Annotated in this window: 51 protein-coding genes, 1 tRNA gene and 1 other RNA gene (1 of these 53 running past the window's edge); 28 read left to right on the top strand and 25 right to left on the bottom strand. The window is 71.3% G+C overall.

The window, feature by feature from the left end; genetic code table 11:
- Together ABD297_RS19440 and ABD297_RS19435 are read right to left on the bottom strand one after the other, a co-directional pair.
- Positions 1-1,625: the 5' portion of an FtsK/SpoIIIE domain-containing protein gene (locus tag ABD297_RS19440; RefSeq protein WP_344256752.1), read on the bottom strand. It extends 76 nt beyond the left edge of the window; the window shows 1,625 of its 1,701 coding nt (coding positions 1-1,625); its start codon is at positions 1,623-1,625; its stop codon lies off the left edge, out of view.
- Between the two features lies 1 nt (position 1,626).
- Positions 1,627-2,055, bottom strand: coding sequence for a hypothetical protein (locus ABD297_RS19435; RefSeq protein WP_344256751.1), 429 nt, complete (start codon positions 2,053-2,055; stop codon positions 1,627-1,629).
- Between the two features lie 141 nt (positions 2,056-2,196).
- Here ABD297_RS19435 and ABD297_RS19430 point away from each other — a divergent pair, with 141 nt between their 5' ends.
- Together ABD297_RS19430 and ABD297_RS19425 are read left to right on the top strand one after the other, a co-directional pair.
- Positions 2,197-2,934 (top strand): XRE family transcriptional regulator, encoded by a 738-nt coding sequence (locus ABD297_RS19430; protein WP_344256750.1) that lies wholly within the window; start codon positions 2,197-2,199, stop codon positions 2,932-2,934.
- A gap of 23 nt (positions 2,935-2,957) precedes the next feature.
- Positions 2,958-3,428 carry an NUDIX hydrolase gene (locus ABD297_RS19425; protein ID WP_344256749.1) on the top strand — a complete coding sequence of 157 codons (471 nt, stop codon included), beginning with the start codon at positions 2,958-2,960 and terminating at the stop codon, positions 3,426-3,428.
- Here ABD297_RS19425 and ABD297_RS19420 read toward each other — a convergent pair.
- Entirely contained in the window at positions 3,378-3,959 is a 582-nt protein-coding gene (locus ABD297_RS19420; protein ID WP_344256748.1) for an HD domain-containing protein, read from the bottom strand. The genes ABD297_RS19425 and ABD297_RS19420 overlap by 51 nt on opposite strands.
- A 734-nt stretch (positions 3,960-4,693) precedes the next feature.
- Positions 4,694-5,863: a S1 family peptidase gene (locus ABD297_RS19415; RefSeq protein ID WP_344256747.1), complete on the bottom strand. Its 1,170-nt coding sequence runs from the start codon at positions 5,861-5,863 to the stop codon at positions 4,694-4,696.
- A gap of 734 nt (positions 5,864-6,597) precedes the next feature.
- Here ABD297_RS19415 and ABD297_RS19410 point away from each other — a divergent pair.
- The 3 genes from ABD297_RS19410 (at position 6,598) to ABD297_RS19400 (ending at position 9,492) form a co-directional block, all read left to right on the top strand.
- A complete protein-coding gene (locus ABD297_RS19410; RefSeq protein WP_344256746.1) occupies positions 6,598-7,413 on the top strand; it encodes a hypothetical protein in 816 nt (271 codons plus the stop codon).
- Positions 7,414-7,773: 360 nt separating this feature from the next.
- Entirely contained in the window at positions 7,774-8,580 is an 807-nt protein-coding gene (locus tag ABD297_RS19405; RefSeq protein ID WP_344256745.1) for a hypothetical protein, read from the top strand.
- A 117-nt stretch (positions 8,581-8,697) separates the two neighbouring features.
- Entirely contained in the window at positions 8,698-9,492 is a 795-nt protein-coding gene (locus tag ABD297_RS19400) for a hypothetical protein (protein WP_344256744.1), read from the top strand.
- Between the two features lie 130 nt (positions 9,493-9,622).
- Here the strand turns inward: ABD297_RS19400 and ABD297_RS19395 are convergent, their stop codons facing one another.
- A complete protein-coding gene (locus ABD297_RS19395) occupies positions 9,623-10,816 on the bottom strand; it encodes a glutamate--cysteine ligase (protein WP_344256743.1) in 1,194 nt (397 codons plus the stop codon).
- Between the two features lie 230 nt (positions 10,817-11,046).
- Between ABD297_RS19395 and ABD297_RS19390 the strand changes: the two genes are divergently transcribed.
- Together ABD297_RS19390 and ABD297_RS19385 are read left to right on the top strand one after the other, a co-directional pair.
- On the top strand, positions 11,047-12,498 hold the full coding sequence (locus ABD297_RS19390; RefSeq protein ID WP_344256772.1) for an MDR family MFS transporter: 1,452 nt from the start codon (positions 11,047-11,049) through the stop codon (positions 12,496-12,498).
- Positions 12,499-12,556: 58 nt separating this feature from the next.
- Positions 12,557-13,045: a pyridoxamine 5'-phosphate oxidase family protein gene (locus ABD297_RS19385; protein WP_344256771.1), complete on the top strand. Its 489-nt coding sequence runs from the start codon at positions 12,557-12,559 to the stop codon at positions 13,043-13,045.
- Between the two features lie 84 nt (positions 13,046-13,129).
- Here ABD297_RS19385 and ABD297_RS19380 read toward each other — a convergent pair whose 3' ends face one another.
- The gene (locus ABD297_RS19380) at positions 13,130-14,164 is read right to left on the bottom strand and encodes a DNA topoisomerase IB (RefSeq protein ID WP_344256742.1); all 1,035 of its coding nucleotides are present in this window, start codon (positions 14,162-14,164) and stop codon (positions 13,130-13,132) included.
- A 58-nt stretch (positions 14,165-14,222) separates the two neighbouring features.
- On the bottom strand, positions 14,223-14,441 hold the full coding sequence (locus tag ABD297_RS19375; RefSeq protein ID WP_344256741.1) for a hypothetical protein: 219 nt from the start codon (positions 14,439-14,441) through the stop codon (positions 14,223-14,225).
- 185 nt (positions 14,442-14,626) lie between these two features.
- Here ABD297_RS19375 and ABD297_RS19370 point away from each other — a divergent pair, with 185 nt between their 5' ends.
- Positions 14,627-15,961 (top strand): FAD-dependent oxidoreductase, encoded by a 1,335-nt coding sequence (locus ABD297_RS19370; protein ID WP_344256740.1) that lies wholly within the window; start codon positions 14,627-14,629, stop codon positions 15,959-15,961.
- 62 nt (positions 15,962-16,023) lie between these two features.
- Here ABD297_RS19370 and ABD297_RS19365 read toward each other — a convergent pair whose 3' ends face one another.
- From ABD297_RS19365 to recR, 4 genes are all read right to left on the bottom strand, one after another.
- Positions 16,024-17,127, bottom strand: coding sequence for a WD40/YVTN/BNR-like repeat-containing protein (locus tag ABD297_RS19365; protein WP_344256739.1), 1,104 nt, complete (start codon positions 17,125-17,127; stop codon positions 16,024-16,026).
- A 39-nt stretch (positions 17,128-17,166) separates the two neighbouring features.
- The gene (locus tag ABD297_RS19360) at positions 17,167-18,438 is read right to left on the bottom strand and encodes an aspartate kinase (protein WP_344256738.1); all 1,272 of its coding nucleotides are present in this window, start codon (positions 18,436-18,438) and stop codon (positions 17,167-17,169) included.
- Positions 18,439-18,577: 139 nt separating this feature from the next.
- Positions 18,578-19,165 carry a DUF5063 domain-containing protein gene (locus tag ABD297_RS19355; RefSeq protein WP_344256737.1) on the bottom strand — a complete coding sequence of 196 codons (588 nt, stop codon included), beginning with the start codon at positions 19,163-19,165 and terminating at the stop codon, positions 18,578-18,580.
- Positions 19,166-19,282: 117 nt separating this feature from the next.
- The gene (gene recR, locus ABD297_RS19350) at positions 19,283-19,882 is read right to left on the bottom strand and encodes a recombination mediator RecR (RefSeq protein WP_344256736.1); all 600 of its coding nucleotides are present in this window, start codon (positions 19,880-19,882) and stop codon (positions 19,283-19,285) included.
- A 121-nt stretch (positions 19,883-20,003) separates the two neighbouring features.
- Here recR and ABD297_RS19345 point away from each other — a divergent pair, with 121 nt between their 5' ends.
- Positions 20,004-21,302, top strand: coding sequence for an aminotransferase class I/II-fold pyridoxal phosphate-dependent enzyme (locus ABD297_RS19345; RefSeq protein WP_344256735.1), 1,299 nt, complete (start codon positions 20,004-20,006; stop codon positions 21,300-21,302).
- Between the two features lie 54 nt (positions 21,303-21,356).
- Here ABD297_RS19345 and nicT read toward each other — a convergent pair whose 3' ends face one another.
- The 4 genes from nicT to ABD297_RS19325 all read right to left on the bottom strand — a co-directional run bounded on the left by nicT (position 21,357) and on the right by ABD297_RS19325 (position 26,952).
- Positions 21,357-22,463, bottom strand: a complete 1,107-nt coding sequence (gene nicT / locus ABD297_RS19340) for a Nickel transporter NicT (RefSeq protein WP_344256734.1) — start codon at positions 22,461-22,463, stop codon at positions 21,357-21,359.
- Between the two features lie 78 nt (positions 22,464-22,541).
- On the bottom strand, positions 22,542-23,216 hold the full coding sequence (locus ABD297_RS19335) for a lysophospholipid acyltransferase family protein (protein ID WP_344256733.1): 675 nt from the start codon (positions 23,214-23,216) through the stop codon (positions 22,542-22,544).
- A 93-nt stretch (positions 23,217-23,309) separates the two neighbouring features.
- A complete protein-coding gene (locus tag ABD297_RS19330; protein ID WP_344256732.1) occupies positions 23,310-24,068 on the bottom strand; it encodes a class I SAM-dependent methyltransferase in 759 nt (252 codons plus the stop codon).
- A 172-nt stretch (positions 24,069-24,240) separates the two neighbouring features.
- Positions 24,241-26,952, bottom strand: coding sequence for a DNA polymerase III subunit gamma and tau (locus tag ABD297_RS19325; RefSeq protein WP_344256731.1), 2,712 nt, complete (start codon positions 26,950-26,952; stop codon positions 24,241-24,243).
- 197 nt (positions 26,953-27,149) lie between these two features.
- Here ABD297_RS19325 and egtB point away from each other — a divergent pair, with 197 nt between their 5' ends.
- From egtB to ABD297_RS19295, 6 genes are all read left to right on the top strand, one after another.
- A complete protein-coding gene (gene egtB, locus ABD297_RS19320) occupies positions 27,150-28,439 on the top strand; it encodes an ergothioneine biosynthesis protein EgtB (RefSeq protein ID WP_344256730.1) in 1,290 nt (429 codons plus the stop codon).
- The gene (egtD, locus tag ABD297_RS19315; protein WP_344256729.1) at positions 28,436-29,416 is read left to right on the top strand and encodes an L-histidine N(alpha)-methyltransferase; all 981 of its coding nucleotides are present in this window, start codon (positions 28,436-28,438) and stop codon (positions 29,414-29,416) included. The genes egtB and egtD overlap by 4 nt, the downstream gene beginning before the upstream one ends.
- Positions 29,417-29,510: 94 nt before the next feature.
- The gene (locus ABD297_RS19310; RefSeq protein ID WP_344256728.1) at positions 29,511-29,972 is read left to right on the top strand and encodes a DUF3817 domain-containing protein; all 462 of its coding nucleotides are present in this window, start codon (positions 29,511-29,513) and stop codon (positions 29,970-29,972) included.
- Between the two features lie 149 nt (positions 29,973-30,121).
- Positions 30,122-30,778: an ABC transporter ATP-binding protein gene (locus tag ABD297_RS19305; RefSeq protein WP_344256726.1), complete on the top strand. Its 657-nt coding sequence runs from the start codon at positions 30,122-30,124 to the stop codon at positions 30,776-30,778.
- Between the two features lie 13 nt (positions 30,779-30,791).
- On the top strand, positions 30,792-32,300 hold the full coding sequence (locus ABD297_RS19300) for a hypothetical protein (protein WP_344256725.1): 1,509 nt from the start codon (positions 30,792-30,794) through the stop codon (positions 32,298-32,300).
- Between the two features lie 62 nt (positions 32,301-32,362).
- The gene (locus ABD297_RS19295) at positions 32,363-33,670 is read left to right on the top strand and encodes a GNAT family N-acetyltransferase (RefSeq protein ID WP_344256724.1); all 1,308 of its coding nucleotides are present in this window, start codon (positions 32,363-32,365) and stop codon (positions 33,668-33,670) included.
- A 473-nt stretch (positions 33,671-34,143) separates the two neighbouring features.
- On the opposite strand, the gene ABD297_RS19290 is transcribed toward ABD297_RS19295, so the two are convergent.
- Positions 34,144-35,349, bottom strand: a complete 1,206-nt coding sequence (locus ABD297_RS19290; RefSeq protein ID WP_344256723.1) for an MFS transporter — start codon at positions 35,347-35,349, stop codon at positions 34,144-34,146.
- A gap of 157 nt (positions 35,350-35,506) precedes the next feature.
- On the opposite strand from ABD297_RS19290, the gene ABD297_RS19285 reads away from it, so the two are divergent.
- Positions 35,507-36,580, top strand: coding sequence for a LacI family DNA-binding transcriptional regulator (locus ABD297_RS19285; RefSeq protein WP_344256722.1), 1,074 nt, complete (start codon positions 35,507-35,509; stop codon positions 36,578-36,580).
- A 36-nt stretch (positions 36,581-36,616) separates the two neighbouring features.
- Here ABD297_RS19285 and ffs read toward each other — a convergent pair.
- The 3 genes from ffs to ABD297_RS19270 form a co-directional block, all read right to left on the bottom strand.
- An RNA gene (ffs, locus tag ABD297_RS19280) (signal recognition particle sRNA small type) lies at positions 36,617-36,715 on the bottom strand.
- Between the two features lie 24 nt (positions 36,716-36,739).
- Positions 36,740-38,068 (bottom strand): MFS transporter, encoded by a 1,329-nt coding sequence (locus tag ABD297_RS19275; protein ID WP_344256721.1) that lies wholly within the window; start codon positions 38,066-38,068, stop codon positions 36,740-36,742.
- 297 nt (positions 38,069-38,365) lie between these two features.
- Positions 38,366-38,453 (bottom strand) — tRNA-Ser (locus ABD297_RS19270).
- Positions 38,454-38,533: 80 nt separating this feature from the next.
- Here ABD297_RS19270 and ABD297_RS19265 point away from each other — a divergent pair.
- The 3 genes from ABD297_RS19265 (at position 38,534) to ABD297_RS19255 (ending at position 41,673) form a co-directional block, all read left to right on the top strand.
- Positions 38,534-39,469 carry an MBL fold metallo-hydrolase gene (locus ABD297_RS19265; protein ID WP_344256720.1) on the top strand — a complete coding sequence of 312 codons (936 nt, stop codon included), beginning with the start codon at positions 38,534-38,536 and terminating at the stop codon, positions 39,467-39,469.
- Positions 39,470-39,552: 83 nt separating this feature from the next.
- Positions 39,553-40,566, top strand: coding sequence for an ornithine carbamoyltransferase (gene argF, locus ABD297_RS19260; RefSeq protein ID WP_344256719.1), 1,014 nt, complete (start codon positions 39,553-39,555; stop codon positions 40,564-40,566).
- Between the two features lie 54 nt (positions 40,567-40,620).
- A complete protein-coding gene (locus ABD297_RS19255; protein ID WP_344256718.1) occupies positions 40,621-41,673 on the top strand; it encodes a metallophosphoesterase in 1,053 nt (350 codons plus the stop codon).
- Positions 41,674-41,822: 149 nt separating this feature from the next.
- Here the strand turns inward: ABD297_RS19255 and ABD297_RS19250 are convergent, their stop codons facing one another.
- Together ABD297_RS19250 and ABD297_RS19245 are read right to left on the bottom strand one after the other, a co-directional pair.
- A complete protein-coding gene (locus ABD297_RS19250; RefSeq protein WP_344256717.1) occupies positions 41,823-42,500 on the bottom strand; it encodes a response regulator in 678 nt (225 codons plus the stop codon).
- The gene (locus ABD297_RS19245; protein ID WP_344256716.1) at positions 42,497-44,104 is read right to left on the bottom strand and encodes an ATP-binding protein; all 1,608 of its coding nucleotides are present in this window, start codon (positions 44,102-44,104) and stop codon (positions 42,497-42,499) included. Before ABD297_RS19245 ends, ABD297_RS19250 begins: the two co-directional genes overlap by 4 nt.
- A 209-nt stretch (positions 44,105-44,313) precedes the next feature.
- On the opposite strand from ABD297_RS19245, the gene ABD297_RS19240 reads away from it, so the two are divergent.
- The 3 genes from ABD297_RS19240 (at position 44,314) to ABD297_RS19230 (ending at position 47,164) form a co-directional block, all read left to right on the top strand.
- The gene (locus ABD297_RS19240; protein ID WP_344256715.1) at positions 44,314-45,123 is read left to right on the top strand and encodes an ABC transporter ATP-binding protein; all 810 of its coding nucleotides are present in this window, start codon (positions 44,314-44,316) and stop codon (positions 45,121-45,123) included.
- Positions 45,120-46,019, top strand: coding sequence for an ABC transporter permease (locus tag ABD297_RS19235; RefSeq protein ID WP_344256714.1), 900 nt, complete (start codon positions 45,120-45,122; stop codon positions 46,017-46,019). The genes ABD297_RS19240 and ABD297_RS19235 overlap by 4 nt, the downstream gene beginning before the upstream one ends.
- Positions 46,020-46,105: 86 nt before the next feature.
- Positions 46,106-47,164 carry an ABC transporter substrate-binding protein gene (locus ABD297_RS19230; protein WP_344256713.1) on the top strand — a complete coding sequence of 353 codons (1,059 nt, stop codon included), beginning with the start codon at positions 46,106-46,108 and terminating at the stop codon, positions 47,162-47,164.
- A gap of 91 nt (positions 47,165-47,255) precedes the next feature.
- Here ABD297_RS19230 and ABD297_RS19225 read toward each other — a convergent pair whose 3' ends face one another.
- The gene (locus tag ABD297_RS19225; RefSeq protein ID WP_344256711.1) at positions 47,256-47,792 is read right to left on the bottom strand and encodes a LytR C-terminal domain-containing protein; all 537 of its coding nucleotides are present in this window, start codon (positions 47,790-47,792) and stop codon (positions 47,256-47,258) included.
- 46 nt (positions 47,793-47,838) lie between these two features.
- Positions 47,839-48,135, bottom strand: coding sequence for a type II toxin-antitoxin system VapB family antitoxin (locus ABD297_RS19220; RefSeq protein ID WP_020145941.1), 297 nt, complete (start codon positions 48,133-48,135; stop codon positions 47,839-47,841).
- Between the two features lie 51 nt (positions 48,136-48,186).
- Here ABD297_RS19220 and ABD297_RS19215 point away from each other — a divergent pair, with 51 nt between their 5' ends.
- The 4 genes from ABD297_RS19215 (at position 48,187) to ABD297_RS19200 (ending at position 52,648) form a co-directional block, all read left to right on the top strand.
- Positions 48,187-49,767, top strand: a complete 1,581-nt coding sequence (locus tag ABD297_RS19215; RefSeq protein WP_344256710.1) for a helicase HerA-like domain-containing protein — start codon at positions 48,187-48,189, stop codon at positions 49,765-49,767.
- Between the two features lie 104 nt (positions 49,768-49,871).
- Positions 49,872-50,375, top strand: a complete 504-nt coding sequence (locus ABD297_RS19210; RefSeq protein WP_344256709.1) for an RNA polymerase sigma factor — start codon at positions 49,872-49,874, stop codon at positions 50,373-50,375.
- Positions 50,368-51,459, top strand: a complete 1,092-nt coding sequence (locus ABD297_RS19205; RefSeq protein WP_344256708.1) for a hypothetical protein — start codon at positions 50,368-50,370, stop codon at positions 51,457-51,459. Before ABD297_RS19210 ends, ABD297_RS19205 begins: the two co-directional genes overlap by 8 nt.
- 133 nt (positions 51,460-51,592) lie before the next feature.
- Positions 51,593-52,648, top strand: a complete 1,056-nt coding sequence (locus tag ABD297_RS19200; protein WP_344256707.1) for a TolB family protein — start codon at positions 51,593-51,595, stop codon at positions 52,646-52,648.
- Between the two features lie 61 nt (positions 52,649-52,709).
- Here the strand turns inward: ABD297_RS19200 and ABD297_RS19195 are convergent, their stop codons facing one another.
- A complete protein-coding gene (locus ABD297_RS19195) occupies positions 52,710-53,546 on the bottom strand; it encodes a helix-turn-helix transcriptional regulator (protein ID WP_344256706.1) in 837 nt (278 codons plus the stop codon).
- A 54-nt stretch (positions 53,547-53,600) separates the two neighbouring features.
- Positions 53,601-54,119, bottom strand: a complete 519-nt coding sequence (locus ABD297_RS19190) for a MarR family winged helix-turn-helix transcriptional regulator (protein WP_344256705.1) — start codon at positions 54,117-54,119, stop codon at positions 53,601-53,603.
- A gap of 87 nt (positions 54,120-54,206) precedes the next feature.
- Between ABD297_RS19190 and ABD297_RS19185 the strand changes: the two genes are divergently transcribed.
- Both ABD297_RS19185 and ABD297_RS19180 read left to right on the top strand, forming a co-directional pair.
- A complete protein-coding gene (locus ABD297_RS19185) occupies positions 54,207-54,782 on the top strand; it encodes an NADPH-dependent F420 reductase (RefSeq protein WP_344256704.1) in 576 nt (191 codons plus the stop codon).
- Positions 54,783-54,808: 26 nt separating this feature from the next.
- Positions 54,809-55,450 carry an alpha/beta hydrolase gene (locus tag ABD297_RS19180; protein ID WP_344256703.1) on the top strand — a complete coding sequence of 214 codons (642 nt, stop codon included), beginning with the start codon at positions 54,809-54,811 and terminating at the stop codon, positions 55,448-55,450.
- Positions 55,451-55,820 lie beyond the last annotated feature (370 nt).

Genomic DNA, 55,820 nt, shown 5'->3' with positions numbered 1-55,820 from the left:
CCCTCGCGCGGTCGGCGTTCGCGCGGTGAGCGGGCCTGGCGCGGAGCGCGCGTCGCGCGTGCAGGCCGCGGTGTGCGAGGCGTCGGCGACGAGGCGACATCTGCCCGAGCCATCTCGTCGTCGGGCTGCGTGACGACCGGGGCCTCGCCGGTGGTCTCCTCGACGACGAGGGCGGGGTAGGTGGCGGCGGTCTCGCGGACGAGCTGGTCGGGCCAGTAGTCGGCCCGGACCCGGTCGAGGGTGCCGTCCTCCTCGACGACCCACGCGGAGCCGGGCGCGGCCGGGGACAGCCTGTGGGCGGGGGCGAGCGCGGCGGTGCCGTCGCCGAGAACCATCCGGGTCTCCTCCGCCGACCTCAAACGAAGCGCGATCGTCTGCGTGAACAGGCCCCGCATCCCGACGACCTCCTTGCGAGGGTCCTGCACGCACGCCAGGACCACGACGCCCAGGGCGCGGCCTTGGGTGAGGATCTCGGCGAGCAGCCGGGAGGCTTCCCGCTTGGTGTCCGGGTCCGTGTAGGCGGTCAGCGCGGCGAGCTCGTCGATCACGAGCACATGCAGCGGGTCACCGGGGCGCGGTCGGTGGAGGCGGGAGACGCCGGCCATGGCGTGCCCGCGGTCCTCGACGACCTGCAGCAGCCGGGTCAGGGTAGCCACGGCCTCCGAGGGGGTGATGGCGACGGTGGTGAACAGGTGCCGGCCCATCATGACCTCGACGCCGCGTTTGAGGTCGACACCCCAGAGCCGGACCAGGTCCGCCCGGACGGCGGGGGCGAGGCCTCCGCAGACACCCCAGAGCATGGAGCCCTTCCCGGAGCCGGAGCAGCCGACGACGAGGGTGTGCCGGCCGCGGACCTGCAGCGCCCACGGAGTGTCGTCCTGCCGGCGTCCGAGAGTGACGGTGTCGACGGCCAGGTCGTGCCCGAGCGGGCCCGGCAGCTGCGCCTCGGAGGTCGCGGCCAGGGCCTCGCGCACGACGAGGGCGATGTCGAGGACGGACGGCGTCCACTGCCTGACCCGGTACGACACCGCGGACGCTGCAGCGGCGAGGGCCGGAGCTGCCGCCTCGAGGTCTTGGACGGTCTGTCCCATCCGGGCCCGGACCCGCAGCGTGAGCGTGTCCCCGGTGGTGAGGATGTCGACCAGCCGGGGCGGGACCCACTCCGACGCGGTGCCGGTCGAGGAGACCTGAACGCGGCCGTTGCGGCGGGCCAGCGCCCAGGTGCGGCGACGGACGTTGCGCTGCACAGACAGGCCACACTCCCGCGCGAGAACCGGCCAGATGCGACGAGCCCACCGGCGCCAGCCGAACCGCCGCGACGGGCCGGCGAGCCAGCGCTGATACCCGGCCGGCCACCGGTACTCCCAGACTGCGACCACCAGACCCGGCAGGGCGGCGACGGTGATCAGGACGCGTGCGGCGGCGGGGTCGGGCTGGGTCAGAGCCGCGAGCAGCGCCAGCAGCGCGAACCCGAGGGCCCAGCGGGGGTGACGCCGTGCCCACCGGCCCCAGCCTTCCGCGATGGCGAGCACCACCCGGGCGCCCGTTCCGGACGAGCGCAGGGCCCGGGAGCCGACCGCAGCCGACCCCCGAACCCCACGCGAGACAGTCGTCGAGGACGTCATGTCACGCCGCCTTCGAACCCTGACCTGACGAACCAGAAGCAGAACCGTTCGCCGAGCCCGACGGCTGGCCGGTGGCGGGCTTGCCCTCGTCGACGAGCCGGTCCGCGCGCCACATCTCCGACAGGCCACCGGCCTTGTTGACCCGCACCTCGACCGTCAGGTCGACGAACTCGACCGGCACGAACTCCGCCAGCACCGGACGGTGCGGGCACCCCAGCTCGACCACGCCCGTCGTCATCGACTCGCGCCCGAAGGTCGTCTGCTTGTAGACGACCTCGACCTGCCACAGCGGCATCCCGGTCGCCTCGTCCCGCGCTTGCGCCTCGCTCGGGCGCCGTTTGCCGTCCCGCTCCTCCCACTCCCGGACCTCGTTGACGATGCCCGTCGAGCGAAGCCCCGCCCGCTTGCTGTCGACCGCGTAACTGGACATGTGTTCCTGCCTTCGTGTCATTGGGCCGTGTTGCCCATGACCAGAAGACGCCCGCAAAAGGGGACAAACACACCACACTTTGGGACGTTTAAGGACGTCCTTGTGTGTTAGAAACGTCCCAGAACGTTCAGAGGAGGGGTCATGACCAACGAACGACTTCGGGCCGCGATCACCAGCGCGGGCTTGAACCTGCAGAGCTTCAGCGAACAAGTCGGTGTCGATCCCAAGACCGTCGAGCGGTGGATCACCAAGGACCGCAGCCCGCACCGCACCCACCGGATGAACGCCGCCGCGATCCTCGGCAAGAGCGACGGATTCCTCTGGCCCGCAACCGAGTCCGACCGCATCAGCCGATCAGCCACCGAGGCAGAGTTGGTTCGGCTGTACCCGAGCCGCGGCGCGATTGAAGCCGATATGTGGCTCTCACTCGTCGACGACGCCAAGGAGTCGATCGACCTGCTCGCGTACGCCGGAAGCTTCCTCCACGACGCGATCCCCGGCTTCGTGGACCGCCTAGCCGCCCGGTCCCGGAACGGGGTCCGCGTCCGACTCCTGTTCGGGGACCCAGAGAGTGAAGCCGTCGCGCTGCGCGGTCGCGAAGAGGGCATCGACGAGCTCATGGCCGCCCGATGCAAGCTCACGTGGAAGTACCTGGCCCCGGCCGTCGGTCCCGCGCGGATGCACGCACGCCGACACGGCACGACGCTCTACGCATCGATCTTCCGCTTCGACGACGTCCTGCTGGCCAACCCACACGCCTACGGCGCCAGCGCCTCCCACTCCCCAGTCCTGCACATCAACCGCATCCCTGGCGGCCGGCTATTCAGCCACTACATGGACTCTTACGACCGTGTCTGGGCCACCGCTCGCCCGGTCTAAGCAGCCACGCATAGGGTCGACAAATGGGCCGAACTGACTACATCGACGACCCCGACGCGCCAGCCATCAACAGCGTGGTGCCTTCGGTCGTCGCCATCGTCCAAGACGACCAAGGCCGGGTCCTGATGATCCACAAGACCGACAACGACAAATGGGCACTGCCCGGGGGCGGCCACGAGCCTGGAGAAGCGATCAGCGACACCGTCGTTCGCGAGGTCAAAGAGGAGACCGGCTACGACGTCCAGGTCGAGACCATCACCGGCACGTACACCAACCCCAACCACCGTATGGCCTACGACGACGGCGAGGTCCGGCAGCAGTTCTCCATCGCGTTCCGCGCACGCTTGGTAGGTGGCGCACCGCGCACGAGCAGCGAGAGCAGCGAGGTCGAGTGGCTCACCGCGGAGCAGATCGAGCAGCTCGACGTGCATCCCTCGATGCGGCTACGCCTCCAGCACGCTCTCAGCCACTCCGAACGGCCATTCATCGGATAGTTGCAGCCTCGTTCGAGCGCGACCGGCAGACGCCAGCAGCTCAGGACCGGACCGCGTCACGGCGCGGTGCACCGGATCGCCCACGCGGTACCGCGACAAGATCTCCGCGATCCGATCCTCCGCGGTTGTCAAGTCGCCTTCTGGCCCCACGACCAAATCCAGGAGTGTCAGCGCGTCGAGATCAGTGTGGTCGGGCAGGGGCAGCTCGGCGAGCTCCTCGGCGAAGCCGCGCGCGGCAGCCTCGTAGATAGCCCCCGTGTGGTGAGCGACGAGTGCAACCACATCGACGGGTGCACCGAACCTGAGCAGCGCGCGAGCACCGTCGATGGCATGCATCCCGGTGTCGCGCAGCCCAGGGGCGTAGCCGATGTCATGCACCCAAGCGGCCTGAACGACCGTCGACGACATGCTCGTGCCGAGGGCATTGGTCTCCTGGGCGAGCCGGCCCACAGCCGACAGGTGAGCCCAACGACTACCTGAACCCGAGATCCACTCCCGCGCAAGGTCCTCGGCCGCCGACTCGCTCCACATTCGACAATCATCGCGCAAGGTGCGCGCCGCCCGCCCGCGGGTGTCGGGCCTGAACCTCGACTACTTTGGCCGAATACATGGGCAGTCACCCGCACGTTCCGCTCCGTCAGTACGTCGCTATGGCTGCAGCCCGCGCCACACAACGCCTGACGGACCGTGCTACTTGGAGAGTGAACCCGGCGGTCAATACCACCCAATGCGGTCGCGAACGGCATCGCGAGGTAGGCCGTGCGTCTGCATGAGTCTGACCGGCGGAGCGCGCTAGCCCGGCGTCCAACTTGTCTTTCTAGGTTGAAGGGATGGGCCGACCTCGGACGGCGAGAGGGGGTGCATTACGACGCCAGAGTCGACGGCAACCGATCGCTCACCCAGAGGCTGCTTCAGGTGCACCGTGTCGTATACGTAACCCATCATCGCGACGGCGTTCCCCGACCGCCTGGACGTGGTAAAGCGCACGGTGACGCGCGACCTACCCTCGTCCACGACGGAAATGGTATTCAGCGTAGTCAGTTGGTCAACTTCAAGAAAGATCGTCAGGTTACGCCCAGACTCGTCTGCATGGTATCCAGCGGGCCGCCCCGCGCCAAGGGCCGTCGTTGCGCTAATCACTTGACTTCCCACTTCCCCGCTACACCCCCCCGTTAAGAGCGTGGCAGCCACTGTCACACCGGCAGCCAAGAGCAAGTACCGCGGATGATTGCGATTCGCCATTTCACACCCTTTTCCATTTCTGCTCACGGCAGCGGCAGGCTGTCATTATAATAGTTGAACGCGAAATCGATCCTCGATCCCCAACTTGTCTTGATGCCCTGGCTGGCATAGCCGCTATTGTACCCGCACACGTTTGAGTTTGAAACTCCCGAGAAGATCCCGACCAAGTCATTCGTTCCAGCGACAACAATCGGACCACCACTATCCCCGCCCTCGCCGCAGGCGTCGGTTGAGAACATCTGAAAGAGCCGAGTGCTCCCGTAGTAGACGGACGTAAGCGAACTGAGAATCCGACCACACGTGATCTCACTCGTGGTGCCGGACTTGCAGACGAAGGCACCTGTTACCGGCGAAGTCCAGCTCCGGTACGGGGTGACCCCACCGACGTAGTTCGAATACCCACGAGAGATCGTGTTACCTGAATTGACCGAAAAACGTCCAATGTCGTAGCCGTCGTTCTGATAGAGGCTTGAGTTGGATCTGCCCACTTCACGTCCGGCGCCGTCTCGGGCAATCACGCCAAGTTGTCCGCTCTGCAATGCACAATGGCCGGCGGAGATCATCCGGCCGAGCCAAGTGCCAACCCCCATGCTGCAGTAGGTGCCCGGCACGATGTCCATATAGTTTCCGGGGACGGCGTTGAATGCCGGGGCTGGCTTCGTGTCGGGGGGAACAATCTCGAGCCGAAGACCGTCAATTTTATTGAGCGATTGAACCTTAGGATTCGAAAGCGCGCTGGCCGTGACGGAGATGATCACTTCGCCAGAAGGGTAGTCGGCAGAGATCGCCGTCACAGTGTCCGAATCCATGCCCTTAAGCTCAGCGGCGGCCTGCGCAAAGAGAGAGTCGACCTCCGCAGGGCCGCGTGTGGACTGAACGACACGCAGCCCCGCGCGCGGTCCAATTTGGGCAGCAGTACCGGTCGCTGCTTGTGACGCAACGAGCGTTCCGTCGTCAGCGATAGCGAAGTTCTCCGGGCGGAGCCCTTGCGCCTTGATGAGGTCTGCCATAGTCGCAAAACTGTTGGCTTGATTATCCAGGATCTTGGCGGCATCGTCGGAGGCCACTCCGAGATGCTTCGCGAGGCTGGCTGCGATGGGGTCAGGATCGGCGAGCGCACCCGCCGTCGCGCCAGCCGGGTAGAGCGACCCACATAGGATCGTGGCAATGGCGCATGCAGCTAGTTTCTTCATGATCTCCCCTGTGAGTTCGGCTGGCCACAGAGTACGACCGGGTCGGGAATCAGCAGTGCGTTTCGTGAAGATTCGGCAAGACCGGGCCCATCGACGCCCTGGATACATCCCACGGCGAACGAAAACAATGACATGGAAATGGGGAACCCACGTCGGGCTCGACCGACGGAGCAGGCCGTACAGTTCGCGTTCTCGGCGCTGCAGCTACCGCCGACTCCTCGACCCACCAGCCTCGGCCGCCAGTGAGTCCGCGACTGCAGATCCGGTCGGGCCGGCTCGGCCCAGGGAGTCGGTTTAGCAGGACAAGACAGTGCCCAAGGCCCAGCGACCTTCGGATTGCTGGACACGGCTCTAAGAGATCAAGGGCGCGGCTCCGCCGCGCCAACCGGCCGGCTCAGGCCGCCTCGCGGCAGGGACCCCCGCGCTCCGGCGCTTCGCGCCTACGCGCACCCCCACCACTCGACGACCACGCCAGCCGGACATCGGCAGTCGACCCGTCATTCCTCACCGAGGCCACTGACCTCCGAGCCGCCGACCCGACGCTTGAGCATCCGCCCGACTCCGGACCGCGTCAACGGCGCTACGCGTCACTGCGTGATGGCCTCCGGCCCACCGTTGACCCGGCCACTCCGTCGCGCTCTTGTGCTCCGCTATCGGTTCGGTGGCTCTTTCTGGCCACCGGTTGACGTACCGTGCCCAAGACGTTCACCTGATCAACGCTCGTGAGGACCTTGATGACGGATTGGCCGACCCGATGGCGCGCAGTCATCGCAAGCGATGTGAGTACTCGAGACGGCATCGGGTGGGAGTTCACCAGCCCAACGGGAGAGGACGTGTGGGCCGTCTTCCGTGAGGACAGCGGGCACTTCCCCGTCTTCTCGTCGACGCGCGGTCCTGGCGACCTGCCGCCATTCAGTGACCTAGAAGCCATGACTCAGACAGCGGTCAAAGATTTACTCGCCGCGGTGAACCTCGAGGATGACGTCGGCTGGCTCTCGGCGAATATCTCAGCGGCGCTGCTGATGGCCTCCTGCGAGGTTCTCGACTGGGAGGGTGAGGAGTGGGCGTTGGAGTCCGCCGACGGCGACGAGCCGCTGGCATGGGCAAGCCCAGGCGATTCCCGGACACCATTCGCCTGGGTACGCGCGCGGGGGCGCGACCGCGAGACCATCGTCGGCGTCTACCAGGACGACGCCGTCTTTGGCTTGTCCTTCCTCCCGCTCCGTTCGGCCCCTCAGCTCCCCAAGGCGGCCGCAGGGTCGTTACGTCCACGCAGCGACATCGACCTGATCCGGGGTCGAATCACTCACGTCGAGGTCGCGTACGACACGCTGGTCGAAGGTCGTTCGGGCCCGGGCCTCGTGACCGAGGTACTTCTGCACGGCGAGGACAGCTCGACATTGCTCATCGCCGCGGAGGCATACTCGCGCAAGGAGTGGCACCTCTATGACGAATCGGTGGTGGCGCTCCGCGATCTGGATGCAGCCAACTCGCTGGACTGGATCCCACCACGGCGGCGGTGGCAACCCACACACGGGTTCATGCCGTAGGCGGCTGCGCAAACGCCCGGGCCATTGGGGAATCTGGCGCGGTGAGTGACTAACTGAGTGACAGTCGGTCAGCACAGTTGCACTCGAACGCGGACCCTCACAGACGCAAATCGTGCTTGGGGCCAGCCACACCCAGAGCGCTCGGCCTGCTTCGGGACGAAGAGGTCGCAGGTTCAAATCCTGTCACCCCGACCATCACCGAAGGGCCTGCCGGAGACGACCGAGTCGTTCCAGCAGGCCCTTCGGCGGTTTCAGGTGGCGGCAGCCGGCCACGCAGCAGGACCTTGTCCTCTGGTCGCCTTCACCCACCCGCCGTAGCGTCGGTCCCCAGGAGCGGATCACGCACGAAGGCGCCGGGTGATGACGAAGAAGCGAGGTTGGGTCGTCGCGGGAGCAGTCTTCGTCGCCCTGGTCGCGGTCTTCTACGTCATCGGCGGGATGAACCAGACCGGCGAGACCGCCGGACCCACGCCGACGACCTCTTCCCCCGCCGCACCGACCACGGTGGCCACGACGCCGCAGACCCCGGCCTCTTCCCTGACCGGCCCGCCGACGTCGTCACAGGCGTCGGCTCGTAACGGGTCCCTCGACTGGTCGGAGGACCTGCTCGAAGCCGGGGGAACGCCGGCCCTGGACGCGGCCACGTCGCTCGTCGAGACGTTCGTCCCGGTCTGTCGGGGCACGGGGGGCGAGGGCGCGCCCTACGCGGGGTCGGTGCACCCCATGGCTCTCGTCGGCCCCTCCGAGGACTCCTCGGGCAACCAGTGGGGGCACACCGTCGCCCAGGCCGACCAGTTCCGCGCCGAGACGGGGCACTCCGTCCCGGCCGCGCTCCGTCCTCGCAGCACGAGCCAGGTGCAGCTCGTGACCTGCGTGACCGAGAGGCTGGTTCCCGCGCCCTCGTGCGGCACCTACACGCGCGGCAGCGACGGTGCGTCCGGTGAGCTGCGACGCACGAAGGGCACGGTCACGGTCCGGGTCAGGATCGCCACGACCGGGGCCCTGATCGGCCAGCGGACCTTTGACCGTTCGCCGCCATCGTGCCCGACCACTGCGAGCGGCCCAGTGGCCTCAGGCGAGCCACCGTGGATGCTCGACGGACAGACGCCGGGCCTGGCCGAGGCCTACTCCTTCGTGACAGCCCTGCTGACCGGGAGCCCGCGGTAGGCGGCTGCGCCGTGCAGCTCGGCCAAAGCCCGTGTCGGGAGCCTCCCGCCGCGCAAGACTGGGACGGACGCGCCCACGTCGCGTCATGCGCACGGCGCGACGGATCCGGAGGCAGCCATGGGCGTCGAGGGCTCGCACGATCCCACCCCTGGGCCGGGCGGCGGTCATCCGAACCTCCGTCCAGACCCGCGCCCCGGCCACACCACCGAGCCCGTCCCGCCGAGCCTGCGCGACTCGACCACGGCGGGGCTGCCCGTCTTCCTCTCGACCGAGCACTGGAGCCTGCTCGGCACCCGGTCGATGACGTGGTCGGAGGTGATGAGCCGGATCACCATCCACCTCACGGTCGTGTCGGCCTTCCTCGTCGTGCTGGCCCTGACCGCCCAGGCGACCGGCTTCTGCACGCCCTTCCCGGTCATGGCGATCGGTTTCGCGTCGGCGGCGCTCGTCATGGGGGTCCTCACCGCGATCCGGGTCAACACCGCCAGCCGCGAGGACATCGACCTCATCCGTGCGATGAACCGCCTGCGCCACGCCTACGTCGAGCTCGCTCCCGAGCTGGCGCCCCACCTGACGGCCTCCACGCACGACGACGGTGCCGGGCTCATGCACACGTATGCCGTGGGGCGGCCCCGCAACACCGTGCTGCACGTCGTGGGCAGCACCTCGATGTTCCTCATGGTCGTCAACGCGATCGTCGCGGGCACGCTCGGCGCGCTCGTGGGCAACACGGTCGGCGGGGGCACCGTGGCCGTCGTGGCCTCGGGCGTCGGTGCCGGGCTGTTGTATGCCGTGGGCCACCTCGAGGTCGGCCGCCGGGTCTTCGGCCCGCAGTCTCTCGACGTGCGCTACCCGTCCCCCGGGGCGACGGGGCCGACGGGGCCGACAGGGCCTTCCGATCCGACCGACTGAGGCCGGCCCACCGAGACCGGCCCACCGAGACCGGCCCACCGAGACCGGCCCACCGAGACCGGCCCACCGAGACCGGCCCACCGAGACCGGCCCACCGAGACCGGCCCACCGAGGCCGGCCAACGTGACGGCTAGCAGTGCTGAGGGCCAGCCGTGGTGCGCACGGCCTCCGCGACGACGTCGACGAGCCGTCCGGTGCGCGCCAGGACCGCTCGCTGGCGCGCCGCGCCGTTGCCCTCCGCGCGGACCCGATCCAGTCCGCGCTGGACGACGGCCAGGTCTCCGGCCGCCCCGAGCGCCGGGCCCACGTGGTCGAGGAGGCTCCCCAGCACCGACCAGCACGGCGCGGGCAGCCCGGTACGCCAGTCGACGAGCCAGCCGTCCAGACCCTGCAGCCCGGCCTGCCACGTCGCGGCCCGCAGCAGCCGGGTCGACACGTCTGGGCTCGGCCGACCCTCCGCCCACTCCTGGGCCGCCGTCTCGACGAGACCCCGGCACAGCGCCGCGAGGACCACGGCCTCCTCGACCGTGGCGCACACGTCGGCGGCGCGCACCTCGACCGTCGGGTAGCGCCTGGCCAGCCGCGCGTCGAAGTAGGCCATGCCCTCGTCGAGGATCACCGTGCTGCGCACCAGGTCGTCGACGATCCGGTGGTAGGCCGCGGGGGAACCGAAGCGGTCGTTCGGGCCCCACGAGGGCAGCCGCATCAGCACCTGCGACCGGTAGCTCGCGAACCCCGTGTCCTGCCCCTGCCAGAAGGGCGAGTTGGCGGTGAGCGCGAGCAGGGTCGGCAGCCAGACACGGATGCGGTCGAGCACCGCGACGCCCTCCTCGTCGCTCGAGACCGACACGTGGACGTGGCACCCGCAGACGAGGTGCTCACGTGCCGTCAGCCGGTAGCGGTCCTCGAGCCAGAGGTAGCGCGGCTGCCTCGACACGACCGGCTGCACCGGCAGCGGCGAGGTGGCGAGCGCCGCGACGTCCGCTCCGGCCTCGCGCGCCGCCGCCACCGCCTCACCGCGCCACCGCCACAGCTCTGACCGCAGGTCCCCGAGCCCGGCCGCAGGGGCCGTGTGCGTCTCGATCTGCTGCTGCTGGAACTCCCCCTCGACGGCCCCGTGCCCACACGCCCCCGCCGGCTCCGCCAAACCTGACGACTCCGGCGCCACCTCCGCCCCCACCGACGCCACCGGCGCCGCCGTCGCCGCCGTCGCTGCGCGCGCCCGCTCCGCAGCGTGCCGCAGGACCCGGTCCGAGGCGGCCACGGCCAGCCCGGTCCGTGCGTCGACGAGCAGCATCTCCTCCTCGACACCCAGGGTTCGCATGATGGCGCTCCTGCCCGACATGACGGCATACGACAGTGGTCAGCCCCACCAGTGTCCCCGTCCGACGCGGCGCGTCGGCAGGGGCGAAGGGCCCACCTGTCGAACCTGCCGGGAATGAACGACGGCGGTGTGCGTTGTCCCCTTTCGTCGCCCCAACCCGCAGGAGGATCGTGTCCACCTCGTCCAACCTCGGATTCCGCTCGGATCGCGGGCCGATCCTCATCGCGCTGATGCTGTCGACCTCGCTCATCGCGCTCGACTCGACGATCCTCGCCACGGCCGTGCCCTCGATCGTTGCCGACCTCGGGGGCCTGAGCCAGTTCCCGTGGCTCTTCTCCGTCTACCTGCTGGCGCAGGCCGTGTCGGTCCCGGTCTACGCGAAGCTCGCCGACACCGTGGGCCGCAAGCCCGTCATCCTCGTCGGCATCGCCCTCTTCCTGGTCGGCAGCATCCTCTGCGGCTTCGCCTGGGACATGGGCTCCCTCATCGTCATGCGCGCCCTGCAGGGCCTGGGCGCCGGGGCTGTGCTGCCGATGACGACGACCATCGCCGCCGACATCTACACCGTGGCCGAGCGGGCCAAGACCCAGGGCTACATCGCCAGCGTCTGGGCGGTCTCGTCCGTCGTCGGCCCGACCCTGGGCGGCGTCTTCTCCCAGTTCGCGTCGTGGCGCTGGATCTTCTTCGTCAACATCCCCTTCTGCCTGCTCGCCGCCGGCATGATCTGGCGCAAGTACGACGAGTCCGTGGAGCGTCGCCGGCACCGCATCGACTACGCCGGTGCGGCCGTGCTCACGGTGGCCCTGACCCTGCTCATCCTCGCCGTGCTCGAGGGCGGTCAGGCGTGGGCGTGGACCTCGTGGCAGAGCATCGGCTCGTTCGCGGTGGGCGCCGTGCTGCTCCTCGTCTTCGGCCTCATCGAGCGCCGGGCGGCCGAGCCGATCCTGCCGCTCGAGGTGCTGACCCGTCGGCTCATCGTCGCGACCTGCCTCATCGGCATCGGCATCGGCGCCGTGCTCGTCGGCCTCACCTCTTACGTCCCGACCTTCCTCGAGCGCTCCACGGGCGCCACCCCGATCGTCGCGGGGCTCGCCGTCGCCGCCCTGACCATCGGGTGGCCGATCTCGGCGTCGCAGTCGGGACGCCTCTACATGCGCATCGGCTTCCGCCCCACCGCGCTCATCGGCCTCGTCGTCGCCACGCTCGGCGCGCTGTCGCTGTGGCTCACCTCGTCCACGCCGAACGTGTTGGCCACCGCCGGCTCGTGCCTCGTCGTCGGTCTCGGCCTCGGGCTCGTGGCCACCCCGACCCTCATCGCGGCCCAGGCCTCCGTGCCGTGGAACGAGCGTGCCGTCGTGACCGGCACCAACATGTTCATGCGCTCGGTCGGCAGCGCCGTCGGCGTCGCGATCTTCGGTGCCATCGCCAACGCCGTCATCGCCTCCCGCGGCGGGGACACCTCGAGCGAGGCCGTGCAGGCGGGGTCGACCGCCGTCTTCCTCGCCGTGCTCGTCGCCGCTGCCGTGAGCATCGCGGCCGGTCTGCTCATGCCGCACACCAGGGCCGAGGACGTCGCCCACGGTGGCCCCGACGACGCCACCGACTCCAGCGACGGAACCACCGACGAGACCTCCGGCGACGACCGGGTGCCCCAACCCTCGACACGCACGCGCACCGCCTGACCGCATCGGGTAGGTGGCCACTGACAGAGTCACCGACCCCGACGACGAGGAGAACGCGATGAGCGAGCACGACGACGGCACCCAGAAGGTGGCCGACCTGATCAAGGACATCCGCATCGCGATGCTGACGCACGCCGACTCGAACGGCGTGCTCGTCAGCCACCCCATGGCCACGCAGGAGGTCCAGTTCGACGGCGACGTCCTCTTCGTGGCCGAGCGCGACAGCCACAAGGCGCGCGACATCGCCGCGCAGTCCCCCGCGCGCGTCAACGTCGCCTACAGCTCGAGCAGCTCGTGGGTCTCGCTGTCCGGCACCGCGACCATCGTCGACGACCCGGCCAAGCTCGCCGAGCTGTGGAACTCCTTCACCGGCGCCTGGCTCGAGGGCGGTCCGGAGAACCCCAACAACATCCTCATCAAGGTGAGCGCCGAGTCGGCCGAGTACTGGGACTCCCCCGGGGCCAAGGTCACGCAGATCGCGAACTTCATCAAGGCGAAGGTCACCGGTGAGCGCATCGAGGGTGACAACGAGGTCGTCGACCTCTGACCGCCTGACCACCCGACGTATGCCGTCGGGTTCCCTTCCACGCGAGGGGAACCTGACGGCATACGTGCGTTCGGGACGATCCGTTCAGGCAGCGCCCCGGACGAGGCGCATGACGGCCCGCTCGAGGGCGTCGCGGTCCCGGACCCGCACGAGGTCACCGAGCTCGAGGCGGCTGCGGTCCGCCTTGGTCAGCCGGGAGAGGCTGTGGGCGATGGTGCGCCCGACGGCGTACTCGTCGAGGACACGCGGGTCGACGTAGGAGCTGCGGGCCACGGCGGGGGTGTTGCCCAGGTGCTCGGAGACGACCTTCATCGCGTCCTTCTCGGCGCGCTTCAGCTCGCGCTCCGACCCGGCCGGACCCGTGCGCGCCAGCGCGACGGCGGCCGTGACGGTCGCCGCCCAGGTGCGCAGGTCCTTGACGGTGTACTCCTCACCCACGAGCTCCTTGAAGGCGACGTTGAGGTCGCTCGACCGCAGCTCGTGCCAGCCCTTCGTGTCGCGGTAGGCCAGCAGGCGGTCGCCGCGGTAGCCGCTTCGCTTGAGCGACAGCACGATCCGGGCCAGAAGAGGATCGGTCATGACCGCCTCCCTCGTGACGCCGGACTTGGCAGGGAACTCGAAGGTGACGTCCTCGCCACTGACGGTGACGTGCGACCGCAGCAGTGTGGCCACACCGTGCGAACCGTGCTCGGCCTCGTACTCCTCACCGCCGCTGCGGAAGAGCCCGGCGTCGAGCATCCGCAGACCGGCCGCGGTGACGCGCTTCTTCGTCAGGCCGTTGGTGCGCAGGTCGGCGGCGATCTGCTTGCGTGAGGCCGGCAGCTTGCGGGCCAGCACGATGACGCGGTCGTGCTTCTCGCGGCCCCGCGCCTCGTGCCACTTGTCGTGGTAGCGGTACTGGCGCCGGCCCGCGTCGTCCGTACCGATGGCCTGGATGTGACCGTTCGGGTGCGGGCTGATCCACACGTCCCGCCAGGCCGGCGGGATGACGAGCGCCTGGATGCGCTCCTTGGTCTCGGCGTCGACGGATTTGCCGTCCGCGTCGAGGTAGCTGAATCCTTTGCCTCGCCGCACGCGACGGATACCGGGCTTGTCGATGACGCTCCGACGCAGTCTCACAGGGAGGAGATACCCCGATCGCCGTCGGGCGCGAACATGCACCCGACGGCGCGGGCCGTCAGTCGGTCTCGGGAGCCTGCTCCCGCACGCCGGCGGTCTCGCTCGTCGCGGTCCGGGTCTCGCGGGTGTCGGCCGCGCGGTCCGGACCGTCGGGCGTCTTCACCGGCACGATGTCGGGCACCCTGATCTCCGCCTGGCCCGGAGGCGCCGGCGGGTCCGGTGTGACGGGCGGGAAGACCGATCCGTCGCTCTGCAGATGTGATTCGTGAGGGGTCACGTCGTTCACCTATCGCCCCGAGTAGGTGGTTGCTGCTTCGACTTCGACCATACCCACGGTTTGCACCATGGAACCTGTGAGAGCCGGCGCATATGCCGCCAATCGATCACTCCCTGCCCCAGACCGACGAAATCGCTTGACGCCCAACACTCCCGCTCCCACTGTGGAGAGCGGAGGTGGTGGTCGTGAAGGTCGCCGTCATCGGAGGAGGCCCGACCGGCCTCGTCACGGGCATGGGTCTCGCGCGCCGCGGGCACCAGGTCGTCGCCGTGGACCGCGACCCCGGTCCGCCCCCGGACGGCAGCCGGTGGCCACGCCGCGGGGTCATGCAGTTCCACCACGCGCACTCCTTCCGGCCCCAGGTGGGCGAGGTGCTCCGCGCCGAGGCGCCGGCGGCCTGGGACGCCTGGGTCGGCCTCGGCTGCGAGCCGATCGAGATGCCGGTGCCCGACGGACGGACCGTGACCGTCGGCATCCGCTCACGCCGCGAGACCTTCGAGCGGGCCGTACGGTCCGCCGCCCTCCAGCAGCCCGGCCTCGAGGTCCGCTCGGGCCACGTCGACGGCGTCACGACGAGCCGGGGTCGCGCCCAGGGCATCAGCGTCGACGGCTCGGACCTCGAGGCCGACCTCGTCATCGACGCCTCCGGGCGGTCGGGCCGGGTCAACCGCCACCTGCGCAGCCCCGGCGTCGGCGGCGAGTGCGGCATCGCCTACGTCGACCGCGCCTACCGGCTGCGGCCCGGCGTCCCCGCCCCGCCGATGACCAACGCCGTCGCCTGGCAGGGCAACTACGTCGGCTTCATGGTCCTCGTGTTCCTCCACGAGATGGGCATCTTCTCCGCGCTCATCATCCGCTCGACGGCGAACCGCGACCTCGTGGGCCTGAGGCACACCCGGGCGTTCGAGGCGGCGAGCGCTGCCGTCCCGGGACTGGCCGCGTGGACCGCCGACGACGTGGCCGAGCCCCTGACCGACGTGCTACCCGGTGGTCCGCTGCTCAACGTCTACCGCGGCCAGCGCGGCCCCTCGGGCGGGCTCGCGCTGCCCGGCCTCGTCTTCGTCGGCGACTCCGTGTGCACGACGACCCCGATCTTCGGCCGGGGCATCGCGACCTCGCTGACCCAGGTGGCGCAGCTGCTGCAGCTCCTCGACGAGCACGGCTCCGACGTCGAGTCGGTCGGGGAGGAGCTCGACGCCTTCGACGAGACGCGGATGCGGCCGTGGGTCGAGGATCACATGGCGATCGACCACGCCCAGGCGCGACGCTGGGCCGGCGACGACATCGACCTCACGAGGCCCCTGCCCTCCGACCTCATCATGACGGCGGCATCGCAGGACCCGTCCATCGGCGAGGCGGTCGGGCCGTACGTGTCGATGCAGGCCCTCCCCTCCGTGCTCGGCACGGTCGAGGAGCGGGCACGAGCCGTCTACCGCACCGGCTGGCGACCCCGACCTGACCCGGGGCCGACCAGCCAGGAGCTCGCCGAGGTGGTCGCCGCCGCGGTCCCCGTCGGCTAGGACCCGGGCACCGACGCGAGGCTCCGCGCGAGTGCCCGGTCCCGACCGCCCCGGCGCGGCGGTCAGCGGGTCAGGACCCCGACGCGGCCCTGCTCGCCCGAGGCCCAGCACGCGCCGTCGGCCGTGCACTCGACAGAGTCGAAGCTGCCGGTGTCGAACGTGGACCACGAGCGGCCACCGTCGGTCGAGACGTCAGAGCCCGTCGGGCCGACCGCCAGCACCGTGCGCGCCGTGCGCGGCACCCACGCCGAGCCGGACCGGTAGCCGGACGGGTTCGTGGTCGACTTGGTCCACGTGCGTCCTCCGTCGGCGGTCCACGCCGCGTTGTCGACCGCACCGGTCGGGGCCGCGAAGTCCCCGCCGACGATGACGCCGCGGCGGGCGTCGCGGAAGCTCACCGAGAAGATGCCTGCCGACGCGCCGCCCGCGACCGGGCTGTCCGCCACCGTCCACGTGCGCCCGTGGTCGGTCGAGGTGAAGACGCGAGCGGGGTCGACGCCGCCGCTCACGAGGTAGGTGCGTCCGCCGACCCCGGCCGACAGGCACGTGCCGGACGCCGCGAAGCCGAACTCGCCCGGCTTCGCCTCGGGCATGCCGGGCGGGTCGACCTGCGACCACGACCGGCCGCCGTCCGAGGTCTGCACGAGCCGGAACCTGCCGTCGACCGGGTCGCTCATCGCGAGCCCCCGTCGCGGCGAGCTGAAGGCCATGCAGTCGTAGAACGCGGCCGGCTCGGTGTTGCGGAACGTCTCGGTCCAGCTCGCGCCGCCGTCGTCCGTGACGAGGATGCGCGAGTCCGTGCCCTCGCCGATCGAGAGCACGACCGCGTGCCGGGCGTCGAACGCCTCGATGTCGCGGAACTGCAGCGTGCCGGTGCCGAGCCCCTGCGGGCTCACGTTGCGCCACGTGCGGCCACCGTCGGTCGTGCGCAGCACGGTGCCGTTGGTGCCGCTGACCCAGGCGACGTCACGCGACACCGGGGCGAGCCCACGGAAGCGCTCGGTCGTGCCCGTCGGCGTCACCCGCCAGTCGTGTGCCGTGGCCCCCGGGCGCGCGGGAGCGTCACGTCCCACGCGGGCCGGCGACACGGCATACGCACTCGTGGTGGCGGCGACGAGCGCCGTGGTCGTGGCGGCGAGCAGGACCGATCGCGTCAGGGTTCTCATGTCCCCTGAAACTAGCCCCGCCGGGGCCGCCCCGCGCGCTCAGCGGCCGGTGCCGCCGTAGACGATCGCCTCCTGCGCCGAGTCGAGCCCGAACGCCGTGTGGACCGCACGCACCGCGTCGTCGAGCTGGTCGGCGCGCGTCACCGCCGAGACGCGGATCTCGGACGTCGAGATCATCTCGATGTTGATGCCGGCCTCGGCGAGGGCGCCGAAGAACTTCGCCGAGACGCCGGGGTGGCTCTTCATGCCGGCACCGACGAGGGCGATCTTGCCGATCTTGTCGTCGAGCCGCAGGTCCTGGTAGTCGACGTCCTGCTTGATCGACTGCAGCACCTGCATGCCGCGGGCGCCGTCGGCCTGCGGCAGCGTGAAGGAGATGTCGGTCTTGGCGGTCTCGGCGGCCGACACGTTCTGCACGATCATGTCGATGTTGATGCCGGCCTCTGCGATGGCCCCGAAGATCTTCGCCGCGACGCCGACCCGGTCGGGCACCCCGACGATGGTGATCTTGGCCTCGCCGCGGTCGTGGGCGATGCCGGCGATGATCGGAGCTTCCACAGCGCCTTCTCCTTCGTAGGGGTTGTCCTTGATCCAGGTGCCGGCCTTCTGCGACCACGACGAGCGCACGTGGATGGGGATGCCGTAGCGGCGGGCGTACTCGACGCAGCGCAGGTGCAGGATCTTGCTGCCGTTGGCGGCGAGGTCGAGCATCTCCTCCATCGACAGGACGTCGAGCTTGCGGGCGCTGGGCAGGATGCGCGGGTCGGCGGTGAACACGCCGTCGACGTCGGTGTAGATCTCGCAGACGTCGGCCTCGAGCGCCGCGGCGAGCGCGACGGCCGTCGTGTCGGAGCCACCGCGACCGAGGGTCGTGATGTCCTTCGTCGTCTGGCTGACGCCCTGGAAGCCGGCGACGATCGCGATGTGGCCGGCGTCGAGCGCGCTCTGGATGCGGCCCGGCGTCACGTCGATGATGCGGGCGGCGCCGTGGGCGTCGTCGGTGATGACGCCGGCCTGGCTGCCGGTGAACGAGCGCGCCTCGGCGCCGAGCTGGGCGATGGCCATCGCCACGAGCGCCATCGAGATCCGCTCGCCGGAGGTGAGCAGCATGTCGAGCTCGCGTGCCGGCGGGGCCGTGTTGACCTGCTCCGCGAGGTCCATCAGCTCGTCCGTCGTGTCACCCATCGCCGACACGACGACGCACACGGAGTGGCCGGCACGCTGCGTCTCGACGATGCGCCGGGCCACGCGCTTGATGGCCTCGGCGTCGGACACGGACGAACCGCCGTACTTCTGGACGACGATGCTCACACTGGCTCCCGATCTGCTCGGCTGACGGACACTGCTGCGGTGCGACCGAGTCTAGGCTCGCGCGCCCGGCGTCCACCGGGACGTCACGATGGTGAGATGTGCGCCGATTCGTCCCTCGCGCCGCACGTTCTCGCGTCGGCTACGGGTGCAGCGCGTCGAACTCCGCCTCGCCGACCGCCTCGTCGTCGGCGTCGAGGCGCAGGTGAGCGAGGATCGAGTGCAGCGAACGCAGGGCCGTCAGCCCCCGGTCGCCCCAGTGCGAGAGGTAGCTGAACTGCCACCACCACAGCGCCTCGAGCTTGCGGCCGGTCGCGTAGTGCTTGAGCCCGTGGCTGAGCGCGACGGCGACGTCGACGAGGTCGTTGGTGATCGAGCCGTCGGCCCGCTCCGAGGAGGTGATGGGGTCGATGACGTAGACGTAGTCGTCGATGCCGGCGAAGACGTTGGCGAGGCCGGTGCGCAGCGGGTCGGCGTCGTCGTCGGTCGCGTCGGGCTCGAAGCGCTCCTCGGGCACGACGTCCTGGATCGCTCCGAGGCGGGCGCCCGCGACGAGCACCTGCGACAGCGCGAGGGTGACCAGCGGCAGCGCGGTGTCGGGCGAGCTGCCCGACGCGACCTCCGTCACGGAGGTGAGGAAGGCGCTCGCCTCCGCTGCGGTCAGGTCGGCGAGGCCCGACAGGTCGTCGACCTCGCTCGCGTGGCCCTCGGTCACCGGCTGCTCAGTCATGGCTCCCAGCATGCCGTATGCCGTGTCCCCCGGTCGCACTCGGTCGCGGCCACCCGCACGCCGTCGAGTGGGAGCCCTGGGAGGGGCGGGACGGCATACGTCCTCGGTGGGGCCGGCTCAGGCATCGACGCGGCGCCGGCCCTCGAAGGCGCGCCCGAGCGTGACCTCGTCGGCGTACTCGAGGTCGCCGCCCACGGGCAGGCCCGACGCGAGGCGCGTCACCGTGAGCCCGACGTCGCGCAGCAGGCGGCTGAGGTAGGTGGCCGTCGCCTCGCCCTCGAGGTTGGGGTCGGTCGCGATGATGACCTCCTGCACCTCGCCCGACGCGAGACGGGTCATCAGCTCACGCACGCGGAGGTCGTCGGGGCCGATGCCGTCGATCGGGCTGATCGCGCCGCCGAGCACGTGGTACTTGCCGCGGAACTCGCGGGTGCGCTCGATGGCGACGACGTCCTTGGGCTCCTCGACGACGCAGATCGCCGTGTGGTCCCGGCGCGGGTCGGCGCAGATCCGGCACTTCTCCGCCTCGGCGACGTTGCCGCACTCCTCGCAGAAGCGCACCCGGGCCTTGACCTCGGTCAGCGCGGTGACGAGGCGGGTCACGTCGTCGGAGTCGGCCTGGAGCAGGTGGAAGGCGATGCGCTGCGCGCTCTTGGGGCCGACGCCGGGGAGTCGTCCGAGCTCGTCGATCAGGTCCTGCACTGCGCCTTCGTACACATCGCAACCCTAAGCCTGCCGAAGCCGTCCTGCGGACAGCCGCACCGGTCTAGCGTGGCCGGAGGCGGTGGGGTCGCGGGCCCGGCCGCCGTCGACGGCGACGTGGCAGCGAGGTGACACCGTGAAGGACGACCACGAGCAGGACCACGGGCAGGTGCCCGAGCAGGACCCCGTGCGCGACCCCGAGGCCGGGGCGAGCGCGCCAGTCGTCTCGCGCCGGAGCCAGCAGATCCAGGCGGCAGCGCCCTTCCGGATGCTCTTCGAGTTCCTGCGCCGGCGGGCGGCCGCCGAGGCGGAGGCCGACGACCAGGGGCGCGGGGAGCACGACCTGCTCGACTTCACCTTCGGCGACCCGCACGAGCTGGCGATGCCGGCCTACGTCGAGGCGCTCCGCTCGGCGGCCGTGCCCCGGGACGAGCAGTGGTTCGCCTACATGCAGAGCGAGCAGGCGGCACAGGACGCGGCTGCCGCGTCGCTCGAGCGGGTCGTGCCGCTCGGCTGGACCGGCGACGACCTGCGCATGACGACCGGCGGCTTCGGCGCGATCACCGTCGCGATGAAGGCCGTCGCCGACCCCGGTGACGAGGTCGTCTACACGCTGCCACCGTGGTTCCTCTACGAGATCCTCGCGGTCGAGGCCGGGCTCGTGCCGGTCAAGGTGCCGGCGCTGCAGCCGGGCTTCGACCTCGACCTCGACGCCATCGCCGCCGCCATCACCCCACGCACCCGCGTCGTCGTGGTCAACACCCCGAACAACCCGTCGGGCCGCGTCTACCCTCCGGCCCAGCTCACGGCGCTCGCCGCGATCCTGGAGGAGGCGTCGGCGCGCAACGGGCGGCGCATCTGGATCGTCTCGGACGAGCCGTACAACCGGATCGTCTTCGACGGCAAGCCGTTCCACAGCCCGACGCAGTTCTACCGGCACACGCTCCTCTGCTACAGCTACGGCAAGACGCTGCTCGCGCCGGGGCAGCGCGTCGGCTACCTCGCCGTCCCGCCCGGGCTGCCCGAGGCAGACACGCTCATGGGTGCGATCGACAGCCTCCAGGTCGCCGGCGGATGGCTCTTCCCGAACGCGGTCATGCAGTATGCCGTCCCGGACCTCGAGCGCCTCTCCATCGACATCGACGCCCTCCAGTCCAAGCGGGACCGGCTCGTGGGTGCGTTGCGGGAGATGGGCTACGACGTGGCGTCGCCCGAGGGCACGTTCTACCTGTGGCCCCGGTCGCCGGTCCCGGACGACGAGGCGTTCGTCGCCTCCCTCGCGCGTCGGGGCGTCCTCGTCATGCCGGGGACCCTCTTCGAGACGCCCGGCTGGTTCCGGATCTGCCTCACCGCGACGCCGGCGTCGATCGAGGCGGCGATCCCGCACTTCCGGGCCGCCATCAACGAGGCGAAGCGGGCGGATCCGCCCTCCTGAGCCGCCGAGCCTCTGCGCCCCTGGCCCCTGCGCCCCTGCGCCCCGACCGACCGGTCAGTCGGCGAGCCCCTGCGACCACCGCTCCTCGATGCGCCCGAACCGCCACACGGCCAGGGACACCGCCCACGTGACGACGAAGAGGCCGACGATCCAGTAGCCGATGTCGCCGAGGTCGATCCGCCCGACCCAGGCGACCGGCCCTGTCGTGATGTCGAGCTTCTCGTCGAGCAGGCCGACCAGCTCGATGAGCCCGATGACGAGCGCGACGGCGACCGACAGGGAGGTGACGGTGAGGTTGTAGTAGATCTTGCGCACCGGGCGGTTGAAGGCCCAGCCGTAGGCGAGGCTCATGAACGACCCGTCGATGCTGTCGAGGAGCGACATGCCCGCGGCGAAGAGCACGGGAAGGGTCAGGACGGCATACCAGGGCAGGGACGCGGCGGCGGCTCCCCCGGCGATGACGAGCAGCCCGACCTCGGTCACGGTGTCGAAGCCGAGCCCGAAGAGCAGGCCGACGGGATACATGTGCCACGGCTTGCGCACGGCCCGCGTGACGCGGCCGAGGAGGCGGTTGAGGAAGCCGCGCTTGTCGAGCTGCCGCTCGAGCTCGGCCTCGTCGAAGTGCCCGGCGCGCATGCGGCGGAGCACCTTGACGATGCCGACGAGCGCGGCGAGGTTGACCAGGCCGATCAGGACGAGGAAGACGCCCGACACGGTCGTGCCCCAGATGCCGGTGAGCTGCTGGAGCCGCGAGCCGCCGTCGGCGAGCGCGCCCGCGAGCGCGCGGATGCCGAGAGCGAGCAGCATCACCATCACGAAGACGACCGAGGAGTGGCCGAGGCTGAACCAGAAGCCCACACTCATCGCGGGCCGGTCCTCGCCGAGGAGCTTGCGGGTCGTGTTGTCGATCGCGGCGATGTGGTCGGCGTCGAAGGCATGGCGCATGCCGAGGGTGTAGGCCGTGACCCCGAGCCCGACCCCGAAGAGCTGGCCCGCGACGCGGTACTCGTGCGGCGCGACGACCCCGAGGAGCAGACCCCAACCGACGACGTGGAGCAGCAGCACGAAGCCGCCCATGCCGAGCAGGCTGCGGCGGTCGTCGCGCGACAGGCGCTCGAGCAGCGAAGGGCTCGAGAGCGGGCGCGAGGACGTCAGGGTCACGGGCCCACGCTAGATGCGACTACGTCGCATCTGCAACGCGGCGCGGACCGGTGCACCGGGCGGGAACGGCCCGACCGCTCAGACCGCGGGCTCGCCGCCCGGCACCTCGTTGTAGGAGTCGACGCGCTCCTGGCCGCTCAGCCCGGCGATCGCCTCCATCACGCGGTCGGTGAGCAGGCGCCGGGCCTTGCCGGCGGGCATGCCGGCATACTCCTCGACCCCGATCGGCTCGCCGAAGCGCACCGTGACCTTCGCCAGCCGCGGGAAGCGCGCCCCGACCGGCTGGATGTCCTCGGTGCCGATGAGCCCGACCGGCACGATCGGCACCTGCGCGGTCAGCGCGAGCCACGCGACGCCGGTGCGGCCGCGGTAGAGCCGGCCGTCGCGCGAGCGCGTGCCCTCCGGGTAGATCCCGAACGCGTCGCCCGCGCGGAGCACCTCGAGCGCGGTGTCGAGGCTCTCCTGCGCCGCGGTCGCGGAGTGGCGGTTGACCGGCACCATGCCGACGGCGCTGAAGAAGCCCTTGCGCAGGAAGCCGCCGACGCCCGGGCCCGTCCAGTACTCCTCCTTGGCGAGGAAGCGCACCTGTCGCGGCGAGGCGAGCGGGATGGCGAAGGAGTCGATGAACGAGCGGTGGTTGCTCGCGACGATGACGCCGCCCTCGCGCGGGATGTTCTCCTTGCCCTCGATGGTGGGCCGGTACAGCGCATGGGACAGCGGGTACAGGAGGTTGCGCCCGAGGCTGTAGAACATGGGGCACAGCCTAGGGCCGGGCGCGGGCCACCCGGGGTGGGGCGTCCGTCCCAGCCGCTCGGTGACCACCCCTTGGTATGCCGTGTGCCCGGCTCAGGCGCGGGCGCGCACCGCCCACGCGGTGGCCATGATGTAGAACGGCGGCTCCGGCAGCAGCTCGCGGCAGTGCTCGCGCAGGCGGACCCTGGCCACGTCGTCGAGGCTGAGCACGTGCGCGCCCGCCGGACCCACCCCGAACGTGTAGGGCCCCCACCAGTCCTCGAACGTGGGGTGCCGCACGGTGACGGTCAGGGCGGTGTCCTCGATCTGGTTGAGCCCCGCTTCGTCGCAGAGGCGCGCCAGGTCACCCTCGCGGGCCCCCGGCATGCTCGACTCGTCGTCGACCTCCGGGTCGAGGTCCCGCGCCGCCCGCCAGAACGCGGTGAGCGGGGCGCCACCGCCGGCGAGGTCCCACACGCACGCCGACACCGTGCCCCCGGGCCGCGTGACGCGAGCCATCTCGCGCAGGCCGAGTGCCGGGTCCGGCATGAAGCTGACGACGAGCTGCGCGAGCACGTGGTCGAAGAGGTCGTCGGGGTAGGGCAGCTGCTCGGCCGTCGCCACCTGCACGTCGAGAGTCGGGAACGACTGCCGCAGCGCGACGAGCAGCGACTGGGACGGGTCGACCGCAGACACGCCGTCGACCCCGAGCCGCTCGATGAGGACGCGGGTCAGGGCTCCCGTCCCACAGCCCACGTCGAGCGCCCGACCGGGTCCTGACACACCGGACCAGTCGGCGAACCGCTCGGCGAGCGGCCCTGAGTAGCGCCCCATGAAGCGGTTGTAGGCGTCGGCCGCAACCTCGAAGGTCACGCTCCGACGCTACCCCCGAACACCCCTGCGCCGGAGGGGAACTGGCGATCGCAGCAGATCCTGTGGCGCGACGCCGCAGCAACCTGAGGACAGCCATGACTGCCCCACCACACCGTCGAGTGGCCCCGTCGTCACACCCGACCGCCGGCCCCGGCGGCCGAGTCGGACGGGGTCAGTTCTCGAGCTCCTGCACGACGCGGCCGCCGAGGACCTTCTCGATGACGGAGCGCCCGACGTCGCCCGACTGCTCGATGTCCTCGTCGTCGTCGCTCACGGCCGAGTCGTCGGTGACGGGCTGGCGCGGCTGGTCGTCGTCGGCGGACCGGGCGTCACCGGCACGCGAACGGGCCTGGGCGAAGGACTGACGCACGGCGCTGGCGCCGCGCACCGCGGAGTCCGTGGGCGCCTCTGGCGGCGCGGACCCGGCACCGGGCGCAGCGGCGGCCGTGGCCCCGCCCGAGGCAGCCGCCGGTGCGGCCGTCGAGGGACCCGTGGCCCAGTCGGGCGCCGGACCCGTCGCCGAGCCCCACCCGGCGTTGTCCTGCAGCGACCGCCCCGCGACCGGGCTCAGTCCGGCGTCGGCGAGCGCCGTCGCGCCTCGTGACCCGGCGGCCGAGGCGTTGCCGGTTGCTCCCCCACCCGTGCCGCCGGTCCCGTTGGAGGTGGTGCTGCCGGGGCCGGCGGACTCATGCCCCGCGCCGGCATCACCCCACGAGGAGCGCCCGGCGCCGCCGGCGCCTCCTGCGCCGCCCTGGGGGGTCACTCCCTGCCCGCCGTCGACGGGGCCGACCGGCTCGCCCTTGCTCGGCGGGTCGGGCAGGCCCACCGGGACCGAGCCCGGCGGCGGCGCGACGGGGGCCTGCTGCGAGACGGCGTCCATGTGGATGCCGTCGACGACGGCATCGACCCCGAGCTCGTCGATGAGCGCCTGGCGCACGATGTCGGAGTGGTTGCCGGCCCGGAAGGTCTGGGTCAGACCCGCCGTCGCGATGCCGAGCGTCAGCTTGCGGCCGTCGAAGGCCATGACCTGGGCGTTCTGCGAGACGAAGGTCCACGTGATGCGGCGCATCGTGAAGATCCGACCGAGCACGTTGGGCCACGCCCGCCGGATGGCGTCGGTGTCCATGCCGCCGGTCGAGCCGCCCTGCGCGCTGTCACCGGACGCGTCGGGAGCGCTGGTCGGCTGGGCTTCGGCGCCCGTGGTGCCGGAGGTGTCCGGCTCGTTGGACCCACCCGCCCGCACCTGCTCGGATGCTCCGGCCAGGTGCTGGGCACCACCCGTCGGCTCGACGACGGAGGGGCCTCCGACCGACTCGGCAGGGGCCATGACGGACGGAGCGCCGGCCTCGGCCCGCGCGGCATCGACCCGTCCTGCATCGCCCGGACCCGCGCCCGTGGGGCCTGCGTGCCCGGCCTGGCCCTGCTGGCCCTGCTGGTCGTGCGGGCTCGGCTGGCCCTGCGGCTGCGAGCCGGGATGCCCACCCGGTGATCCCGGTGCGGCCTGCGCCTCCGGCGCGACAGATGCGGATGCCGCCGCGGTCTCGACACCGACGCTCCGCCCGCCGCCGCCCATGCCACCCGCGGCGTGCGAGGAGCCGGACCCCCCGCTCGACGGCGGGGTGTAGTCGGAGACGGTGCGCGGCGGGGCCGTCGCGGCGGGTGCGGGCGCCGGGGCGCGCCCCGCCGGCGCGGACGCCTCGGAGCGGGCGGCGGTGGGGACTCCCCCGACGTCGAGGCGACGCTCGAGGCGGTCGAGGCGGGCGGCATACCCCTGCTCGCCGGAGGCGGCCGGCAGCAGGATGCGCGCACAGATCAGCTCGAGCTGGAGGCGTGGCGCAGTGGCACCGGTCATCTCGGTCAGGCCGGTGTTGACGATGTCGGCCGCGCGCGAGAGAGCGCCCGGCCCGAAGCCCGCCTGCTGCACCCGCATGCGCTCGAGCTGGTCCTCTGGGACGCCCCGCAGCACCTGGCCGGCGCCCTCGGGGATCGCAGCCACGATGATGAGGTCGCGCAGCCGCTCGAGGAGGTCCTCGACGAAGCGGCGCGGGTCGTGTCCGGACTCGATGACCCGGTCGACCTGGCGGAAGGTGGCGGCCCCGTCGCCCGCGGCCAGCGCGTCGACGGTGCTGTCGAGCAGCTCGCCGTCGGTGAAGCCGAGCAGCGACACCGCGCCGTCGTAGGTCAGGCCCTCGGGCCCCGAGCCGGCGATCAGCTGGTCGAGCACCGAGAGGGAGTCGCGCACGGAGCCACCGCCCGCGCGCGTGACGAAGCTGAGCACTCCCGGCTGGGTCGCGACGTGCTCGGCCTCGAGCAGCCGCTCCATGTAGCTCGTGAGCTTGGCCGGGGGGACGAGCCGGAACGGGTAGTGGTGCGTGCGCGAGCGGATCGTGCCGATGACCTTCTCCGGCTCGGTCGTGGCGAAGACGAACTTCACGTGCTCCGGCGGCTCCTCGACGATCTTGAGCAGCGCGTTGAAGCCCTGCGGCGTCACCATGTGCGCCTCGTCGATGATGTAGATCTTGAAGCGGCTCTGCGCGGGGCCGTAGGAGGCCCGCTCGCGCAGGTCACGGGCGTCGTCGACGCCGCCGTGGCTGGCCGCGTCGATCTCGATGACGTCGACCGAGCCGGATCCGCCGCGTGCGAGCGCCACGCACGAGTCGCACCTGCCGCACGGGGTGGGCGTGGGGCCCTCCTCGCAGTTGAGGCAGCGCGCGAGGATGCGCGCGCTCGTCGTCTTGCCGCAGCCGCGGGGGCCGCTGAAGAGGTAGGCGTGGTTGACCCGTCCCGTGCGCAGCGCCTGCATGAGCGGCTCCGTCACGTGCTCCTGGCCGATGACGTCGGCGAAGCTCTCGGGCCGGTAGCGGCGGTACAGGGCGGTGGCCATGCCCGAAACCCTAACCGTCGGGACCGACGCCCGGGAACGCCGGGAACACCGACCGGAGCGGCGGCGCACCGACGGCGAAAGGGTGAACAGCTCCTTACGGAGCGACGTTCCGAGGGGCGGCTGTCGGCGGGTGTGCCTAGGGTCGATGCACCGGCTCGTCGAGCGACCCAAGCGACGGCCGGACGGAGGAGGACACCATGCCCGACCCGACCTGGGACGCCGACACCCTCGTCACCAGATTCGACGAGGTGCGAGCGCACACCGAGACGCTCGCCGCACCGCTCTCGCCCGAGGACCAGACCGTCCAGTCCATGCCGGACGTGTCGCCGACGAAGTGGCACCGCGCCCACGTGACGTGGTTCTTCGAGACCTTCGTGCTCGCCGACCACGAGCCGTCGTTCAAGCCCTACCAGGACCAGTACTGGTTCCTCTTCAACAGCTACTACGAGGGGGTCGGGCCGCGCTACGCCCGTGCCGAGCGCGGCTTCATCACCCGTCCCGGCGCCCACGACGTCGGCCTCTACCGCGCCGACGTCGACGCCCGCATGCGCGACCTCGTGACGACGCTCGACGGCGGCTCGCTCGAGAAGCTCGCCTCGACCATCGAGCTCGGCTTCCACCACGAGCAGCAGCACCAGGAGCTGCTCCTCATGGACATCAAGCACGTCCTGTCGGTCAACCCCCTCCAGCCGGCGTATGCCGGGAGCCCCCTCGCGCCGTCGGCTCCCGACCCGTTGGGCTGGGTCGACGTCGAGGGCGGCCTCGTCGAGGTCGGGCACCGCGGCGGTGGTTTCAGCTTCGACAACGAGCTCCCGCCGCACCAGCAGTGGCTCGAGCCCTACCGCCTCGCCGACCGGCTCGTCACCAACGGCGAGTGGCTCGAGTTCATGGCCGACCGCGGCTACGACCGGCACGAGCTGTGGCTCTCCGACGGGTGGGCCAAGGTGCGCGCCGAGGGCTGGCGCGCGCCGTTCTACTGGCGCGAGGTCGACGGGGTCTGGTTCGAGCACACCCTGAGCGGCACCCGTCCGGTCGACCCCGGGCTGCCCGTCAGCCACGTCAGCCACTACGAGGCCGACGCCTACGCCACCTGGTGCGGCCGACGCCTGCCCACCGAGGGCGAGTGGGAGCACGCCGTCGTCGCCGACGGGCAGGCCGACGCCTCGGGCGTGGGCGGCAACCTCGCCGACACCGAGACCTTCCATCCCCGGGCGGCAGGGCCGCCGACGGGACACCTGCGCCAGGTCTACGGCGACTGCTGGGAGTGGACGAGCTCGGCCTACCTCGCCTACCCGGGCTACCACCCGCCGGCCGGGGCCATCGGCGAGTACAACGGCAAGTTCATGTCGGGCCAGATGGTCCTTCGCGGCGGCTGCGCGCTCACCCCGCCCGGCCACGCCCGGGCCACCTACCGCAACTTCTTCCCTCCGGGCTCGCGCTGGGCGCTGTCCGGTGTCCGGCTCGCTGATGGAGGTGTCCGCCCGTGACCGCTCGTGAACCCGTCGTCACCGTCGCGCTCGACCCCGACTGGGCCTCCGGGGCCCTCGTCGACGACGTCCGCCGCGGTCTCGGCTCGCAGCCGCGCACCCTGCCGCCCAAGTGGCTCTACGACGACGTCGGCTCCGACCTCTTCGACGAGATCACGCGCCTGCCGGAGTACTACCCCACCGAGTGCGAGCGGGCGATCCTGCGCGACCACGCCGCCGACATCGTCGCCGCCTGCGACGCGACGACCGTGGTCGAGCTCGGCAGCGGCACGAGCGACAAGACCCGCACGCTGCTCGACGCCTTCGCCGCCGTCGGCAGCCTCGAGCGGTTCGTCCCGGTCGACGTCTCCGAGCAGACCCTGCGCGACGCGGCCGCCATGCTGTCCGAGCGCTACCCGTCACTGCGGGTCGAGGCCCTCGTCGGCGACTTCACGCTCCACCTCGGGCACCTGCCCCGCGGTGGCCGGCGTCTCGTCGCGTTCCTCGGCGGGACCATCGGCAACTTCTACGTCGAGGAGCGGGCAGCCTTCCTCGGGGCGTTGCACGACAGCCTCGAGCCCGGCGACTGGTTCCTGCTCGGCACCGACCTCGTCAAGAGCACCGACCGGCTCATCAGCGCCTACGACGACAGCAGCGGCATCACCGCCGCGTTCGTCACGAACTGCCTCGAGGTGCTCAACCGCGAGCTCGGCGCCGACTTCGACGTCGACGCCTTCTCCTACGTCCCGTTCTGGGACCCGCGTCAGGAGCGCATGGACCTGCGGCTGCGGGCCGACATGCCCCAGAGGGTCACCATCCCCGGGGCCGACCTCGTCTTCGACCTCGCGCACGGGGAGGAGATCCGCGTCGAGATCTCGACGAAGTTCCGCCCGGAGCGCCTGCGCGACGAGCTGGCCGCGGCCGGCTTCTCCGTCGAGCGGGCGTGGACCGACACCGACGGCGACTTCGCCCTGACGCTCGCCCGACGCGAGGGGTGAGGCGGCAGGGCGCAGCCGCGACCGATTGGGTGTCGGCCACGGCGTTGGGTGAGACTGGGGCGACCTGAGTACGACACGACGTAGGAGACCCCGCATGACGCCTCGCACCCTCTACCGCCGGCTCGCCCTCGCGGAGGTGGTCACGTGGGCCCTGCTCCTGCTCGGCATGGTCCTCAAGTACGTCACCCGCACGACCGAGCTCGGGGTGCAGGTCTTCGGTCTCGTCCACGGCGTCGTCTTCATCGCCTTCTGCCTCGTCACGGTCCTGCTCTGGGTCAACCAGCGCTGGACGGCGCGCGAGGGCCTGCTCGGACTGCTCAGCGCCGTCCCGCCCTTCCTCACGGTCTGGTGGGAGCGCCGGCTCGAGCGGCGCGGTCGCCTCGAGGGCGGCTGGCGGCTCGGCCGTGACGGGGACGCGCCGACCAACCCGGCCGAGCGGGTCGTGGCGACGCTCCTCGCCCGTCCGGTCGTCGCCGTCGCGGTGGGCGTCGTCGCCGTGGCCGCCCTGACCGGCGTCGCGCTCGTCGTCGGTCCTCCGGTCAGCGCACAGGGCTGACCGCGAGGTTCGTCCTCGGCGGAGCTGTCCCGACGGGCGAGCGCGAGCCTGCTCGGCGCCGCAGGGTCAGCGCGCTCGGAGCCGCGCGGCATACGGTGGCCTCCGACGGACCAGCCGGTCCGAGCGGTGCAGCGAAGGGATGGGTTCAGATGGGTGCGGTCGCAGTGCTGGCCGGCGAGGTGCGCGCCGAGGGCGTCGGCAAGACGATCGACGAGACGACCCTGCTGCTGCCCACCGACGTCAGCGCCGACCCCGGCGAGTGCATCGTCCTGCGCGGCCCCAACGGCTCGGGCAAGACGACCCTGCTGCGCATCATCGGCGGTCTCCTCGCGCCGAGCACCGGCACCGCGACCATCGGCGGCCGGGAGGCCGACGAGCGCGACCGGGCCGTCCGCGCCGCCGTCGCAGCCCTGCTCGGCGCCCCGACGACCTACCGTGACCTGACACTGGTCGACCACCTCGTGCTCATCGACTCGACGTGGGGCGGCGAGCCCGCGACGTCCGACGAGCGCAGCCAGGCCCTGCTCGACCGCCTCGGCATCGCCCACCTCGACGACCGCTTCCCGCACGAGCTGTCGTCGGGGCAGGAGCAGCTCTTCCGACTCGCGCTGACCTTCTCGCGCCCGGCGAGCGTCGTGCTGCTCGACGAGCCCGAGCAGCGTCTCGACACCGCCAAGCGCCAGGTCGTCGCGGCCCTCATCGGCGAGCGCACGCAGACCGGCGCCACCGTCGTCATGGCCTGCCACGATCCCGAGCTGACGGCCGCCCTCGCGACTCGCGTCGTCGACGTCGTGCCGGCGCGCTGAGCCGGGACGCCGCATGAGCAAGCGCAAGAAGCCGGCCGGCGCCAAGCCAGCACCGAAGCCACGACCGGGCCACACGGCATACGACCCGAAGGCTCCCGAACCCACGCCGCAGGTCCCGTTGGCGCAGCTCCCGTTGGCGCCGGTCCCGACGGGGACCGAGGTCGACTACGACGACCACGACCTGCTCGGCCAGGCCGACTGGGTCATCGGCGGCGACGCCGCACGCAAGGCTCGCCAGCAGGGGCTGTATGCCGGCTACGTCCTCTTCCTCGGCGCCCTCGTCTACGGCCTGCCGATCGTCCAGGCGGTGTTCCGCACGTCCGACGCCGGCTCGCTCGGGGAGCAGCTGCGCTCCCCCGTGGCGGTGGCCCTCCTCGTCGCGTCGGTGGCGGCCCTGCTCGGGGCCGTCGTCTTCGCCGGGCGCTTCCGCGGGCCGGTCGTGCCGCCCATGCCGTGGATCGACCTTGTGCTGCCCGCACCGCTCGACCGTGCACTCGCGCTGCGTCGGTGGTGGCGCTACGCGGCAGTCGGCGGCCTCTTCGTCGGGGCGCTGAGCGGCCTGACCATCGGCGCGGGCCTCGCCTTCGCCCACCTCGCCGGCGTCGTGACGATCATCGTGACGACCGTCGTAGGCACTGCGCTCGGCGTGCTCGCCAGCCGGCTCTGGCTCTGGTCGCAGGTCCGGTCCTGGCCAGGTCCCGACCGCAGCCTCAGCCTGCTGTGGCGGGTGCCAGACGCCCTGCGCGAGCTGCACGCGGAGTCCCTGCGCGCGCACTCGGCCAACACCTCGACGATGGCCGGCTCGGCCCTGACCGGCAACCTCCGCACGGCGCGGCTCGCCCTCACCCGGCCGGTCCGGCACGGCCGCATGGCGCGCCTGCGGCCCGGACGACCGTTCAGCGTGCTCGTGCGACGCGACGTCCTCGGCCTGCGGCGCACGCCCGGCGCCTTCCTCTCCGGCCTCGGGCTGACCCTGCTGGGCGGCGCGGTCATCACGTGGGCCTTCACGCAGCCGGCGGCTCCGAGCATCGCCGCGACCATCGGCCTGCTCCCGCTCTACCTCGGCTTCGGCGCCTGGTCGGAGGGGCTGCGCCTGCAGGCCGACAACGTCGGGACCCCCTCGCTGCTCGGCACCACCGAGGTCACCGAGGCGGTTGCGCACGTCACGCTTCCGACCGCACTGACCGTCGTCGTCCTCGGCGGCTGGGTCGGTGTCGCCGCGGCGGTCGGATCGCTCCCGGCCAGCGCACTGCTGTCGCTCTGGCTCGTCCTCGTGCTCGTCGTCGCCGGCAACGTGCTGGCCGCCTTCCGTGGCTCCCCCACCTTCGTGCTGCGGCCCCAGATGGTCGCGATCTGGTATGCCGTGCCCGCCCTCACCGTCGTCGTCCTCGGTTCGGTCCTGGCGGTGCTGACCAAGGCCGGGAACTACACCTGGCTCTCGGTCGTGAGCTGGGTCGTCTACGCCGTGCTCGCCTGGTCGGTCTCGAAGGTGCGACGTCTGACCTACGCGCACCGGGCCTGATCCCCCCGTCCCTGGCACAACCCGGTCGCCCCGGTCGTCGGCCGGTGGCTAGGTTCGGGGCCATGAGCGAGCTGCGCACCAGAGACGTCGTCGACGCCGACCTCCCTGCCGTCCTGGCGATCCGTGGCCGGTCGTTCGGGCCGCTCGGCTCCGGCGGCGAGGCCTGGTGGCAGCGGGTCTCCGCCGAGACGCTCGGCGGACGGATGATCGCGGTGGTCGACGACTCCGACACCGTCCTCGCGGCGGGTCGCATCCGGCCCTACGAGCAGGCGTGGGGTGGACGGCACCTGCGGATGGGTGGCGTCGCGGGCGTCTACGTCGAGCCCAGCGCCCGCGGCCGCGGGGTGGCCACCACGCTGACGCGCGCCCTCATCACGCGGATGGGCGAGCTCGGCGACGTCGTGTCGTGCCTCTTCCCGACCACGGCCACGCTCTACCGCCGGTCCGGCTACGAGATCGGCGGCGTCCAGACACGCACGACGTATGCCGCCCACCTCCTGCGCGAGCTCGGCGCCTCCGGCCCGGGGCGCGGTCGGTCGACCGGACTTCGGCCGGCTCGTCCCGGCGATGCGCAGTGGATGCACGACCTCGACCGCGAGGCGAACGCCCGGCACGGGGTCAGCGGACCGATGGTCCGGTCGGTCTCGGCCCTCGCGGGGATGCTGGAGCGCGACGAGCTGATCGCCTACGTCACCGACGGCGGTTTCGTCGTCTACGACCTGTCCGACCAGACCGTCACGGTCGAGGACCTCGTCGCGACGACGCCGGAGGACGCGGCGGTGCTGTGGGGTGTCGTCGGGTCGGGATCCTCGGCTGCCCCGACCGTGCACACCTTCCTCGACCCGCGCGACCCGGTGACGCTCGTCCTCGGAGGTCTGCCGGCGGCCGAGGTGCAGCAGGTCCCGTGGATGGGACGGGTCATCGACCTCGCCGCGGCTTTCGGTGAGCGGGGGTTCGCGCCCCACACCACGGCGACGGTGGACCTGCTCGTCGACGACCCCGAGGCTCCGGCCAACTCCGGGAGCTGGACCCTGTCGGTGTCCGGCGGCCGCGGCACCGCCACCCGCACCGCCGACCTCCCGGTTCGAGGTGATGCCGGGCCCCGGCTGGGCGCCGCGATCACCTCGAACGAAGCAGGCGGGGGTGACGGCGACAGCGCAGGCGAGCGGGGCTCAGAAGCCGCGCTGCGGGTCGGCGCGCGGCGGGAGGGTGCGCTGCGGGTCGGCGCGCGTGGGCTGTCGGCACTGTGGTGCGGCTGGTCGGTGTCTCACCTGCGTCAGGCGCGCCTCGCCGCGGACGGCACGGCGGACGGCGACGCCGCCCTCGACGCGGTCTTCGCGTGCCAGCCCTTCATCACCGAGTACTTCTGAACCCACGCCACCAACCAACTCGAGTGGCCCCGTCGTCACACGTGCTCCAGGGACTGTTGTGGCTCGCGGGACCACGAGGCCACGCGAGTCAGCGATGCCGGAGGGCTGAGGAACCCCGTTAGGACCCACCCCCGGCCGAGTCGGCGCGCTCCGGAGACCGGAACGCCGCACCAAGCCAGCCCCGGCTGACTTGGCGCACTCCGAATACCCAGACCGCCGCACCAAGCCAGCCCCGGCTGAGTTGGCGCGCTCCGACGACCCAGACCGCCACACCAAGCCACCCCCGGCCGAGTTGGCGCGCTCCGAAGACCCAGACCACCGCACCAAGCCAACCCCGGCTGACTTGGCGCGCTCCGAAGACCCAGACCACCGCACCAAACCAGCCCCGGCCGAGTTGGCGTGCTTGGCTCCAACCGTCACGTGACTCGTGGGGCGGGGCGGCCACTCGACGGGGAGCCGGTGGGGCTGGGTGCTCACTCCACCCGGGGGCGGGCGGGCTCGCGGATGGCGGGGATCGCGACGAGGGCCACGACCGCCATCGCGCCGACGACGAGCAGCGAGTGCAGCACGCCGACGTGGTCGCCGAGGAAGCCGAGCAGCGGCGGGCCGGCCAGGAACGCCGTGTAGCCGATGGTCGAGACGACGCTCATCCGGGCAGCCGCCCGCTTCGGGTCGTCGGCCGCCGCGCTCATGCCGACGGGGAAGCCGAGGCTCGCCCCGACACCCCAGATGGCCGCACCGACGAACGCGAGAACGGGGCCCCCGAAGACGACCAGCAGGCAGCCGACGACGGCGGAGACGAACAGGACGCGCAGGACGGGCACGCGGCCGCGCCGGTCGAGGACGCGGGTGCCCAGGAGCCGTCCGGCGGTCATGGCGGTGAGGAACACCGCGAAGCCGACGACGCCGACCCAGCGCTCGAGGCCGTAGCCGTCGGACAGCGCCACCGCGACCCAGTCGTTGGCCGTGCCCTCGGTGAAGGCGGCCGCGAGGACGACGACGCCGATGAGCAGGGTGCGCGGCTCGCGCCAGGCAGCGCCGATGCCGGCCTCGGAGCGCACCTCGGCGCCGGTCTCGTCCGTCTCGACCGACCGGGGCAGGAACGCACGGAGGAACCACGGGGTCATGAGCAGGAGCAGCACGACGACGCCGAGCAGGTGGGCGGCGACGGGCACGTGCAGGAACGACAGCCCCGCGCCGATGAGGGCGCTGACCACCGTGCCGCCGCTGAAGGCGGCGTGGAAGTGGGGCATGATCGCGCGGCCCAGAAAGCGCTCGACCTCGGCGCCCTCGAGGTTCATCGACACGTCGAAGACGCCGGTACCGATGCCGACGAGCACGAGCCCGGCCATGACGACGGCACGGGTGCCGGCGACGTCGACGCCGATCCCGACGCCGACGAGGCCGACGCTCTGGATGATGGCGGCACCCAGGAGCGTGCGGGCCGCCCCGAGGCGGTGGACGATCCAGCCGGAGAGGGGCAGTCCGATGACCGACCCGAGGGAGGCTGCCAGCAGGGTCAGGCCGAGGGCCCCGGCCGAGAGTCCCAGCGCGTGCTTGATGTCCGGGACCCGGGAGGCGAACGCCGCGAAGGCAGCTCCGTTGACGGCGAAGGCCGCGAAGACGGCGGTGCGGGCTGCGCGGACGGTGCTGACCGGCGGAGCGCTGACGACGGACATGGATCAAGCCTCTCAGGGTCGACGACACCACGGGCGGGGGTCGGCGGCGCACGCTGGCGCGACCTGCGGCCCCACCGGGGTCGCCTGTCGATGGTCGGTGAGTTCACGAGTCCGTTCGAAACGATTCGACTCGAAACGTTTCGATAGCATGCCTCCCATGGTTGCCCGAGGTCAAGCCCGCCCGACGCTCCGCGACGTCGCCGAGCGCGCCGGCGTCTCGGTGTCGACCGCATCGCTCGTCTTCAGCGGCAAGGGCCCGGTGGCCGAGGCCACCGGCGTGCGGGTGAGGGAAGCGGCCACCGAGCTCGGGTTCACCGGACCGAACCCGCTGGCCTCCTCACTGCGACAGGGGCGTTCAGGTGCGATCGGGGTCCTCGTCGAGGGTCGCCTGCGCATGGCGTTCCGTGATCCGTTCGCCATCGCGGTGCTCGACGGCCTGGCAGAGGTGCTCGAGGCGGTCCCCACCGGGATGCTCCTCATCGGGCAGCCCAGCGGCGACGGGGAGTCCGTCGTGCCGCAGCTCGCGCCCCTCGCCCTCGACGCCGTGGTCTTCTCCCTCTGCGGGCCGGGCGAGAACCCGGCGGTGGAGCACCTGGCCGCACGCGGCATACCGATGTTCAGCACCGGTGTCCCGAGCGACCGGCGCATCACCCAGGTGCGGGTCGACGAGCGTGCCGCGGGCGCCGAGATCGCCCGGCACGTCCACTCGCTCGGCCATCGCCGGGTGGCCCACGTCGCCATGCCGTTGCTCTCGACGAGCGTCGCGGGGCCGGTGCCGGACGACGAGGTCGACCCCGCCGAGGCCCACGCCCCCAGTGTCGGTCGACTGCTCGGCTTCCGCGACGTCTTCGGGCCCGACGCGCCCGCCGTGCAGACCGGCGACGGGTCGTCGTTCGAAGGGGGCACCATCGCCGGGCGGCTGCTCCTCGACGTGCCGGAGCGGGAGCGCCCCACGGCCGTCGTCACCCAGTCGGACGTCATCGCGGCGGGCGTCATCGCGGCCGCCGAGGAGCTCGGCCTGCGCGTGCCCGAGGACCTCAGCGTGACCGGCTTCGACGGCGTCGACCTGCCGTGGCTCCCCCACCGCCTCACGACGATGGACCAGCACGGCCGCGAGAAGGGCCGCATCCTCGGCACGCTCGTGCGCAAGCGGCTCGACGGCACGCGGGCCCGCAGCGTCACCCAGCGCGTGGAGCTGCGCGTCGGGACGACCACCGCACCCCCGCGCTGAGGCGACCGACTGCGCCCACGAGGGCTGCCTCGCGGGGACAAAGGGACACCCCGCGTACCTGGAAGAGCTCTCCTACCCTTGCTGCATTCCTGCCCTGGGGGAGTTCGGAGAGGTACCACCACGCGGGGTGCCGACGGCCAGTGTATGCCGCCGCCGACGTCAGCCGGAAATCGCCCCGTCCGTCGCTGCCGGCACCCCCACGCCCACCGGCGCGGGCTCGCGCACGCCGTTGACGTGAGGCGGCAGGCGCCGCTCGACGAGGAGCGCGATGACGGCCAGCACCGCACACCCTCCGACGAGGAACCCGACGTAGACCAGTCCGAGGTGGCGGCCGATGAGCAGGCTCGACACGACGGGCCCGACGACGAAGGCCACCGAGAACATGAGCGAGCTCAGCGCGTTGTAGCGGCCGCGCAGGTGGTCGGGCGCGAGGTCGTTGATCATCGCGGCGCTCGTCGGCTGGAGCATCGTCTCGCCGAGACCGAAGACGCCGGCGCACGCGGCGAGCAGGATCGTCGCCGTGACGGTGCCGGGAACGAGCGACGTCGCGCCGAGCAGCGCCCAGGCCACCATCCACGTCAGGGCCATGACGACGGTGACGCGCGTGCGGCGCCGCCCCTCGATGCGCTGGAGGACGAAGAGCTGCAGCACGACGATGACGAGGGTGTTGGCCGCGAACGCGTAGCCGAGCCCCTCGGTGGAGATGCGGCCCTCGGCGCGGGCGTAGGCCGGCATCCCCGCGTTGAGCTGGGGGTAGCTGACGAGGGCCGCCACCGCGGCGAGCAGCAGCAGCGCCCGCAGCCTCGGGTCGCGCAGCAGCGCGAGGTAGGAGACCTGGGCCGCGTCCGCGTCGACCGGTCGCTGCACCCGGTCACGGGCGTGACGCAGCGAGACGAGCAGGATGAACAGCCCCGGCACGTAGCTCAGGGCGTCGAGCAGGTAGATCGTCACGAAGGTGCCCGGGCGCGAGACGTCGACGAACCGGCCGCCGACGATGCCGCCGATGCCGATGCCGAGGTTGAGCAGCGTGAAGTTGATGCCGAAGTAGCGCTGACGCTGCTCGGTCGGGATGAGGTTGCCGATGAGCGCGCTCGACGCGGGCCACACGATGCCGAAGCCGTAGCCCATGAGCACGAGCGCCGCCGCCGCCTGGCCCGTCGTCGTCGCGAACGCCAGCACGACGTCGGCGACCATGAGCGCGACGAGGCTGCTCGCGTAGACCCTGCGCGGGCCGATGCGGTCGATGAGCGCGCCGGCGGGCGTGACGAGCACGATGCCCACCCCGGCCTGCAGGGCCAGCAGCAGGCCCACCGTCTCGAGCGAGATGCCGCGCACCTCGTGGAGGTAGACCACCATGAACGGCAGGACGAGCCCGGTGCCCATCGACTGGAAGACGACGGTCGAGATGAGCAGCTTGCCCTCGCGCGGCAGGTCGTGCCAGAACGAGGACAGCCGCGGTCGGGCGGGGGCGGGGCTGGTCGAGCTCACCGGAGAAGTCTGCCGCGCCCCACCGACAGCGGTCGCGCGCTTTTCGAGGGCGTATGCCGTCAGGCCGGTCCCCATCAGCGTGCGGTGTCCGTCCCACCGGTCCACGACCCGCGCAGCCGGTCGCAGACCCGCTTGGTCAGGGACACTCTCGTCCGCGGGGATGGGGGAACCGTCGGCCCGAGGCCGGAGGGGCCGCTCGTTCCTCGCGGCGGGCGGCATCGGGCCTCCTCCCAAATCCCGAAGACTCCGCCATGACGAACGGCCCCACCGCGCTGAGCGCGATGGGGCCGTTCGTCATGGCGGAGGATGGGGGATTTGAACCCCCGAGGGTTTTATCCCAACACGATTTCCAATCGTGCGCACTAGGCCACTATGCGAATCCTCCGTCGGGCAGGTTACCGGAGGCGGACCCCGCACAAGAAATCGGCGTCCCGGACGCCCGCTCGCGGGTGCAGAATCGGCCGCATGTCAGCTCCCGACGCGGTCCCCCTCGACACCGACGTCCGGTGGATCCACGGCTCCCCCTCACCACGACACCTCGTCGACCCGCCCCTCCAGGTCCACCACCTCGCCCCCGGCACCGTGCTGGTCCGGCAGAGCAAGGACCTCACCTACGAGGCGCCGTTCATCCTGCTGCTCCTCGGCGAGGACCGCGCCTTGCTCCTCGACACGGGAGCCGTCGACGGCTCTGAGCTCCGGTCCACCGTCGACCGGCTCGTCGCGGACCACACGGCCACGCGGACGGGCGACACGGCATACGAGGTCGTCGTGGCCCACACGCACGGTCACGGCGACCACGTGGCCGGCGACGCAGCCTTCTCCGGGCGCCCGCGCACGACGGTCGTCGGCCACGACCTCGACGCCGTGCGCGGCTTCTTCGGCATCACCGACTGGCCCAGTGAGGTGGTGGCGCTCGACCTCGGCGGCCGCACCGCCGAGGTCTTCGGCATCCCCGGCCACCACCCGGCCTCGATCGCGGTCCACGACGCGCTGACCGGGCTCCTGCACACCGGCGACACGGTCTATCCGGGGCGGATCTACGTCGAGGACCCCGCCGCGCTCCTCGACACCCTCGACCGGCTCGTCGCCTTCGCGGAGCAGCGCGGCGTCCGCCACGTGCTCGGCTGCCACGTCGAGATGACGCGGCGGCCCGGACGCGACTACCCGCTCGGCTCGCGCTACCAGCCCGACGAGCCGTCGCCCTTCATGACCGTCGCGCAGCTGCGGGCCGCCCGCGACGCGTTCCGCACGGTGGCGCACCGGCCTGGCATCCACCGCTTCGACGACGTCGTCTTCTGTGTCGGTGAGGGGCCGCGCGTGCTCGTGCCGCTCCAGGCCCGGGCCCTGGTCGAGCAGCTCCGGTGGCGGCTGGGCCTGCTCCGCCGCCGCCCGGACGCCTGACACCCGATCAGCTGAGCACCTGAGCACCTGAGCACCTGAGACCGGATTGCCCTGCGACGGCGCACCCTGAAACCATCACGTGCATGTCGCTCGCCGCACTCCACCGCCGCAACCTCCTCAAGGAGATCGACCTGACGCCCGAGGAGTTCCGGGCGCTGCTCGACCTCGCCGCCGAGCTCAAGGCCGCCAAGCGCGAGGGACGCGAGGAGCGCCGCCTCGCCGGCAAGAACATCGCACTGCTCTTCGCCAAGACCTCGACCCGCACCCGCTGCGCGTTCGAGGTGGCGGCGGCCGACCAGGGCGCGAGCACGACCTATCTCGACCCGGTCGGCTCGCAGATGGGCCACAAGGAGTCGGCCAAGGACACGGCCCGCGTGCTCGGCCGCTTCTACGACGGCATCGAGTACCGCGGCTCCGGGCACGACGTCGTCGAGACCCTCGGCGCCTTCGCCGGCGTCCCGGTGTGGAACGGCCTCACCGACGACTGGCACCCGACGCAGTCCCTCTGCGACGCCCTGACCATGCGCGAGCACGCCGGCAAGCCGGACGAGCAGATCGCCTTCGCCTACGTCGGTGACGCCCGCTTCAACATGGGCAACTCGCTGCTCGTCACCGGGGCCATCCTCGGCATGGACGTGCGCATCGTCGCGCCGAGGTCGCTCTGGCCCGACGAGGCCGTCGTCGCCATCGCGAGGAGGTATGCCGCCGAGACCGGTGCGCGGGTGACGCTCACCGAGGACGTGGCCGAGGGAGTGCGCGGCGTCGACTTCGTCCACACCGACGTCTGGGTGTCGATGGGCGAGCCCAAGGAGGTCTGGGCCGAGCGCATCGAGCGGCTGGGGCCCTACCAGGTCAACGCGGATCTGCTTGCCCTCACAGGCAATCCGCAGGTCAAGTTCATGCACTGCCTGCCGGCCTTCCACGACCTCGAGACCGCCGTCGGCGTCGAGGTGCACGAGCAGTTCGGGCTCAAGGAGCTCGAGGTCACCGACGACGTCTTCGAGTCCGAGGCCTCGGTCGTCTTCGACCAGGCCGAGAACCGCATGCACACGATCAAGGCCCTCATGGTCGCCACGCTGGTGCGTCTCGACGCCTGACGTTCACGCGCTGGTGGTGGCGCCGTTCAGCGGCGGTGCGAGAGAACGAGGGTCATGCAGATCTCTCGCACCTCCGCCCTCGCGGCCGCCGCCGCGCTCGCCGTCCTCCCGGCCCTCGCCTCGGTCGCCTCGGCTGCGCCTGCCGCATCCACTGCCACCGACGCCCCCGGCCAGTCCAAGGACGGCCACTACCAGTTCGCCGTCATCGGTGACGTGCCCTACGGCGACGCCCAGGTCGCGGCGTTCCCGAAGTGGGTCGACCAGATCAACGCGACGCCGGACCTGTCGTTCACGATCCACGTCGGCGACATCAAGAACGGCTCGTCGAAGTGCACCAACGAGTACTTCTCGATGATCCGCACGCAGTTCGACCGCTTCACGATGCCGCTCGTCTACACGCCCGGCGACAACGAGTGGACCGACTGCCACCGCACGAACAACGGCACCTACGACCCGCTCGAGCGTCTTGCGGCCATCCGCTCGACGTTCTTCCCGCGCCCCGGTCACACCCTCGGCGCCGACATGACCGTCGCGTCGCAGCAGTCCGCCGGCTTCCCGGAGAACGTCTCCTTCCGCCGGCAGGGCATCGACATCGCGACGCTCCATGTCGTGGGCAGCAACGACGGCCTGCTCCCCTGGCCCGAGCTGGGCCACCCGACGCCGACGTCCGAGCAGGTCGCGGAGGAGAAGGCCCGCATGGACAACGTTGTGGCACAGGTGCGCTCGGCCTTCGCCGATGCGAGTCAGCGTCATGACCGCGCCGTCGCGCTCTTCCTCCAGGCCGACATGTTCGACCCGACGTATGCCGTGTCGTGGGCCGACGACTCGGCCTTCCAGCCGCTCGTGCGTGAGCTCGTCGCGCAGTCCGAGGCGTTCGACGGCGAGGTCTACCTCTTCAACGGTGACAGCCATGTCTACAACTCCGACAAGCCGCTCGCGGCCGGGTCGAAGTGGCTCGACTTCTACGGCGTGCAGGGCTCGGCCGACAACCTGACGCGGATCACGGTCGACGGCTCGAGCAACAACAAGGACTTCCTCGAGGTCACGGTCAACCGGCCCGGCGCCGAGCACGTGCTGTCGTGGGAGCGCATCCCCTACACCTCCTGAGCCCGTCCCCACGAGGGACGCGTCCCTTCCCCTCCCCCAACCGTCGAGAGGCCAGAGTTTGCGGGTCGGCCGACGTCGAGAGGCCAGAGTTCGCGACGTGCTCTGGCCTCTCGACCGGACGGGACCCGCACGGAATGGCCTCTCGACGGTCAGGCGCGGCGGGGCAGGTAGCGGTGCTCGGGCCGTCCGGTCGAGCCGTAGGTGAGGTCGAGCTCGAGCAGCTGCTTCTCGACGAGGCCGGCCAGGTAGCGCTGGGCGGTCGGCCGCGACGCACCCAGGATCTCGGCGACCTCGGCAGCGCCGATCGGTGCGGGCGCGGCCACCACGATCTCGAGCACGCGCGCCATCGTCGGCTGCAGGGTCCGGGTCGCCGTCGCCCGCCGCGGGGGCGCCCCGCGCAGGCTGTAGAGGGCGTCGACGACGTGCTGGTCGGCCTCGGGCGCCCGGTCGATCCGGTCGGCCCACGCGCGGTAGCCCTCGAGCTGCTCGCGCAGCGCGGCGAAGCTGAACGGCTTGACGAGGTAGTAGAACGCCCCGAGCTGCATGGCGGTGCGCACCGACTCGATGTCGCGCGCCGCCGTCACGAGCAGGAAGTCCGGCACCCGCTCACCCGAGGCGGCTACCTGCCGCACTAGGTCGAGGCCGCTGAAGTCGGGCAGGTACATGTCGAGCAGCAGCAGGTCGGGCGCGACCGACGTGACGAGCGAGCGCGCCTCCGCCCCGGTGTGGGCCTCGCCCACCACCTCGAAGCCGGGCACCCGCGCGACGCTCAGGGCGTGCGCGTGCGCGACGTGGTAGTCGTCGTCGACGACGAGGACGCGGATCATGAGACTCCTTCGTGGACCCGGACCGGCAAGCGGACCTCGAACCTCGCACCGCCGGGAGAGCTCGCCTCGATCGTGCCACCGGCGCGCGTCACGAGCCGGTGGACCAGGGCGAGGCCGACGCCTCGCCGCATCGCGCCCCGCGGCTCCTTGGTCGAGTAGCCGTCGAGAAAGACGTCGTCGAGCCTGTCGGCCGGGATGCCGGGGCCGCTGTCGGTGACCGTCAGCTCGAGCGAGTCCTGCGTGCGCTCGACCCGCACGACCACCTCCCCTCGCGGGTGCCTGCCCTCCGAGGCCGGGTCGTCGGCGACGGCGTCGACGGCGTTGTCGACGAGGTTGCCGAGCACGGTGACGACGGGCAGGTCGTCGTCACCTCCGGCAGCGAGCCGGCTGGCGGGGTCGAGCCGCACGACGACGTCGCGCTCGGCGGCGACCGTCATCTTGGCGAGCAGCAGCGCGGCGATGACCGGCGAGCCGACGTGCGCCCGGATCTCCTCGCTGGCCAGGGCCGTCTCGGCCTGCAGCTCGCGGCTGTAGCGGGTCGCCTCGTCCACCTCGCCCAGCTCGAGCAGGACCGACAGCACGTGCAGCCGGTTGGAGAACTCGTGCTCCTGCGCGCGCAGCGCCGTCGACAGGCTCTCCATCGAGTCGAGCTGGCGCACGAGCGCCTCGAGCTCGGTGCGGTCGCGGATCGTGACGACCCAGCCGGCGTTGCGGCCTCCGACGAGCACCGGCATGCGGTTGAGCACGAGGAGGTGCTCGTCCGTGACGGCGACGAGGTCGGTGCCCTCGAGCTCGCCGATGATGATGCGACGAAGGCGGCCCGCGGGGACGACGTCCTCGACGCGGTCGCCGAGACCCGTCGTCGCGATCGCGAGCAGGCGTCGCGCCTCGTCGTTGAGCACGTTGATGGTGCCCTTGGCGTCGACGGCGAGCACCCCTTCGCGTATGCCGTGCAGCATCGCCTCGCGCTCCTGCATGAGGGCCACGATCTCGGCGGGCTCGACCCCGAAGGTCACGCGCTTGATGGCTCGGGCCAGCAGCAGGGAGGCAGCGACGCCGAGGGCGAGGGCGATGCCGGCGTAGAGCGCGATGTCGAGCACCTCGGCGTTGAGCCGCACCCCCACCTCGGACTCCAGGATGCCGACCGAGACCTCGCCGACGCTGCGCCCGGCGGCGTCGATGATCGGGGCACGGGCGTTCGCCGAGCGCCCGAGGCTGCCCTCGTCGATCCCTGTGTGCACCTGCCCGTCGAGCGCGACGACCGGCTCCTCGATGCGCCGGCCGATGAGCGCAGGGTTGGGGTGGGAGTAGCGCACCCCCACACGGTCGATGATGACGACGTAGGAGGCGCCCGTCGCGGTCTGCACCTGCGAGCCCAACGCCGGTAGCGCGTGGGACGGGTCGCCCTCGACGACCGCCTGCGCGACCTGCGGCACCCGGCCGAGGGTCACCGCGATCCCGCTCGCCTGCTCAATCGCGCGAGCGTCCGCCGTCTGGGAGGTGAGGCGGGCGAAGAGGGCGAAGCCCACGGCGAGGGTCACGACGACGATCCCGAGCACGGCGAGGAGGATCCGCGCGGCGAGCGTCCTGCCCAGTGACGGCATACGGCCCCTCCGCTCTGCATGGTCAGCACCCGCCCGTGGGCGGGTGGCGGCCCGTGGCGCCCTCGTCGGCGTCGCTCCCAGCATGGCTGAGCAGATTGCACAAAACCACCGGTAACGCGGCTATCGGAACCAACGATCACAAGCATTCCGGCGCGGGCCGCCCCACTCCTACGGTGACGCCACTCAACGAGGAGAAAGGGCGGGGCCACATGCCTGCCATCGAGCTACGCAACGTCACCAAGAAGTTCGCCACGGCGGACGGCGGCACCTACACCGCCATCGAGGACCTGTCGCTGACGGTCGAGGACGGCCAGTTCTGCGCCGTCGTCGGGCCCACCGGCTGCGGCAAGTCCACGACGCTCACCCTGATCTCCGGGCTCGAGCGTCCTTCTCGCGGAGAGGCTCTCGTCCACGGCGAGCCGGTCCGCGGGATCGACACGAGCACCGGTTTCGTGTTCCAGCAGGACGCGGTCTTCCCGTGGCGGTCGGTCCTCGACAACGTCGCGGCCGGCCCGGTCTACCGCGGCGCGAGCCGGTCCGAGGCCGCGACGCTGGCGCGGGACTGGCTGCGCCGCGTCGGCCTCAGCGGGTTCGAGGACCGCTACCCGCACCAGCTGTCGGGTGGCATGCGCAAGCGCGTCGCCCTGGCACAGTCGCTCATCAACCAGCCCCGGGTCCTGCTCATGGACGAGCCGTTCAGCGCCCTCGACGTGCAGACCCGGGCGATCATGTCGACCGAGCTGCTCCACCTCTGGGACCAGACGAAGCCGGCCGTCGTCTTCGTCACGCACGACCTCGAGGAGGCCATCGCCCTCGCCGACAAGGTCGTCGTCATCACGGCCGGCCCCGGCACGGTCAAGGCCGAGTTCGAGATCGACCTGCCGCGGCCGCGCGTCGTGCAGGAGATCCGCTTCGACCCGCGCTTCACCCGCCTCTACGAGCAGATCTGGGAGGCACTGCGCGCCGAGGTCGCCGAGGCCTACGCCCGCACGACGCGCGTGGCGGAGATGGCGTCATGATCGACACCCCCACCCAGAGCCAGGGGTCCCTCACCGCCCCGGCCGCCGAGCTCCCCCCGGAGCGTCCGACAGCCGGCACGTCGGCCCGCACGCGCGCCCGACGGCGCCGGACGGTGCTCGCCGGGGCGCGGCTCGCCATCGTCGTCGTCCTGCTCGTCGCGTGGCAGCTGTCGGTCAACGCCAAGGTCGTCGACCCCTTCTTCTGGGGTGAGCCCAAGGGCGTCTGGTCCGACCTCGTCGACTGGTTCACGGTCGGCACGAGCCAGGGCTCGCTCGGCGCCCAGATCCTCGTCACGCTCGAGGAGGCGGTGCTCGGCTTCATCATCGGCTCGATCCTCGGCGTCGTCTGCGGCATCGCCCTCGGCCGGGTGCGGCTGCTGTCCGAGCTGTTCGCGCCGTTCCTCAAGGCGGCCAACTCGATCCCCCGCATCATCCTCGGCTCGATCTTCACCGTGGCCTTCGGCTTCGGCATCCAGTCCAAGGTGATCCTCGCCGTCGTCCTCGTCTTCTTCGGCGTCTTCTTCAACGCCTTCCAGGGCGCCCGCGAGGTCGACCGCAACCTCATCGCCAACGCCCGGCTGCTCGGCGCCTCGCGCTGGCAGGTGACGCGCGACGTCGTGCTGCCCTCGGCGTTCACGTGGATCCTCGCGAGCCTGCACATCAGCTTCGGCTTCGCGCTCATCGGCGCCCTCGTCGGGGAGATCCTCGGCGCCAACCAGGGCCTCGGCCTGCTCATCCGCTCGTCGCAGAACAACTTCGACATGAACGGCGTGCTGGCCGGCATGGTGCTCGTCGCCGTCATCGCCCTGACGGCCGAGGCGCTCATCACCCTGCTCGAGCGACGCCTGCTGCGCTGGCGGCCCCCGCAGACCCACGGAGGTGCCGCCGTCGAGTAGCGACACCCCTCGCGAGGCGCCCCGCCTCCCCCCGGCACGAAACCCTGCATCCCCATCTCGAAGCACCAGACTCAAAGGAGAGTTCCATGAACACCAAGCGCATCGGTGCCGCCGGCGCCGCCATCCTCGCCGCGACCACCATGGCGGCCTGCGCCAACAACGCCTCCGGCGCGCCGACCAGCGCCGGCACCGCCAACGCGAGCGCCCCCACCGTGACGATCATGGTCGGCGGCATGAGCAAGCAGATCTACCTGCCCTTCATGCTCGCCAAGCAGCTCGGCTACTACGACAAGATCGGCGTCAACGTCAACCTCGTCGACGAGCCCGCGGGCGGCGACGCGACGGAGAACATGCTGGCCGGGCAGGTCCAGGGCGTCGGCGGCTTCTACGACCACAACATCGCCCTCCAGGCGCAGGGCAAGTCGTCCGAGGCGGTCGTCTCGATGCTCCAGATCCCCGGCGAGGTCGAGCTGTGCCGCAGCGACCTCAAGGGCGTCGTCAAGAGCCCCGCCGACTTCAAGGGCCGCTCGCTCGGCATCACCGACACCGGCTCCTCGACCGACTTCCTGACGCAGTACCTCAGCAAGAAGAACGGCGTCGACCCCTCACAGGAGACCCGACGCGGCGTCGGCGCCGGCCAGACCTTCCTCGCGGCCATGAAGCAGAAGGCGATCGACTGCGGCATGACCACCGAACCGACTGTGTCGCAGGCGGTCTCGGACGGCACGGCCTTCATCCTGCTCGACATGCGCACGGCCGACGGGTCCAAGTCCGCGCTCGGCGGCACCTACCCGGCGACCTCGCTCTACATGCAGACCGACTGGGTCAACAACAACAAGGCGACCGTCCAGAAGCTCGTCAACGCCTACGTCTCGACCCTGTCCTGGATCCAGCAGCACGACGGCGCCGCCATCGCCGACAAGATGCCGGCCTCCTACTACAAGGGCGTCGGCAAGGACGCCTACGTCAAGGCGCTCGACAGCGAGAAGGGCATCTTCAACCCGACCGGCCTCATGCCCGAGGACGGGCCCAAGACCTGCCTCGCCGTGCTCGGCGAGTTCAACCCGAAGGTGCAGGGCAAGAACATCGACCTGGCCAAGACCTACACCAACGAGTTCGTCCAGGCGGCCACCCCGGTCAGCTGACCCCTCGCCCAGCGGGCGACCGGCTGCCCAGCAGCCACGGAGTATGCCGTCCGGCGCGGACCGCGCCGGACGGCATACGCACGCTCGGGGGTCAGGAGGCGGCGGTGGTGACCGGGCACTGGCGCAGCGTCTCGGTCGGCGTCGGCAGCGGCGGCACCTTGCCGAAGCCCTTCCACGCGTTGCCCACGACGAGGTCGACGGTGTCGCCCTTGCGCTTGTCGTCGACGAGGACCGCCTGCGGCACGTGGGTCTTGACGAGCTGGGCCGAGTCGGCGCCCTCGGGACCGAAGCGGATCTGCGCGACCTGCTTGATCGAGGCCTTCTTCGGGTCGTTGCCGATGGCCTTGACGGTGAAGCCCCGGTCGGTCGCGGTCTTGGCGACGGACGCGGCGAGCCCCTTGCGCGACGTGGCGTTGTAGACGTTGAGGCTGACGTCGGCCGGGGTCAGCGGGGTGACCGGGGTCTGCGTCGTGCACGGCCCCGGCGTGGGGGCAGTGGCGCGGAAGTAGGTCGAGGCGTAGTAGAACGCCCCGGCCAGGCTGAGCAGGACGACCACGATGACGATCGTCGATCGGCGTTGGCGACGCACCCGGTAGGTGCGGTCGTCCTCGTCAGCGACCTCCGACATCCACGCTCCTTCGTCCGGCGCCCCCCGGTGATCGGGCGGCCTCGTGTCAGGAGAGTACGAGGACTCGGGCGTGAAGGACAGGACGCTGCTGCAGCGCGGCGCGAAGTGCCCGGTGCAGGCCGTCCTCGAGGTAGAGCTCGCCCTCCCACTCGACGCAGTGCGGGAAGAGGTCGCCGTAGAACGTCGAGTCGTCCGCGAGCAGGCCGCGCAGGTCGAGGGTGCTCTTGGTCGTGATGAGCTCGCCGAGCTGCACCACCCGCGGCGGGACGTTCGACCAGTCCTTGGTCGTCTCTAGTCCATGGTCGGGGTACGGGCGCGAGTCGCCGACGGCCTTGAAAATCACCGGGTCAGCATAGGCGTCGAAGGTGGACACCCGGCCACTAGAGTGCGAAGCGTGACCGAGACTGCAGCCTCAGGAGCCCACAGCAGCGGCGACACCAGCCAGATCGACGAGATCCGGGCGGGCTACGCGTTCGACGGAGGCGTGCTCAAGCTGGGCGCCGCGGTCGTCGACGGTCAGGCCCACCCGGACGCTCCGGTGCAGATCCCCCTGAGCGTGCTCAACCGGCACGGCCTCGTCGCCGGCGCCACCGGCACCGGCAAGACCAAGACGCTCCAGCTCATGGCCGAGCAGCTCTCGGCGCAGGGCGTCCCGGTCTTCCTCGCCGACATGAAGGGCGACCTGTCCGGGCTCGCCACCCCGGGCGGGGGCGGCGACAAGATCACCAGCCGCGCGACCGACGTCGGCATGGAGTGGACGGCCACGGCATACCCCACCGAGTTCTTCGCGCTCGGCGGCAAGGGCTCGGGGATCTCGATCCGCGCCACGATCACGAGCTTCGGCCCGACCCTGCTGAGCAAGGTCCTCAGCCTCAACGACACCCAGGAGAGCAGCCTCGGGCTGATCTTCCACTACGCCGACAAGAACGGCCTCGCGCTGCTCGACCTCAAGGACCTCCGCGCCGTCATCACGCACCTGACGTCCGACGAGGGCAAGGCCGACCTCAAGGACCTCGGTGGCCTCTCGAGCGCGACGGCCGGCGTCATCCTGCGCAACCTCATCACCTTCGAGGACCAGGGCGCCGGCGACTTCTTCGGCGAGCCCGAGTTCGAGACGAGCGACCTGCTGCGCACCGCCGCCGACGGCCGCGGCATCATCTCCTGCCTCGAGCTGCCCCAGGTCCAGGACCGGCCGCAGCTCTTCTCCACCTTCCTCATGTGGATGCTCGCGGACCTCTTCCACGACCTGCCCGAGGAGGGCGACCTCGACAAGCCCAAGCTCGTCTTCTTCTTCGACGAGGCGCACCTGCTCTTCGACGACGCGAGCAAGGCGTTCCTGCAGGCCATCGAGCAGACGGTGCGGCTCATCCGATCGAAGGGCATCGGCGTCTTCTTCGTGACGCAGTCGCCCAAGGACGTGCCGCCCGGCGTGCTCGCGCAGCTCGGCAACCGGGTGCAGCACGCGCTGCGCGCCTTCACCCCCGACGACGCCAAGGCGCTCAAGCAGGCCATCGCGACCTACCCCCACACCGCCTACGACATGGAGAAGCTGCTGACGAGCCTCGGCATCGGCGAGGCGGTCGTCACGGTGCTCTCCGACAGGGGCGTCCCCACCCCGGTCGCCTGGACGCGGATGAAGGCCCCCAACTCGCTCATGGACCCCTCGCCGCAGGCCACGATGGACGCCGTCATCGGCGCCTCGCAGCTGAAGACGAAGTATGCCGATGTCGTCGACCGCGAGTCCGCCTACGAGAAGCTGACGGCCCGTCTCCAGGCGGCTCCCGCAGCGCCCGAGGCACCCGCGCCCGCGCCGTCGGCACCCGCACCGGCACCCACGGCCCGTGCTCCCAAGCCCGAGCCGAGCCTCATCGAGCAGGTCGCCGGCAGCTCGGCCTTCAAGTCGATGGTCCGCTCGGCCGGCACCGTCATCGGCCGCGAGATCACCCGCAGCCTGTTCGGCACGCGCCGCCGCTGAGCACGTCCTGACGCCGGGCCCGTCCCGGCGATGCAACCGAACCGCCCTCCCGCGCCTCGTCACAGTGCAAGCATCGGGGTAGCCGGGGACGGGCAGGTGGGCTCATGGACGACGACGACCCGGTCCGAGCGGTGTACGACCTCTCGTACCGACGCCTCGTGACGCAGGTGGTGGCGCTGTGCGGCAACCTCGCCGAGGCCGAGGACGTCGTGCAGGAGGCCTTCGTCACGGCCATGACGCACCGACGCGACTTCGTCGAGGTCTCCAACAAGGAGGCCTGGCTGCGCACCGTGGCCGTCAACCTGCTGCGCAACCGCTGGCGGCGCGCGCGGGTCACGGCGCGCATCCTGCCGAAGCTGCGCGCAGAGCTGAGCATCGACCTCGGTCCCGGCACGCCGGAGGACCACGTCGCGATCGTGTATGCGCTCGGCCAGCTGAGCCTTCCCGTGCGGATCACCGTCGTGCTGCACTACGTCGCCGACCTCAGCGTCGCCCAGGTCGCCAAGGAGCTCGGCGTGCCGGAGGGGACGGTCAAGGCTCGGCTGTCCCGGGCCAGGGCCCAGATGGCCGAACACCTCGTCGACCGTGCGGAGGCGGACCATGTTTGACCTGACGACGTTCGCGCGCGACACCGAGCGGCGCGTGGACCCGGTCCCCTACGAGAGGCTGGTCGCCCTGCGCCGACACCGGCAGCGCCGCCGGGCTGCTGCCACCGCGCTCGCAGCCGTCGCCGCCGTCGCCGCGCTCGCCGTGGTCTTGGCAGGGCTCGCGCACGTGGGCAGCCAGCGCGTGCCGGCGACCCCGGCACCGCTGCTGACGTCCGTGGGCGTGCCCGACTGGACACCCGACCAGGTCATCGGCCACCCGGACTCCTTCGTCGTCACCCAGCTCGAGTCGCGCACCGACCGGCGCACCGTCCTGACGGTCTGGAAACGGTGCGTCACCCCACGCGCCGACCACGACTGCCTCGGACGCGAGGCGTTCGCGCTCGTCGACGGCACCGGGCACCGCTTCCTCACGCTCGGCACCGTCACCGGGTCGAGCAACCAGTCCGCGCTTCGCGACCCCGGCCTGCTCCGCGAGGTGGGCGACGGCGTCTGGTACTGGGCGCACCTCGGACCCGGCCCCTACCTGCTGTCGCCCACGATGCACCAGCCGGTCCAGCTCACCGTCATGGACCGACCCCTTAACCTCCCCTTCGGCACCCCGACGATCGAGTGCGCCGACGCTGTCGGACTGTGCACGCTCGACGTCAACGCGCGGACCCTCAAGCGGCTCGCCGTGCCCGACCTGGCGGCCGGCGGCGGGACGCGGTGGGCCACCCCGACAGCCAAGGGCTGCGGCATCTGGGGCCTCACCGGCGCCGGCGGCGACGTCCGACTCGTCATCCAGCAGCGGGACGGGTCCTTCGCGATGGCCGACCTGCCAGGTGACGCGACCCCGATGTCCCTCGCCGAGGGCGGCCCCTCGTGCGAGATCGCCTACTACCAAGGCAGTTCCTCGTCCGAGACCCAGCTCGCAGTGAGCCTCGACGACGGCGTGACCTGGCAGGCGCGCCGAGCTCCACTGCCCCAGTTGAGCGGGCTCGTCGAGGAGCAGCCTCGCCTCCGGGTCCTGATCCCGCCTCGGTGGGCATCCCTGCCCGAGATCGCAAGGCCCGCAGGACTGCCGGGCCCGCTGAAGCCGCTCTAGTGAGGGGCGTGCCGGGTGGCCGCGCGCAAGGATGCGGTTACCCGGCACACGCCACCGCAACCCATCCGACGCCTCAGGTTTCGTAGAGATGAGGCCGGAGTCCCCCGGCAGCACCTCGATCCAGGAGTCACCGATGCACCCCAAGCGAACCGTCCAGCGATCCCACGTCCGCCGGTCCCTCGCCACGGCCGTCCTTGTCGGCGCCGTCATGCTGACCGCGCCGCCTGCCGACGCCACGCCACCGGGATCCAACGGGCGCATCAGTTTCATGCGCCTTGACGACGGTGGCCACTGGCAGGTGTGGACCGCCAATCCCGACCTCACCGCGTCGCACCAGGTGACCACAGGCAACGGGGACAACGGGTGGGCCACATGGTCACCCGACGGCGCGCACCTGGCCTTCGACAGCAACCGGCTGTCGACGAAGGACCGTTACCTCAGCGAGGTGTTCGTCATGCGCGCCGACGGGAGCGAAGTCACCCGCGTCACGTCGGTCGGCAGTCTCAGCGGCGTGCCCGCGTGGTCGCCCGACGGCGCGCTTCTCGCGTTCACCTCGGACGGGGCGGACTACCCTCGGGCCCAAGGCATCTACGTCATCCGGCCCGACGGCACCGACCTGCGTCGGGTCGTCGGCCTTCCCGACGTGCCGGGTGCCACCTGGCTGGACGCACCACGCTTCTCACCCGACGGTCGCCAGATCGCCTTCACCTACTATCGCGGCGGCAAGGACCTCCACCGAGGCTACCTGGGCGAGGTGTCCTCGCTCTGGGTCGTCGACAGCGACGGAACCGGCGCCCACCAGGTCACTCCGTGGGGCGTCCGGGTCGGAGACGCGGACTGGTCGCCCGACGGCCGCCGTCTCGTCTTCGAGACGGTCACCGAGCACCTCGGCAACGGGGCGAGCGTCATGGTCGTCGACGCGGACGGCCGCCACCTGAGCGCGGTCACCCGCGACGCCGGCATCGTCGGGATCGGCAACGACAACGCCTTCCGGTTCGAGGCCAGCTTCGACCCGGTCTGGTCACCCGACGGTCGGACCATCATGTTCTCGCACGACGACTTCACCGGCCGCACGGGCGGGGACACCGGACTGCAGACGATCTCACCCGACGGGTCCGGGCAGGCCTACGTGTCCGGCACGCACGCCTCCGAGCACCAGGTGGACTGGGGCACCGCTCCCTTGGAGTGACAGGGGCGCGGACAGTCAGCCGCCCACGGTCGCGGCGAACCGGCATACGCCTCTCAGTGACCTAGGCGTCGAACTCGATGTCGTCGAGGTCACCGTCGACGTCGGCGAAGTAGCTGATGACGCGGATGTCGGGCTCGTCGAGCACCTGCAGCACGAGCTGGCGCAGCTGGATGACCTGGCCGGTGTCGAGACGGATCCGCTTGGTGCGGCCGCGCCGCGGGTCGCTGTCGTGCCGCTCCCACCACTCGACGGTGGCGGGGTTCGCCTTGAAGATCTCGTCGAGCACCCGCTTGAACGACGGGTCGTCGGGGTGGCGGGCATACGCCTCGCGGAAGAGCGCGAGCTGGTCGGCGGCCTCCTGCTCCCAGTCGACGAAGAGGCTCCGAGCGGCCGGGTCGCAGCAGTAGAACCACAGCAGGTTGCGCTCGCGCTTGGTGCGCTTGCTCTCCCAGTCGGTGAAGAGCCTGCAGGCCGTGTGGTTGGCGCCCAGGACGTCCCAGCGCGCGCCCACGACGTAGGCGGGATTTGGGTCGAGAGAGTCGAGCAGCTCCTCGAGCTCCTCGGTGAGCTCCTCGTGGGGCTGCGGCCGGCGTGACGGTGCGCCGCTCGAGAGCGCGTGCAGGTGCGAGCGCCCGTCCGCGTCGAGCTTGAGGGCGCGGGCCAGCCCGTCGATGACGCTCTTGCTCGGGCGCAGGTCGCGGCCGCGCTCGATGAGGTCGTAGTAGGCCACGGAGATGTTCGCCAGCTCGGCGACCTCGGTGCGGCTGAGGCCCACCCGGCGGCGGCCCTTGACCCGCTTGATGCCGACCTCCTCGGGCGCGAGCTGCTTGCGGCGGTTGCGCAGGAACTCGCCCAGCGGTGAGGGAGTGCGCACACTGAGCGGGACGTCCGTGGTCATGGCGCACATCCTGCCAGTGGCCCGCCCTCCCCCGGCGCCCGCGGGCGTGACCCGTCAGACGGCGGCGGCCCGAGGGGTGTCCGGCTCCGTCTCGACGAGGACCTGGAGGCGCCCGTCGGGGTCGAGGCGCTGCAGGATCGAGGCGGCGATGTCGGACAGCTGCTCGACCTGCTCCGGTGTCAGGGCGTCGATGACCGTGGCGCGCACGGTCGAGACGTGGCCGGGCGCGGCCGCGACGAGGGCTGCGTGGCCGGCGTCGCTGAGGCGGGCGTTCGTCGCGCGGCCGTCCTCGGGGCAGGCGAACCGCTCGACGAGCCCTCGCTCCTCCAGCCGCCGCACGACGTGCGAGAGGCGGGTCAGGGTCGCGTTGGTGCGCTGGCCGAGGCTCGTCATGCGCAGGGTGCGGTCGGGCGCCTCGGAGAGCATCGCGAGCACGAAGTACTCGAAGTGGGTGAGGGCGGAGTCGCGGCGCAGCTGGGTGTCCAGGGCCGCCGGGACCAGCTCGACGACCGCGACGAGCCGCTTCCAGGCGGCGAGCTCGTCGGCGTCGAGCCATCGGGGTGTCGTGTCCATGGGACCAGTGTAGCCGTTTAGTTGACATATCAAGTAACTGCGAGGATATTGATTGATGGATCAACCAATCGACCTCAGGAGAGCACCATGGCACGCATCAGCATCATCGGCACGGGAAACATGGGACAGGCCATCGCCGGCGTCTTCGCCAAGGGAGGCCACACGGTGCAGCTCCTCGGCCAGGGCGACGCCGCGACCGCCATCGACGGCGACATCGTCGTGCTCGCCGTGCCCTACGGCGCCGTCACCTCGATCGTCGAGCAGCGCGGCGAGAGCCTCGCCGGCAAGATCGTCGTCGACATCACCAACCCCGTGAACTTCGAGACCTTCGACTCGCTCGTCGTCCCCGCCGACGGCTCGGCCACCGCCGAGATCGCCAAGGCGCTCCCCCAGTCGCGCCTCGTCAAGGCCTTCAACACGACCTTCGCCGGCACGCTCGCCGCCGGCACCGTCGGCCCGAACACGACGACCGTCCTCCTCGCCGGTGACGACGCCGACGCCAAGTCCGAGCTCGCCGGCGCCATCGCCTCCGGCGGCCTCAAGACCATCGACGCCGGCGGCCTCGCCCGCGCCCGTGAGCTCGAGGCGCTCGGCTTCCTCCAGATCACCCTCGCCGCCGGCGAGAAGATCTCGTGGACCGGCGGCTTCGGCGTCGTGGCCTGAGCGCCGGCGAGTCGACAGGAACGTCCATGACCACCGCCCTCTTCCCGGCCCCGGTCGTCGTCACGAGCGGCGGGGACGCCCGCTCCGACGCGCCACTCGTCGTGCTGCTGCACGGACGCGGCGCCGACGAGCGCTCGATCCTCACGCTCGTGCCGCACCTTCCCCGGCACCTCGCGTATGCCGCCGTGCGGGCTCCCATCGCCGAGGGCGGCGGCTACGCGTGGTTCGCCAACCGCGGCATCGGCCGGCCCGTCGCGGCGTCGCTCGCCGCCACGATGGACTGGTTCCGCACCTGGCTCGACGAGGCCGCCCCAGCAGGCAGGCCCGTCGTCCTCGTCGGCTTCAGCGGGGGCGCCGCCTTCGCCGGTGGCCTCGTCCTGTCCGACCCGAGCCGGTATGCCGGTGCCGCCGTCCTGAACGGCACGCTCCCCTTCGAGGCCGGCGTGCCGGTCGACGCCGGGCAGCTCGACGGCACCGCGGTGCTCATCGCCCACGGGTACGCAGACACCGTGATCCCGCGCGAGCTGCTCGACCGGACGTGGACCTACCTGCACGAGGAGTCCGGAGCCCGCCTCACCAGTCACCGCGACCCCGGTGGCCACGGCCTGTCGGCCGGGACGGTGGGGGCGCTCAGCGCGTGGCTCGAGGGCGTGGCCGTCTCCGCTTGAGGGGCCGGCGTTGCCGCCTTGCTCGCTCGTCGCTTGCTCATCGCCTTCGGCGATCGGTGGCGGCGGGCGCCAACGCTTGCTCATCGCCTTCGGCGATCGGTGGCGGTGGGACGCCGTCGTTCGCGGGCGGGTTCGTTCCTCACCCGACCGCGAACTCCTCCCAAATCCCGCTGCGTTCGATAAAACGAAGAAGGACCCGACGAAAAGCGTGTCGGGTCCTTCTTCGTTTTGGCGGTGGCGGTGGTGTCCAGTCTCAGGACATCCGCGACAGGTGTCTCAAGACATCGGCGACACCCTGTCTCGGGTCATCGGCGACAGGGTGTGGTGCTGAGCATGCTCAGCCATGTCAAAGGCGCGACTGGTCATCACG

The organism is Terrabacter carboxydivorans (assembly GCF_039532035.1).
Lineage (GTDB): Bacteria > Actinomycetota > Actinomycetes > Actinomycetales > Dermatophilaceae > Terrabacter > Terrabacter carboxydivorans.
This window is presented reverse-complemented; position numbering and strand designations above follow the sequence as displayed.

What these genes read in the sequence shown, in the direction of transcription:
- ABD297_RS19435 (WP_344256751.1), bottom strand. Translation starts at nt 2,055, where the DNA reads ATGTCCAGTTACGCGGTCGACAGCAAGCGGGCGGGGCTTCGCTCGACG.
- ABD297_RS19430 (WP_344256750.1), top strand. Translation starts at nt 2,197, where the DNA reads ATGACCAACGAACGACTTCGGGCCGCGATCACCAGCGCGGGCTTGAAC.
- ABD297_RS19425 (WP_344256749.1), top strand. Translation starts at nt 2,958, where the DNA reads ATGGGCCGAACTGACTACATCGACGACCCCGACGCGCCAGCCATCAAC.
- ABD297_RS19420 (WP_344256748.1), bottom strand. Translation starts at nt 3,959, where the DNA reads ATGTGGAGCGAGTCGGCGGCCGAGGACCTTGCGCGGGAGTGGATCTCG.
- ABD297_RS19415 (WP_344256747.1), bottom strand. Translation starts at nt 5,863, where the DNA reads ATGAAGAAACTAGCTGCATGCGCCATTGCCACGATCCTATGTGGGTCG.
- ABD297_RS19410 (WP_344256746.1), top strand. Translation starts at nt 6,598, where the DNA reads ATGACGGATTGGCCGACCCGATGGCGCGCAGTCATCGCAAGCGATGTG.
- ABD297_RS19405 (WP_344256745.1), top strand. Translation starts at nt 7,774, where the DNA reads ATGACGAAGAAGCGAGGTTGGGTCGTCGCGGGAGCAGTCTTCGTCGCC.
- ABD297_RS19400 (WP_344256744.1), top strand. Translation starts at nt 8,698, where the DNA reads ATGGGCGTCGAGGGCTCGCACGATCCCACCCCTGGGCCGGGCGGCGGT.
- ABD297_RS19395 (WP_344256743.1), bottom strand. Translation starts at nt 10,816, where the DNA reads ATGCGAACCCTGGGTGTCGAGGAGGAGATGCTGCTCGTCGACGCACGG.
- ABD297_RS19390 (WP_344256772.1), top strand. Translation starts at nt 11,047, where the DNA reads ATGCTGTCGACCTCGCTCATCGCGCTCGACTCGACGATCCTCGCCACG.
- ABD297_RS19385 (WP_344256771.1), top strand. Translation starts at nt 12,557, where the DNA reads ATGAGCGAGCACGACGACGGCACCCAGAAGGTGGCCGACCTGATCAAG.
- ABD297_RS19365 (WP_344256739.1), bottom strand. Translation starts at nt 17,127, where the DNA reads ATGAGAACCCTGACGCGATCGGTCCTGCTCGCCGCCACGACCACGGCG.
- ABD297_RS19355 (WP_344256737.1), bottom strand. Translation starts at nt 19,165, where the DNA reads ATGACTGAGCAGCCGGTGACCGAGGGCCACGCGAGCGAGGTCGACGAC.
- ABD297_RS19335 (WP_344256733.1), bottom strand. Translation starts at nt 23,216, where the DNA reads ATGTTCTACAGCCTCGGGCGCAACCTCCTGTACCCGCTGTCCCATGCG.
- ABD297_RS19325 (WP_344256731.1), bottom strand. Translation starts at nt 26,952, where the DNA reads ATGGCCACCGCCCTGTACCGCCGCTACCGGCCCGAGAGCTTCGCCGAC.
- egtB (WP_344256730.1), top strand. Translation starts at nt 27,150, where the DNA reads ATGCCCGACCCGACCTGGGACGCCGACACCCTCGTCACCAGATTCGAC.
- ABD297_RS19310 (WP_344256728.1), top strand. Translation starts at nt 29,511, where the DNA reads ATGACGCCTCGCACCCTCTACCGCCGGCTCGCCCTCGCGGAGGTGGTC.
- ABD297_RS19305 (WP_344256726.1), top strand. Translation starts at nt 30,122, where the DNA reads ATGGGTGCGGTCGCAGTGCTGGCCGGCGAGGTGCGCGCCGAGGGCGTC.
- ABD297_RS19300 (WP_344256725.1), top strand. Translation starts at nt 30,792, where the DNA reads ATGAGCAAGCGCAAGAAGCCGGCCGGCGCCAAGCCAGCACCGAAGCCA.
- ABD297_RS19295 (WP_344256724.1), top strand. Translation starts at nt 32,363, where the DNA reads ATGAGCGAGCTGCGCACCAGAGACGTCGTCGACGCCGACCTCCCTGCC.
- ABD297_RS19290 (WP_344256723.1), bottom strand. Translation starts at nt 35,349, where the DNA reads ATGTCCGTCGTCAGCGCTCCGCCGGTCAGCACCGTCCGCGCAGCCCGC.
- ABD297_RS19285 (WP_344256722.1), top strand. Translation starts at nt 35,507, where the DNA reads ATGGTTGCCCGAGGTCAAGCCCGCCCGACGCTCCGCGACGTCGCCGAG.
- ABD297_RS19265 (WP_344256720.1), top strand. Translation starts at nt 38,534, where the DNA reads ATGTCAGCTCCCGACGCGGTCCCCCTCGACACCGACGTCCGGTGGATC.
- argF (WP_344256719.1), top strand. Translation starts at nt 39,553, where the DNA reads ATGTCGCTCGCCGCACTCCACCGCCGCAACCTCCTCAAGGAGATCGAC.
- ABD297_RS19255 (WP_344256718.1), top strand. Translation starts at nt 40,621, where the DNA reads ATGCAGATCTCTCGCACCTCCGCCCTCGCGGCCGCCGCCGCGCTCGCC.
- ABD297_RS19250 (WP_344256717.1), bottom strand. Translation starts at nt 42,500, where the DNA reads ATGATCCGCGTCCTCGTCGTCGACGACGACTACCACGTCGCGCACGCG.
- ABD297_RS19245 (WP_344256716.1), bottom strand. Translation starts at nt 44,104, where the DNA reads ATGCCGTCACTGGGCAGGACGCTCGCCGCGCGGATCCTCCTCGCCGTG.
- ABD297_RS19240 (WP_344256715.1), top strand. Translation starts at nt 44,314, where the DNA reads ATGCCTGCCATCGAGCTACGCAACGTCACCAAGAAGTTCGCCACGGCG.
- ABD297_RS19235 (WP_344256714.1), top strand. Translation starts at nt 45,120, where the DNA reads ATGATCGACACCCCCACCCAGAGCCAGGGGTCCCTCACCGCCCCGGCC.
- ABD297_RS19230 (WP_344256713.1), top strand. Translation starts at nt 46,106, where the DNA reads ATGAACACCAAGCGCATCGGTGCCGCCGGCGCCGCCATCCTCGCCGCG.
- ABD297_RS19225 (WP_344256711.1), bottom strand. Translation starts at nt 47,792, where the DNA reads ATGTCGGAGGTCGCTGACGAGGACGACCGCACCTACCGGGTGCGTCGC.
- ABD297_RS19210 (WP_344256709.1), top strand. Translation starts at nt 49,872, where the DNA reads ATGGACGACGACGACCCGGTCCGAGCGGTGTACGACCTCTCGTACCGA.
- ABD297_RS19205 (WP_344256708.1), top strand. Translation starts at nt 50,368, where the DNA reads ATGTTTGACCTGACGACGTTCGCGCGCGACACCGAGCGGCGCGTGGAC.
- ABD297_RS19200 (WP_344256707.1), top strand. Translation starts at nt 51,593, where the DNA reads ATGCACCCCAAGCGAACCGTCCAGCGATCCCACGTCCGCCGGTCCCTC.
- ABD297_RS19195 (WP_344256706.1), bottom strand. Translation starts at nt 53,546, where the DNA reads ATGACCACGGACGTCCCGCTCAGTGTGCGCACTCCCTCACCGCTGGGC.
- ABD297_RS19190 (WP_344256705.1), bottom strand. Translation starts at nt 54,119, where the DNA reads ATGGACACGACACCCCGATGGCTCGACGCCGACGAGCTCGCCGCCTGG.
- ABD297_RS19185 (WP_344256704.1), top strand. Translation starts at nt 54,207, where the DNA reads ATGGCACGCATCAGCATCATCGGCACGGGAAACATGGGACAGGCCATC.
- ABD297_RS19180 (WP_344256703.1), top strand. Translation starts at nt 54,809, where the DNA reads ATGACCACCGCCCTCTTCCCGGCCCCGGTCGTCGTCACGAGCGGCGGG.